Raw genomic sequence first — 47,070 nt, 5'->3', positions numbered from 1 at the left:
TATAAGAGACAGCCCCTCTCCGGAGCGATCCCCCCGGGCACCGCCCGCTGCCGTGCGGGTGTCCCCGTCCAGCAGGTTCCCCGGCGGTCCAGGAGTCGGCCGAGCCACAGTTCCAGCGAGACGAGGTCCGCGAGGCCTTCCAGGGGCAGGGGTTCGCCTTCGGCTGCCGCTCGGAGGGCCTTGCGGACCACTCGGGCCTCGACCAGGCCCGCCTGGGCCAGGAGGGGGGTGTCGAAGAGGTCGACGAGGTTGTCGGCGGCGGCGCGCAGGCCCGTGCGGGCGGCGGCTGCGGAGGAGGCGTGGGAGGGGGCGCCCCAGCCGGGCGGGAGGTCGGCGACGCCGGCGCCCTCCAGGACCGTACGGAGGATGGCGGCGCGTGCGCCCGGCTGGACGCGAAGGGCCTCAGGGAGGGCGCGGCAGGCGCGTACGACCTGGTTGTCGAGGAACGGGGCGTGCAGCCGCTGGAAACGGATCTCGGCGGCCTGTTCCAGGATGCGGAGGTCGGCGGCGTGCCGGGCGAGGGCGGCACGCGCGCGGAAGTCGCCGGGACGCTGTCCGGGGCCGACGCTTGCCCGGGTCGTCGCGCCCGTCAGGCGAACCGATACTTCAGCCAGCGCCTCGCCGGTGAGCCAGCGCGCCGCAGGGCCCGGTCTGGCCCAGGTGAGCGCGGCGAGGGACGCACCCACGGCACCTCCCGGCTCGTCGAACCGCCTGTGCAGCAGCCGGTCGGCGAGTCCCTCTATGCCGACGAGATAGGGCGTACGGGCGAGCTTGCGCGCCGCGCCGTACACGCGCGCGGGGACCATGATCGAGCCGTCCGCCTTGGCCAGCGCCGCGACCGGGCGCACCAGGTGACGTCGCTTGCGGTCCATCAGCAGGTCGGCGAGGCGCGCCGGGTGAGCGTCCAGGACCTGCCGGGCGCCGTACCCGGTGAAGTGGTCCGCGCTGCCCGAGGCCAGCCGCGCGCGGTGGCGGGCGGCGGTCACGAGGGACGGGCCCGGTTCGTCCGTCAGCGGGCCGTCCAACTCCGCGTAAGGGAGGACTTCTTCGCCGCCGGCGACCACTACGTGGTGCAGCCGCGGGTTGGCGGCCAGCGTCCCGGCGCGCTCCAGCTCCGCCTCGCGTCCCTTCACGGCGAGGTCGTTGAACGTGACCGCGAGGAGACGCTCACCGGCGCCGGTGCCATGTCCCAGGACGGTGCCCGGCATGCCGGGGAGTCCGGCGGCAAGGAGGGCCAGCGTTCCCGAAGCGGGGCCTCCGGAGAGGTCGGCTCCTATGCCGGGTACGGGCATGCCGCGCGCCGCACGCCGCTCTGCGGGCCCCATGCCGGGTACGGGGCCCGGGTCCACATCGGCGCCGGGTACGTGGCGGGGAGCGGCCAGACGGGCTCGTACGGCGTCCACCAGGGCGTCGCGTACGGCGTCGATCGCGCTGTCCGGGTCGGCGCTGGGTGCCGCGACGGCGAGGGAGGCCACCTGTTCGTAACCGGCGATCTCGCGTGCGCCAGCGCGCAGGATCAGCGCGTGCCCCGGCGGAATGCGCTGCACGCCCAGGTAGGGCGTGGAGTCGTGCAGGGCGGCGGGTACGTCGGGGGCGGCGAGCAGGGCCGCGAGGTGTCCGAAGTCGAGGTTGGCCTCGATGAGGTCGGCGAGGGGCAGCGCGGCCGTGGCGTACGCCGTGCCGCCCGCCCAAGGGGTGTAGAACACCGGCCGTGCGCCCGCCAGATCGCCGCACACCATCACCCGGCGGCCCACCTGGACGACGGCCGTGTAGCTGCCGGACCAGGCCGTCAGATGGCGAAGTGCCCCTCCGCGCGCGGCGACCAGGCCCACGCGCAGCTGTTCGTCGGAGGCGCCGCAGGTGCCGAGCACGGCGATCCGGTTCTGTGCGTCGGCCTTCACGACGCGCACCTCGTCGGGGCGCCAGTCGCCGACCGCCCAGAGCGGATCGGGATCGCCCCACAGGAGTTGTGACCCCACCGGGTGCACCGTCTCGCCGTCGCTTCCGGTGGCTCCCGCCGAGCCGGTCTCAGGAGCACCGGCGGCGGTACTGCTCCACCCCACCAACCACCGCATCGCCGCCTCCACAGGCTGTGGACAACCAGTGCACCGTACGAACTGGGCACCATGCTGCCACGAAGAGGGCGCGCCGGTGGGTCCCTGCCGCCCCTTGAGCTCCCAGAGTGCGCCCCTGAGGAGATGCCCGCAAAGAAGCGAACGCACGCACGGAGCACGGAGATTACGACGCGAATGCGCCCCCGGTTCGCTCCCCCAAGGCATCCAACGCGCCCTCAAGTGCCATGGTAGGAGGGATATTCGACCTCAGAAGGCAGGGGCGAATTTCAGCCAAATCGGCGATGGACAGACAGGTGTGCACACGCTCCGTACAGGCTGTGCGCAACGCACAGTCCGGGAGGCGGAGTTCGCCTCCCGGACCGGTCCGCCGCCCGCGGGGATAAGAGGCGGCGGTGTCCCCCAGCCCGCTGGATCCAGTACAGCGGGCCGACCCACGCAGGATTCATGGAAGCGCTTCGACGGTGGCCGGAGAAGAGCGCACGGCCGGGCGCACAGCCACACACCGGGAGCACGCCACAACGCTGCGTACTTCTCTACGGACCACAATCCCGCCATCCGGAACTATGCCTCTTAACGCTTGGGATGCGGCGAACTACGCTGGGTTTACGAATGCCGCGTGGTTATGCCAACGCGGCAGCCGTCTGTGTCGAGGGGTGGCGCATGTCCAGGGAGCAACGCGGGCCGAACGAAAAACTCGGCACCGTTCTCGCCCTCGCGGGAATCAGCAACGCAGGCCTCGCCCGTCGCGTCAACGATCTTGGCGCACAGCGCGGACTGACTCTTCGCTACGACAAGACCTCGGTGGCACGCTGGGTGTCGAAGGGCATGGTCCCGCAGGGTGCGGCACCGCACCTCATCGCCGCGGCCATCGGCCAGAAGCTCGGCCGCCCCGTACCGCTCCACGAGATCGGTCTGGCGGACGCGGATCCCGCACCGGAAGTGGGCCTCGCTTTCCCCCGTGACGTAGGACAGGCCGTGCGCTCGGCGACGGACCTGTACCGTCTCGACCTCGCCGGGCGCCGGGCCGGCTCCGGCGGCATCTGGCAGTCGCTCGCCGGATCGTTCGCCGTGAGCGCGTACGCGACCCCCGCCTCCCGGTGGCTGATAACCCCGGCCGACAGTTCGGTGGCCCGCGACGCGAGCCCGGTGGAGGGCTCCGGAGCACCGCTGAAAGTCGGCCACAGCGACGTACAGAAGCTGCGTGAGGCCGCCGAGGACGCCAGGCGCTGGGACTCCAAGTACGGAGGCGGCGACTGGCGTTCTTCCATGGTGCCGGAGTGTCTGCGGGTGGAGGCGGCGCCGCTGCTGCTCGGCTCGTACTCGGACGAGGTCGGCCGCGCCCTCTTCGGAGCGTCCGCCGAACTCACGCGTCTCGCCGGCTGGATGGCTTTTGACACGGGTCAGCAGGAGGCCGCCCAGCGCTACTACATCCAGGCGCTGCGTCTCGCGCGCGCGGCGGCCGATGTGCCTCTGGGGGGATACGTACTGGCCTCCATGTCCCTCCAGGCGACGTACCGCGGCTTCGGCGACGAGGGCGTCGACCTCGCGCAGGCCGCCCTGGAGCGCAACCGGGGCCTCGCGACGGCCCGCACGATGAGCTTCTTCCGCCTGGTCGAGGCACGCGCGCACGCGCGCGCCGGTGACGCCCATGCGGCCGGCGGTGCCCTGCGGGCCGCCGAGGGCTGGCTGGAGCGGGCCCGTGACGGCGACCACGATCCGTCCTGGCTCGGCTTCTACTCGTACGACCGTTTCGCCGCCGACGCCGCGGAGTGCTACCGCGATCTCAAGGCGCCGCGCCAGGTCCGCCGCTTCACGGAGCAGGCGCTGTCGAAGCCGACGGAGGAGTTCGTGCGGTCGCACGGCCTGCGGCTGGTGGTGTCCGCGGTTGCCGAGCTGGAGTCGGGGAACCTGGATGCGGCGTGTGAGCAGGGGGTGCGGGCGGTGGAGGTGGCGGGACGGATCTCCTCGGCCCGGACCACGGAGTACGTGAAGGATCTTCTGCACCGGTTGGAGCCGTATGGGGATGAGCCGCGGGTGGTGGAGTTGCGGGAGAGGGCTCGGCCGTTGCTGGTTGCTCCCGCGTGAGCGCTCCACTTGGGGCTGGGTTCCTTTGCGTCTGCCTGGTTGGTGTTGATTTGGGGCTGCGGGTTGTCTGTGGTTGATCGCGCCGTTCCCCGCGCCCCTTTCGGGGCCTTGCGGCCCCTCAAGCGGCGGCCGGGAGCCTGCGCCGATTTTGGGGTTTCAGCACGTTGTCAGTGGCGCAGTGCACTATCTAAGTGGGAGGTGGGAAGGTGCGGCGCGTGATCGTTTATGACTGTGATGTGGTCGTGGTCGGCGGGGGGATCGTCGGGCTGTCCACGGCTTATGCGATTACGCGGGCCGCGCCGGGGACTCGGGTGATGGTGCTGGAGAAGGAGCCGGGGCCGGCTCGGCACCAGACGGGGCGCAACAGCGGGGTCATCCACAGTGGGATCTACTACCGGCCCGGCTCCCTCAAGGCGCGGTACGCCGTGCGGGGGGCCGCCGAGATGGTCAAGTTCTGCGCGGAGTACGGCATCGCGCACGCCGTGACCGGCAAGCTGATCGTCGCCACGGAGCGGGACGAGCTGCCCCGGCTGCACGCCCTGGTGCAGCGCGGCAGGGAGAACGGCATTCCGGTACGGGAGCTCGGCTCGTCCCAGATCGCCGAGTACGAGCCGGAGGTCCAGGGCCTCGCCGCCATCCACGTCGCCACGACGGGCGTCTGCGACTTCGTGGGCGTCGCGCGGCAGCTCGCGGAGGCCTCCGGGGCGGAGATCCGGTACGGGACGAAGGTCACGTACATCGACCGGCGGCCCGACCTCGGGGTCGCCGTCCGTACGGATGACGGCAGGGTCGTACGCGCGCGTGTGCTGGTCAACTGCGCGGGGCTGCACTGCGACGAGATCGCCCGTCTCGCCGGGGACGACCCCGGGATGCGGATCGTGCCGTTCCGGGGCGAGTACTACTCGCTGACGCGGCCCTCGCTGGTGAACGGGCTCGTGTATCCGGTGCCGGACCCGGCGTTTCCCTTCCTCGGAGTGCATCTCACGCGCGGCATCGACGGGGGCGTCCACATCGGGCCGAACGCGGTGCCGGCGCTGGCCCGCGAGGGCTACGGATGGTCCACCGTCCGGGTGCGTGAGCTGGGCGCCACTCTCGCCTGGCCCGGTTCCTGGCGGATAGCTCGGCGGCACTGGCGGTACGGCGGGGGTGAGCTGCGGCGTTCGGTGTCGAAGGCGGCGTTCACTGAGGCGGTGCGGCGGTTGCTGCCCGCGGTGACTCCGGACGACCTGGTTCCGGCGGCTGCGGGCGTTCGTGCGCAGGCGGTGCTTCGGGACGGCACGCTGGTGGATGACTTCCTTCTTCGGGAGGGGGCGCGGACTGTGCATGTGCTGAACGCGCCGTCCCCTGCGGCTACCGCTTCGCTTCCGATTGGGCGTGAGGTGGGGCGGCGGGTGCTGGAGGCGTTGGGGCGGGTGTGACCACGGGGGGCTGCGCCCCCCCCAGACCCCCCACAAGCAAACCCAGGTCGTGTGTCGACTGCGGGTTCGTTGTGGCTTGTCGCGCAGTTCCCCGCGCCCCTGACGGGGCGCAGCGGCGTTCATAAAAGGTCTCCGTAGAATCAGAAGCACTGTGTCTGAGCGTCAAAACACCTCCGAAGAGCGTCCTCGTCCCCGTGCCAAAGGCGAACCCCGTTTTCCCGACGGGCCCCGGGCCGATCCTGCCGGGTCTCACTTCGAGCGGCGGATTCGTAGTTTTCAGCCGCGGCGGAGCCGGGTCACGCATGGGCAGGCGGACGCCTTGCAGCGGCTGTGGCCCAAGTGGGGGCTGGATATTGACGGGCAGCGGAGGGTCGATCTGGCGGAGTTGTTCGGGAACGACAAGCCCGTCGTGCTCGAGATCGGGTTCGGGATGGGCGAGGCCACCGCGCAGATGGCCGCGGACGACCCCGAGACCAACATCCTCGCCGTCGACGTGCACACACCGGGCCAGGGCAACCTGCTCAATCTCGCGGACCGGAAGGGACTGTCCAACATCCGGGTGGCCAACGGGGACGCGATCATCCTGCTCCGGGAAATGCTCCAGCCGGATTCGCTGAGCGGCCTGCGCGTGTACTTCCCGGACCCCTGGCCGAAGAAGCGCCACCACAAGCGCCGCCTGATCCAGCCCGACTTCCTCACGCTCGCCGCGTCCCGCCTCGAGCCGGGCGCGCTGGTGCACTGCGCGACGGACTGGGAGCCGTACGCCGAGGTGATGCTCGAAGTCCTCACCGCCCACCCGGACTTCGAGAACACCCAGCCGGACGGCGGCTACGCCCCACGCCCGGATTTCCGCCCCCTGACCCGTTTCGAGACCCAGGGCCTGGACAAGGGACATGTGGTACACGACCTGCTGTTCCACCGAGTACCTGACAGCCCCGCGCCCGCTTGAGGGGCCGCAGGCCCCGAAAGGGGCGCGGGGAACTGCGCGAGCAACCCACCACGACCCGCACGTACAAACCCACAGGTCACCCCCCTCACATCACCCCCCGAACCCAGCGGAGCGCGAACGCACCATCGCGAACGACCCCCCTCCCTCGTTAGGGTCATTGCCATGGCCACCGGTCCCCCGTATCCGACGCCCCCCGGTATCCCCGCCGGAGGCACCTGGTGGCGGCGTAAGTGGGTGCGCTACGGCGCGCTGATCGCCCTGCTGGCCCTCTCCGGGCTCGTCATCCTGGCCCTGGTCCGCGAACAGACCGGCACCCAGGGCTTCTTGGTGGGCCTGGGCCTGGCCGTGCTGCCCGTCCCGCTGCTCATCGCCGCGTTCCGCTGGCTGGACCGGGTCCAGCCGGGGCCCTGGCGGAACCTGACGTTCTCCTTCGCCTGGGGCGCCTGTGCGGCCGCGCTGATCGCGATCGTCGCCAACAGCTTCGCGACCAGATGGATAGCGACGGCCACCGCGGATCCGACCAGCGCCGACACGATCGGCGCGACGGTCATAGCGCCGATCGTCGAGGAGTCGGCGAAGGCCGCGGCGGTCTTATTGGTCTTCCTGTTCCGCAGACGTGATTTCACCGGGATCGTCGACGGCGTGGTGATAGCCGGGGTCACCGCGACCGGCTTCGCGTTCACCGAGAACATCCTCTACCTCGGCACCGCCTTCGGCACCGACCAGCTCAACGACGAGGGCGGCATCGCCTCCGTCACCGCCGCCACCTTCTTCGTACGCGTGATCATGTCGCCGTTCGCGCACCCGCTGTTCACCGTGCTGACCGGCATCGGCTTCGGCGTCGCGGCGCTCTCGGCGGACCGCCAGCACGTACGACGCGTGCTGCTGCCCCTCTCCGGTCTGCTCCTCGCGATGGGCATGCACGCCGTCTGGAACGGCTCGTCGACGTTCGGCGAGTACGGCTTCTTCGCGGTGTACGCGGCGTTCATGGTGCCCGTGTTCGGCCTGCTCACCTGGCTGGCCATCTGGACGCGGCAGCGCGAACTCGGCACGGTGCGCGCCGAACTCCCCGCGTACACCATGGCGGGCTGGCTGACCCTGCCGGAGCCGTTCGTGCTCGGCTCGATGAAGGCGCGGCGTCTGGCCCGCGAGTACGCCACGCACCACGGAGGGCGCGCGGCGGGGCGGGCCGTCGCGGAGTACGAGGCGTACGCGACGTCCCTCGCGTTCCTGCGCCACCGGGGGCGCCGCGGCCGCGCGGGCACCGATTTCGTCGTACGCGAGCGGGAGTTGCTCCACGAACTGTGGGCCCGCCGCGACCTGGCCCGCCCCGCGCTGGCCTACGCGGCCCGCGCGACGGCCCCGCCTCCGATGCCGCCTCCGATGCCGCCTCCGATGCCGCCGCCGTGGCCCACGCACGGGAACGCGTACGGACAGGTGACGCCCTACCCGGCGTACAACCCCTACCGAAACTAAGAAGACGCCATCCGCTTCTCGTCCGGAAGCGGATGGCGTCGAAGAGCTGGTTGAAGCGTTGCCGGGGTCCTACGGGTTGAGCCCCTTGCTCCGCAGCCACGCCATCGGGTCGATTCCGTCGCCGCCCGACGTCTTGACCTCCATGTGGAGGTGCGCCCCGGTGACGTTACCGGTCGCGCCCACGCGGCCTATGACCTCACCCGTGCTGACCTTCTGGCCGACGCTGACGCTGATCGAGGACTGGTGGGCGTACCAGACCTCCGTACCGTCGTCGAGCTTGAGCTTCGTGAGGTAGCCGTACGAGCCGTTCCAGCCGGCCTCGGTGATGGTGCCGCTGTGGACCGCCTTGATCGGCGTACCCGTGGGGGCGGCGAAGTCCAGACCGGTGTGCGTCCCGGAGGACCACAGCGAACCGGACTGCCCGAAGGTCGAGGTGATGGTGTACGAGGAGGTCGGCAGCGCAAAGCTCCTGGCGAGCTCGGCGAGGCGCTCCGCCTCGGCCTTCCGCTTGGCCTCCTCCTCCGCCTTCTTCTTGGCGGCGGCGGCCTTGGCCTCGGCCGCCTCCCGCTCCTTGGCGGCCTGCTCGGCGGCCTTCTTCGCGGCGGCGGTCTCCGCGGCCACCTTGGCCGCGCGGTCCGCCTGGTCCTGCTGCTGCTCGGCCTGGAGGGCGATGCGGGTGCGCAGGGCCTCGCCCGCGTCCGAGGTGCCCTGCTCCGCGTCCGCCGTGGTCAGACCGGCGCTGGTGAGCGGCGTCGTGGAACCGGCATCCGCCTCGGCGTCGTCCGAGATCAGCGGAAGGTCGGGCAGCGATATGGACACCGGCGGCTTGCCGGTCTGCGCGCTGGCCATGCCGCCCGCGCTGACGGCAGCTATGACACCGACGCCCAGAACCGTGGAGCTGCGGGCGAGACCTCCGCCGCGCTGCTTGCCGACACGGTGCCTGCCGCGGACGGGCTTGAGGGAATCCTCGGTGGGGTTCCACTCCTCCCAGGTCTCCTCGTCCCGGCGGATGCCGTAGCCGAATGTGTCGGGCTGCTGCTCACTCGGCGGGAGAGAGGTCTGAGGGGCAGGCCTGTTGGACGCCACGTAGGCGCACTCCTTTCCTTCCTTCTCGCCTACCGGGTTAGCTGACGGGTTCGGAGCAGGAAGGTCTCCTACGCGCGTTGCTCACGGTGTCTCCACCGAGAACTACGCCCGATTCACCCCAAGTTGTGGTTCCCCGGTTTCCTTGCGGAATTCGGCGCGTGCGCACGGAGCCGACTCTTGTGACGGCTGGGACGACCGCGCTGCGTTATCGAACGTTAATAGACGCGGGCACCGGATTCCAAGCTGTTCTGGATGATCGTTAAGGCTCTTGGCCTGGACTTAAACGTCAGGAGCGGGGTAAATCGGACGAGTTGATCGCCATTCAGGGACGATTGGTGGGTGTGACTTCTGTTGATGGTGTGTCACTTGTTATGCGGAGGGAGTCCGTCCAACTACTACAGGTGATATAGAGGCATCCGGCCTCACGGTGGCCTCAGGGTCTCCTCACGGCAAGCAGCGCCATGTCGTCCGTCGAGCCGCCTCCGGTGTGCCGGACGACCTCCTCCACGAGCGTGGTGAGCAGAGCGACCGGGCTGTGGAAGGTCCGGCCCGCCAGCCGTTCCGCCGGGTCGAAGAAGACACCGTGCTCGTCCCGGGCCTCGGACACCCCGTCGGTGTAGAAGAGAAGCGTGGACCCGCTCGGGAACGTGGTCTCCTGCGCCCGGTCGGGCCACAGGCCCAACTCACCCATTCCGAGCGGCAGCGCGGGGTCCTCCGCCAGGAGCGTGTCCAGCGCCCCGTCGCCGTGCAGCAGGAGCGGTCCGGGGTGACCACGGTGGACGAGGCGTACGACACCGTTGCCGTGCGGGATCTCGCCGAGTACGGCGGTGGCGAAGCCCTCGACCGCGTCGAGCCCTTCGCGCCGGGTGCCCTCGCGTGCGAGCGCCCGCTCCAGCCGCTGCGCCACCGCCTCCAGGGTCGCCTCCTGCTCGGCGGCCTCCCGGAAGGCCCCGATGAGGACGGCCACCGTCGCCACCGCGCCCATGCCCTTCCCGCGTACGTCACCGACGACGAGCCGTACGCCCTGCGGAGTGTCCTGCACGGCGTACAGGTCGCCCCCGATGAACGCGTCCGCCTGCGCCGCCTCGTACCGTGCCGCGATGTCGAGCCCGCCGATCCGCTCGGCCGGCTCGGGCAGTACGGCGCGCTGGGCCGCCTCCGCGATCTCGCGCGCGGAGGCCAGGCGCTCGTCGCTGCGGCGTGCGAGACGGTTGATGCCGACGGCCAGCACGGCGACCGCGGCGGCAGTGGCCACCTCGGTGACCGCCCCGACGTCGAAGGTGCCCCTGACGTGCCCCAGGGACAGGGCGGCGACGGCCACGACTCCGGTACGCACCGTGTTGACGAACGTGGAGAGGGGCGCGGCGACGAGCGGGGCGACGGTGAAGAAGGGCACCGCGGTGTAGGCCGGCGGAGTGAGGAAGTCGTAGCAGACGCCTCCGGCGATCAGCAGCGCCGGGAGGATCCGGACGAGGGTTATGACGTACGAGGCGCCCCGCGTTCCGTACGCACCCTCTCCCTCCGCCTTTCCAGGCCCCACCACTGTCTCCTGCCCTTCACCGCGCTCCGTCCAGGTTTCCCGGAGGGGGGTCGGTGGGCGACCTGTGCGGGCCGAGTGGGTGAGCGGGCCATCGGGCACACCGGGAAACACTTAGGGCCGGAACCCAATAGGTTCCGACCCTAAGTCTTCAGTAGCGGGGACAGGATTTGAACCTGCGACCTCTGGGTTATGAGCCCAGCGAGCTACCGAGCTGCTCCACCCCGCGCCGTTAAGACCAGTGTACGCCATCCGCGGGACGCTCAGCACACGGCTTTACGCTCCCCGCTCTTAACCGGGGCTCCAGCCCTCAACCCAGGCTTCCTGCCCTCAGCCGAGGAGGTGCCGGTTGGGCTCGGCGGCCCGTTCCGCGTATTCCGGGAGTACGACGACGTCGGCGCCCTCCGCGGACAGCAGACCGCTGCCGTCCGCGGACGCCACGAACGTGTCGGGCTCGCGCCAGGCGGTGACCACGCGGCGTACGCCCGCGTCGAGGATCAGCCGGGCACAGGGGGCGGGCCGGGAGGCGCGGCGGGCGCAGGGTTCCAGGCTGCTGTAGACGGTGGCGCCGGTGAGGCGCGGGTCGGCCGGGTCGAGCTTGGCGAGCGCGGCCTCCTCGGCGTGCGACACGGGGTCGGACTCGCGGGAGTGGCCGTGGGCGAGCTCCGTGCCGTCGGCCGCGACGACGACCGCGCCGACGCTGAAAGCGGTCCGCGAGGGCGGGCACGCGGCGGCGAGCTCGCAGGCGAGCGCCAGCCAGTGCCGGTCGGCGGCGGAGGCGAGCCGCCCGACGCCGGGTGCCGTGGGCACGTACCGCATGAGCACCACATCGCCCACCGGGCGCGTCTCCACCAGCCGCATCCGGTTGCGCACCCCGCCCGGGTAGCCGCCGGGCCCGAACAGCCGCGGTGCGTCCGGCTGCCCCACGAGGAGGGGCGCGAGGGCGAGCTGGATCTCGTCCGCGAGACCTTCCTGAAGCAGCTGCGTGTGTACCTGTCCGCCCCCTTCGACCATGAGCCGCCGCACGCCTCGTACGTCGTGAAGATGCTCGAGTACGGCCGCCCAGTCGAGGTCGGGCCCGACGGGGACGACATCGACGCCGAGGCCGCGGAGAGCCGCGGTGGCCCTCCCGGCTCCCTTGTCCGTCGTGTAGACGACCTTCTCGCCGCCCGTGGACCAGAACTTCAGGGTCGGGTCCAGGTCTCCGCTGCCGCTGACGGTGACCTTCAGCGGGTACTCCGGACGGCCTTCCGCCACCCTGGCCGCCCGTCGCTCGGCGGAGTTGACCAGGAGGCGGGGATTGTCGGCGCGCAGGGTGCCCGCGCCGACCAGGATCGCGTCGGACGCCGCCCGCACCTCGTCGACCCGGTCGAAGTCGGCCGGGCCGGAGAGCAGCAGCCGTTCGGGCCCGGTGTCGTCCAGGCAGCCGTCGAGGGAGACGGCGGCGGACAACAGGACGTAGGGGTGGGGCATGGGGCGTACTCTCCGCTCGGCTGCGATCCTTGGTGGTTCAACTTTTAAACAGTACCTAGACTGGTGGCATGACGACCCGCTGGCTCACCCCCGAGGAGCAGCGCGCCTGGCGCGCGTACATCGCCGCCTCCCATCTTCTGGAGGACGCGATCGACCGGCAGCTCCAGCAGGAGGCCGGCATGCCGCACCTCTACTACTCCATCCTGGCCACCCTCTCCGAGGCACCCCACCGCTGTCTGCGCATGACCGATCTCGCCGAGGCGCTGAAGATCACCCGCAGCCGGCTGACCTACGCGGTGACGCGCCTGGAGAAGGACGGGGCCATACGTCGTGAAGCATGCAGCATGGACAAGCGGGGCAGCCTCGCGATCCTGACCGACGAGGGGATGGCCACCCTGGAGCGTGCGGCACCGGGCCACGTCGAGACGGTCCGTGCCTCCCTCTTCGAGCACCTCACCCCGCAGCAGGTGGAGCAGCTGGAGGAGATCTGTACGGGGGTCGCGCGGGCGATCCAGGGGGACGGGGCGCAGGCCGCGTCCGACGATCTTCCGTGGCGGCGGCGCTCGTCCACGCACTGCTCGTAAGCAACCCCCGTAAGCAACCTCCATAAGTAACCCCCGGAAGCATTGCTTCAACTTTCAAGCATGGGGTAGGGTCTCGATCCAAGAGCCTGCTTCAAATCTGAAGCAGATTTTTCCAGCAGTTTCTGCAGCAGCTTTTGAAGCAGATCAGAACCTGGACTCGGAGAACCCGCATGCCAGATCTCCCCGCCGCCACCCCGCGCGCACGCGTCCGGGTACCGCTGCGTTTCCAAGACGGCTACAGCGTCGACGCCGACGTGGTCACCTTCCACGGACTGACCGACGGCCAGGAACATGTGGCGCTCGTCCTCGGCACCCCTTCGGCGACCCCGCTGGTCCGCCTCCACTCCGAGTGCCTGACGGGCGACGTCTTCGGCTCGGCCCGCTGCGACTGCGGCCCGCAGCTCCGCGAGGCGGTCGAACAGATCGCCACGAGAGGCGGCGTACTCCTCTACCTCCGCCAGGAGGGCCGGGGCATCGGCCTCTACAACAAGCTCGACGCGTACGCCCTCCAGGACGAGGGCCTCGACACGTACGCCGCGAACACGGCCCTCGGGCTGCCGGAGGACGCCCGCGACTACACGTCGGCGGCCCAGATGCTGACGGCCCTGGGCATCACGTCACTCGACCTGCTGTCCAACAACCCCGACAAGGCGGAACAGCTCCGCACTCTGGGTGTGGACGTGCGGCACCGTGTCCCGACGGGCGTGTTCACGACGGCCCACAATGTCCGCTACCTGCGAGCCAAGGTGCTCCAGACCCAGCACACGCTGCCGTTGCCGGAACTCAGCGCGGGCTGACGCCGCCTGCACGGTACGGCGCAGCCCCGGGCCGGTCAGTGGAGCTAGGCGAGGAACGACAGCCGCCCGAGCTTGTCGACGTGGATGGCATGGTCGGACCACTCGACGTGCTGGACGTCGTCGGTGCAGCCCACAGAGATGTCCTGGCAGAAGTAGCCGGTTTCCTCGCCGGGCTCTGCCGTGAACACCTTCGGAAGCCGGTCGCACCGCGGATCCACCGGCGCCGTTGGGCCCTCCGTCGTCCCGTTCTTCCCGGTCTCCCAGGCGAACCAGTCGTAGACCGACTGGGCGGTGTGAACGGTCTTCAGCGGCTGGGCCGTGTAGACGAAGTCCTGGCTGAAGGCCCCGGCGGTGCCCGACGTGTTGCCCTGGCTGGTGACCAGCCAGGGTACCGTCACCCCCTCGAAGGACACGGTGCAGCGGACGGTCTCGCCGCGTGGCCGCATGACCTCGCCATCGCACTTGCCGGGACCGGTCTCGCCGATGACGCCGGCCATGCGCAGCGTCTCCTGCCGCAGGTGGTTGAGCACCTTCTCGACGGGCTCCGCCTCGAGCTCCGGCGACGGGAGGGCGTCCTCCAACTCGGAGTCGACGATGCCGGGATGCCGTTGGCTCGGTTCGATCTCCACCGGCCGCTTCTCGCCCTCTGCCTCCGAGAGCTTCGGCTTCGCATCGCAGCCGCTCGGCTCGTCGGCGCAGCCACCGACCAGTGCCACGACGGCTGCCACGGCCGGGATCACAAGACGCCTCATCTCACCGTCCATCCGCTCGCGCTCGCTGACGCACCCTTCGCCGCGAGGGCCGACGGAGCGCGTGGCCTCCGAGACCAGCACGGTAACGATCTGAGGCGGGGAGGGGTCCCGAGGAGCAGCCTGGGCGCTGGTCACGGCTTGTGCCTCCATGCGGGAATACGAAACAGGCACTCACGGACCACCCCGACGCACGCGGCGCAGGCGGCTACAGGCAGCGCAGGCAGCGCGGCCGACGCCGTCCCCGCGTGCCCTCAACTCCTCTGACTGAACGAGCTGTTGAGATGGGCCAGGACCGCCAGCACCCTGCGGTGGCCGCTGTCGCCGGTCGGCAGCCTCAGCTTCAGGAACACGTTGCCGATGTGCTTGCTGACCGCGCGTTCCGAGATGACGAGGGTCCTGGCGATCGTGGTGTTGTCGTGGCCCTCGGCCATCAGGCCCAGCACCTCGCGCTCGCGCGGGGTCAGCGAGTCCAGGGGCGTATCGCGACGCCGGGTGAGGAGTTCCGTGACGACCTCGGGGTCGAGGGCGGTGCCGCCCGCGGCGACCCGTTCCAGCGCGTCCAGGAACTCGTCCACCCGGCCCACCCGGTCCTTGAGCAGATAGCCCACGCCGCTCGCCCCACCGCCGCCCAGCAGTTCGGCTGCGTACGACGCCTCGACGTACTGCGAGAGCACCAGCACCGGCAGGCCGGGGAGTTCCTCCCGGGCCGCGAGCGCGGCGCGCAGGCCCTCGTCGCGGAAGTCCGGCGGCATCCGCACATCGAGCACCGCGGCATCCGGGCGGTGGGCCAGCAGCGCCGGAAGGATCTCCGGCCCCGTTCCGACGACGGCGACGACCTCGTACCCCGCCGAGGTCAGCAGCAGGACCATCCCCTCCCGCAGCAGGGCGTTGTCCTCGGCGATCACCACACGCACGGCAGCTCCACTTCGATCACGGTCGGGCCCCCGACGGGGCTGGTCACGGTCATCGCCCCGTCCAGGGCGGCGACCCGGCGGCGAATCCCGAGCAGCCCCGAACCGCCCGCCTCGTCCGCACCGCCCAGGCCTTCGTCGCGTACGACGGCTCGCAGTCCCTTGCGGACACGCTCCAGGCGCACCGACGCCCGCGGGGATCCGCCGTGCTTGGCGGCGTTGGTCAGTGCCTCGGCCACCACGAAGTACGCGGCCGCCTCCACCGCGGCCGGGGCCCGCACCCCGTCGCCCTCCAGCCCGTCCACATCCACGGTCACGTCCAAGCCGCCGCTCGCCGCCAGCGCCCGGACCGCCCCGACGAGTCCGCGGTCGGTGAGGATCGGCGGGTGGATGCCGCGTACGACCTGCCGCAGCTCGGTCAGGGCCTCCTCCGCCTGGTCCTGCGCGTCGGCCAGAAGCTTGCGCGCGGCCTCCGGATCGCGGTCGTAGGCCCGGGTCGCCAGCCCGATCCGCATGGAAAGGGCCACCAGCCTGGCCTGGGCGCCGTCGTGCAAGTCCCTTTCGATACGGCGCAGTTCGGCACCGTGCGCGGCGATCGCGTCCGCCCTGGTGGCGGACAGTTCCTCGACCCGGGCGGCGAGCCGCGCCTTGGGCGAGGGCTCGAGCAAGGCCTCCGACCAGCGGGCGTCCAGATCGGCGAGCCGGCTGATCAACGGCAGGACGACCGCCTCACGGCGCAGCAGCCCGCACCACACGCCGTCGACGAGCAGGCCCAGCGGCCACAGCGGCAGCGCGAGGACCGGAAGCAGGCCGTATGCGTAGTAGGCGGCCATCCAGCGCAGGTCGGTGTACGTGCCCGGGTCGCGGACGGCCGTACGTATACGCGCGGGCAGATCGCCGTTGATCGACTGGTACGCCTCGGGAATCTTCCGGCCCGTCCACGCGGTGACACGGCGACGCTTGGTCCCGGTGATGTCGCGGATGAGCAGCACGCACTCGGGCAGCAGCCAGGCCCCGACCACGGCGAGCGTTCCGGTCGCGGCGAGCAGCAGCACGGTGATGAACAGGTAGTTCCCGAAGGCGATGACCGCGGACAGAAACAGCTGGCGGCTCGCCCGTGCGGCCTGCCGCACGGATTTCCACATGCACCAACGCTAAGCGAATCAAGACCGACGGTCGGGGGAGCGGACTCCCCTGGCGATGGTGTAGTCGGCTACACCATGGGTCTGCGCTCGGTCCGCGCTCGGTCTGCGCTTGTCTGCGCTGATGTGACGTACGAAACTGTTTCGTTCCCTTTGCGTTGGGGGTATGGTCGTGGGCGTACAGCCAAGCTGTACGAAACCGTATCGTTCACATGTGGAAGTGGAAGGAGCGGGATGACTGAGATCGCAGCGCCGCGTCGCAGTCGGATCACGCCCGAACGTGAGGCCGAGCTGTACGCGGCCGTGCTCGACCTGCTCCGCGAAGTCGGCTATGACTCGCTGACCATGGACACCGTGGCCGCGCGTACCCGGTCCAGCAAGGCGACGCTCTACCGCCAGTGGGGCGGCAAGGCCCAGCTGGTCGCCAAGGCGATGCGTCACACCAAGCCGGGCAGCATCGCCGACGTCGACACCGGATCGCTGCGGGGCGACTTCTACGCCCTGCTGTCCCAAGAGGATGACTCCGACATGGAACGGACCTCCTCGCTGATGCGCGGTCTGGCCATGGCGATGCACCACAACCCGGACCTCCTGCGTGCGTTCCGGGAACTGCTCATCGAACCGGAGATGGCCGAGTTCAGCCGGGTGCTGCAGCGGGCTGTCGACCGGAGCGAGGTCCGTGCGGACAATCCCGCACTGGCGTATGTGGTGCACATGCTGATCGGCGCGTTCGTCGCCCGCACCATGATCGACGAACTGCCGCCGACGCGGGCGTTCCTGTGTTCCTACATCGACGCCGTGGTTCTCCCCGCCCTCGGCGTCTGACCCTTCCCTTTCGACCCTTCCCTTTCGACCCATCCCTCTGACCCTGCCTTTTCGATCCTGCCCTTTCTTCCAGTCCCCAGCAGCCACCCGATCCCCCCCAGCCGTACCTGACACGACACCGCTCACGTCGTCGGGCCGGTCCCCCCTGCCCTGAACCACCACGACTGACCGGGAGCACGTCCCGTGGCCACCTTCCTTTACAAACTCGGCCGATTCGCTTTCCGGCGACGGCACTTCATCGCCCTGTTCTGGGCGGCACTGCTGGCCGTCGCCGGCGTCGCGGCGTTCAACGCCCCCTCCGCGGGCTCATCGTCCTTCTCCATCCCCGGCACCGAGGCTCAGAAGGCCTTCGACCTGCTGGACCAGCGCTCCCCCGGCGCGAGCGCGGACGGGGCCACCGCGCGGGTCGTCTTCAAAGCCCCTGCGGGCGAGAAGATGTCGGACGCCGACAACAAGGCGGTCGTCGGGCAAACCGTCAGGGAGCTCGGCTCAGGCGCCGAGGTCGGCTCCGTCACCGACCCGTTCGCCTCGCCGAACGCGGTGAGCAAGGACGGGACGATCGCCTACGCGCAGGTGAAGTACAAGGCCCCGGCGATGGAGCTGGAGGACTCCACCAAGGACTTCCTGGAGAAGACGGTGGAGGAGTCCCGGCACTCGGGGCTGACCGTCGAGGTCGGCGGTGACGCGCTCCAGGCGACGCCCGAGACGGGCGCGGGGGAGATCATCGGCATCGCCGTCGCCGCGGTCGTCCTCATCGTCACGCTGGGCTCGCTGGTCGCGGCCGGGCTGCCGCTGCTGACCGCCATCATCGGGGTGGGCATCGGCGTCGCGGGCATCACGGCCCTCGCCAGCACACTCGACCTCGGCACCACCACCTCCACGCTGGCCATGATGATCGGCATCGCCGTCGGCATCGACTACGCCCTGTTCATCGTCTCTCGCTACCGGGCCGAGCTGGCCGAGGGCCGCGAGCGCGAGGAGGCGGTCGGGCGGGCCACCGGCACGGCCGGTTCGGCGGTGGTCTTCGCCGGACTGACGGTCGTGATCGCGCTCGTCGGCCTCGCGGTCGTCAACGTCCCGATGCTGACCAAGATGGGCATCGCGGCGGCGGCCACGGTCGCGATCGCGGTCGTGATCGCCCTCACGATGATCCCGGCGCTGCTCGGTTACGCGGGACGGAGGATCCAGCCGGCCGAGAGGAAGGGCAGGCGGTTCGGCGGCGGCAGGCGCAGGAAGGCGAAGGAGCCCGCCGGGTCCCGGGGCAAGACCGCAGGAGCCGAGGGCAAGGCCGCAGGAGCCGAGGGCGCGGCCGTCGGGGCCGAGGGCACGGCCGTCGGGGCCGGGAGCGCGGCCGTCGGGGCCGGGAGCGCGGCCGTCGGGGCCGGGAGCGCGGCCGTCGGGGCCGGGAGCGCGGCCGTCGGGGGCGAGGGCAGGCCCAACATGGGCAGTCGCTGGGCGAGCTTCGTCGTTCGCCGGCCCGCCGCCGTCCTGCTGCTGGCCGTGGCCGCCCTGGGTGCGGTGGCCGTCCCGGTGACCCAGCTGGAACTCGGGCTCCCCGACGACGGTACGCAGCCGAAGTCCACGACGCAGCGGCAGGCGTACGACCTCCTCTCGGACGGCTTCGGCCCCGGCTTCAACGGCCCGCTGATGGTCGTCGTCGACGCGAAGGACAGCGCAGACCCGAAGGCGGCCGCCACCACGGTGACCGACGACATCAAGGGCCTGAAGGATGTCGCCACGGTCACCCCGGCGGCGTTCAACAAGGCCGGCGACACGGCGACGATCACCGTCATCCCGGACTCCAAGCCGTCCTCCACGCAGACCGAGGACCTGGTGCACGCCATCCGTGACAAGGCGGACGGCATCAAGGCCGACACGGACGCGCGGGTGCTGGTCACCGGCACGACGGCGATGAACATCGACTTCTCGCAGAAGCTGACCGACGCGCTGGTCCCCTACCTGGCCCTGGTGGTCGGTCTCGCCTTCCTGCTCCTGATGGTGGTCTTCCGCTCGATCCTGGTCCCGTTGAAGGCAGCCCTCGGCTTCCTGCTGTCGGTGCTGGCGGCCCTGGGTGCCGTGGTCGCGGTCTTCCAGTGGGGCTGGCTGGCCGGCCTGATCGGCGTCGAGGAGACCGGCCCGATCATGTCGATGACGCCGATCTTCCTCATCGGCGTGGTCTTCGGCCTGGCGATGGACTACGAGGTCTTCCTCGTGACCCGGATGCGCGAGGCCTACGTCCACGGCGAGAAGCCCAAGCAGGCCGTGGTGACCGGCTTCAAGCACGGTGCACGCGTGGTCACGGCCGCCGCGGTCATCATGATCTCCGTCTTCGCCGGCTTCATCGGCTCCAGCGAGTCCATGATCAAGATGATGGGTTTCGGCCTGGCGATCGCGGTCTTCTTCGACGCGTTCGTCGTCCGCATGGCCATCGTCCCGGCCGTACTGGCCCTGCTGGGCAAGGCGGCCTGGTGGCTGCCGAAGTGGCTGGACCGCGCCCTGCCCAACGTGGACGTGGAGGGCGAGGGCCTGCGCGCACACGCCGAGAACCAGCGCAAGGAGTCGAACCAGGGCAAGGAGTCGGAGATCTCGTCCGTCGAGCGGGAGGTCGAGCGGGAGCAGGAGCCGCAACCGGAGCGTGAGCGGGAGCCGCAGCGGGAGCCGGTTCTCGTGGGCGCCGGCGCCCTACGGCAGCGGACGCAGACCGAACCGACGGCCGCGTACGCCTACACCGGGCGCGGCGACGCCACCCCGGCGACGGGCGGGCCGGCCATCGGCGGCCAGGTGCGCGGCGCGGAGGGCACGGGCGTAGGCGGCGCCACGCTGACGCTGATCTCCCTGACGGGGCGTCAACTCGGCCGGACCGTCGCCCGGTCCGACGGCCGGTACTCGCTGGCGACGCCGGGCTCCGGCTCGTACGTCCTGATCGCCGCGGCCGACGGCCATGAGCCGCAGGCCGCCACCGTAGTGGTGGGCGAGGAGCCGGTGACGTACGACGTGCTGCTCTCCGGGACCAGCGGGCTGGCCGGCACCGTGACCGACGCGGACGACGGGTGGCCGGTCGAGGGCGCGATGATCATCGTCACCGATGTGCGTGGCGAGGTGCTGTCGACGGTCAAGTCCGATGCCAAGGGCGCCTTCTCCGTTGCCGAACTGCCCGCCGGTGATCTCACAGTCGCCGTCAACGCGAGCGGCCGTCGGCCCACCGCGGTCCCGGTCCAGATCTCCGGCGCGGGCGTGACCCGGCTGGACGTCCGCCTGCGGGCCGGTGTCCAGTTGCAGGGCGTGGTGCGGGCGGGAGCCGGTCGGCTTCCGCTACCGGACGCGCGGGTCACCCTGGTAGACGCCGCGGGCAACGTGGTCGGCACCGCCACCACCGGGTCGGACGGCGCGTACGCCTTCACCGACCTGGACGTGGGCGAGTACTCGCTGATCGCCAGCGGCTACCCGCCGGTCGCCACCGCGCTCACCGTCGAGGGCGGCGGCGCGGACGGCTTCGACCTGGAGCTGCGCCACCCCGAGGGGTGACCTGCACCGGGCCGCCACAGACGCCGGTCCGTACGGCTGCGGATGCGTACAGCTGAGGTTGCGTACGACTGCAGATTCGTACGACTGCGGATTCGTACGGACCGGCACCACAGGGCCCCCGGCCGGGGCGGCGGAGCAGGGGACGGCACAGGCCGCCCCGGCCGGGGGCCTGCATCACATCGCAGGTTTCTGACGACATTTTTGGCCACTTTCTGACGACTACTCTCTGGCGACTTCGAAGGGCAGCAACCATGACCACCACCGGAACTGGCGGCGGCCTGCGGGCCCGGATCCGCACCAAGGACGGCTGGGCCGTCCCGCATGCCGTGCTGACCGTCACCGACATGACGGGACAGCAGATGCTGCGCGAGGCCGCGTCACAGGAGGGCGTCGTGGCGACCGGCGCCCTGCCGCCCGGCGCCTACACCGTGATCGTCACCGCCGTCGGCTACAGCCCGGCCGCCCACACCGCCATCGTGACCGCCTCCGGCGGTGCCGACCTCGGCTCACTGGTCCTGGCCCGCGCCGGGGGCGTGGAGCTGCCGCCACCCGGGCCGTGGACGATCGACCCCGCGCACTCCACCGTGAGCGCGGTCGCCCAGCACCTCGCGCTGACCAGTGTGCACGGCCGGTTCAAGGAGTTCGGCGGCCGGATCGAGGTCGCGGAGAACCCGCTGTCGTCGAGTGTGGAGGCGGTCATCGAGGCCACCTCGATCGACACGGGCAACGGGATGCGCGACGGCCACCTGCGTTCCCCGGACTTCCTCGACGTGGACGTCCACCCCAAGATCACCTACCGCAGCGAGGGCATCACCCCGGCGGGCGAGGCCCGCTGGACCGTCCACGGCGAACTCGTTCTGCACGGCGTGGCCCGGTCCGTCGACCTTGACCTGTCCTACCTGGGCAGCGGCCCCGACCCGTGGGGCGGCGTGCGGGCTTCGTTCCGCGCCACGACCGAACTGCGGCGCGAGGACTTCGCCATGAACTACAACCAGGTCGTCCAGGCCGGCATCGCGGCCATCGGCACCACCCTCCGCGTGGAACTCGACATCCAGGCCGTCCAGGGCGAGCAACTGCCGCCCATCGCCTGACAGGAGAAGGGTGCAGACCTGTCAGGAGAAGGGTGTGGAAGGGTTACGTTCACGCGTCCGCCGCCCGGAACCTCCCGGGCGGCGGACGCTGCGTCTATGGCTCTGTCTATGTGCTCTGTCTACGGCTCTTTGTGGCCCAGCAGTATGTCGACGCCGTCGTGGCTGCCGCTGCTCAGTGTGATCGGTACGGCAACCGGCGGGTAGCCGCTGGCGATCACGCTGTACTGCTGGCTGGAGAGGTCGGTGAAGGAGTAGCTCCCGTCGACGCTGGTCGTGCGTGTCCCGACGACGTTGCCTGCGGCGTCGACCAAGGTGACCCTGGCGTCGTCCAGCGCACGGCCGTCCTGGTTGTGCACCGTCCCCCGCAGAGTCGCCGCGACAGAAAGCTGGATGTCGCAGTGGGTGCCCTCGGCGGAGACGGTTGCCGACACGGCGGCCGGGCGGTGGCCGGGTGCGCTGACGCTGAGCGTGTAGTCGCCGGGCAGCAGGTCGCTGATCCGGTAATCGCCGTCGTTCGCGGCGGTGGCGGAGGCCGTCACTTCACCACGTTGGTCGGTGGCCACCACCAGGGCGCCGGGCAGGGCAGCGCCGTCCTCGCCGCGCACCGTACCGGCCAGGCCGCCGGTGCTGGGGAGTATCACGAGGTCGTAGGAGAGGGGCGCGCCGTTCACGGTCAGGGTGGCGACCTGTGGCTGGTAACCGGGTGCCGAGCCGATGAGGACCAGGCTGCCGCGCTCGGGGGTGGCGGGACAGTCCACCTCGTACGAGCCGTCGTCACGGGAGGTGGCGCGGGCAACTTGGTGGCCCGCCGTGTCCAGCAGGGTGATCGCGGTGCGTGGTACGGGTGCTCCCGCGCCGTCCCGCACCCGTCCGCGGACGGTAGCCGCATCGCCCCCGCCCGTGTCACCGGCACCGGCACCGGTGGCCGAAAGCGTGGCCGTGGGGGCCGTCTGCCGGACGGCCTCGGTGCCGACCAGGGCCGCATCCGTATCCGTATCCGGGGCCGGGACCTGGACCTCCGCCTGGGCCTCCGCCTGGGCCTCTGCCTGGGCCTTGGCATCCGCCGCGGCCAGGCGCGCGCTCTTCTTGGAGCGGAACAGCAGCATCGTGACGATCACGCCGAAGGCGAAGAAGCCGGCCGACCACCAGTAGGCGACTTCGTAGCTGTGCAGCGCTGCGTTCGCCTTGACCAGCGGGTCGGTCAGATGGTCCTTCGCGTAGGCGGTGGCGGCGCTGGCGGCCAGGGTGTTCAGCAGCGCGGTGCTGATCGAACCGCCCACCTGCTGGGTGGTGTTGAGCGCCGCCGAGGCCACGCCCTGGTCACTCGCCTGCACGCCCAGGGTGGCGTAGCTCATCGCCGCGGGCATCGACGCACCGAGCCCCGCGCCGAGCAGCAGCAGCGGCGGCAGCACATGGGCCGCGTAACTGCTGTCCAGGTCGAGGCGGGTCAGCCAGACCATGCCGCCCGCGGCCACCAGCATGCCGACGGGCACGACGATCTTGGGTCCGATCTTCGGCACCAGCCAGTTGGTGGACAACTGCGCCAGCACCATCAGCGCGGCCACCATCGGCAGGAAGGCCACGCCGTTCTTCACCGGCGAGTAGCCCAGCGTCGACTGGAGGTAGTACGTGAGGAAGAGGAAGACGCCGAACATCCCGGCGGACGAGATGAGGATGGTCGACAGAGCGGCGGCGCGGTCGCGGTCGGCCAGGACGCGCAGCGGCAGCACGGGGTGCTTCGCACGGGTCTGCCAGAGGAAGAACGCCAGCAGCAGGACGCCACCTGCGGCGAGGAAGCCCCAGGTCATCCAGTTGTCCCAGTCGTGTGTCTCCGCGTTGGCGAAGCCGTAGACGATGCCGAACAGGCCACCGGAGACCAGGACGGCACCGAAGAGGTCCAGTTTCGGCCGCTCGGCCGGGACGGAGCGGCCGATGAAGACGATCGCACCGATCAGTGCGGGAACCGCGATGACGTCGTTGACGTACAGCGTCCAGCGCCAGTCCAGGTATTCGGTGAGCAGGCCGCCGAGGACGAGGCCGACGGCCGCTCCGGAGCCGGCGATGGCGCCGAATATGCCGAACGCCTTGGCGCGTTCCTTGGCGTCGGTGAACGTCGTGGTGAGCAGGGAGAGCGCCGCCGGAGCGAGCAGCGCGCCGAACAGGCCCTGCACCGCACGTGCGACGACCAGCATGGTGAAGCCGTTGGCCGCGCCGCCCAGCGCCGAGGCGGCGGCGAAGCCGATGAGGCCGATGATGAAGGTCGCCTTACGGCCGAAGAGGTCGGCGAGCCGCCCGCCGAGCAGCAGCAGACTGCCGAAGGCCAGGGAGTACGCAGTGACGATCCACTGCCGCCCGTTGTTGTCGAAGCCCAGGTCCTGCTGGGCGGACGGCAGCGCGATGTTCACGATCGTCGCGTCGAGCACCACCATGAGCTGGGCGAGGCCGATCACAGCCAGTGCCCACCATCGGTGCTTTGTTGGGGCATGGGCATGGGCCGGGCCGGACGGCCCGGCCTGGACGGTATCGACCGGGATGGGTTCCAAGATGGGACTCCCCTCATGGGGCTGGGATGGCTCAGTTGTGCGTCAGCACCGCGGGACGACGGTGTCCATACGGCGCGTGGTGGTACGTCGGGTATGCCGTAGTACGTCTTGGTACGTCGTGGTACGAGGTCTCCGCGTCGACTCGGCCGACGAGCGGGGCGAGGACGCCCCGGCGATCAGACGCGGTGCGAGGGATGCGATAGGTGTTGCCGTAGGTGCGATAAGGGGATGGCCGGGTCGCCCGGCGGCAGCTCGCCGCGGCGCACGGCGCGTTCCGCCATTCGCCGCATGACGTCATCGCAGTGACGGATCGCAGCCGGGCCCAACTCCCGCTCCAGAGTCGGCCTGACGCGCCACGCGCCGCTGGGCCCGGCCCCCGCGTCGGTCGTCCTCATGGCCCTCGCCACCACTATTGTGTCCGAAACAGTTTCGTACCGCTAATGTAGGCAGCCCCACAGCGAAACTCAAACGTTTCGATCATCGCCGCGCCGGTTGTGGGCCAAGTCACGATGCGGGACGCCGACGCCGACCAGGCGCGCCGACCGGGCGATTGCCTCCGCATCGCTCCAAGAGTCGCCGGGTACGCTCCTTCAGCCTTTGATCGAGAGGAGTTGCTGAGTGGCCCGGTTAAGTGGACCCGTTCTGCGCACCCAGAGGCTTGTGATGGAGCCGATCCGCCGCGGGGACAGCGACGATCTCTTCGAGGCCGTGGTCAGTCAGGACAGCGTCATGCGATGGCTGGCGACCGGCCAGGCGGACAGTCGGTCCGCTGCCGAGGCCATGTGCGACGACCACGCCGCCCACTGGACCAGACACGGCTACGGCGACTTCGCGGTCAGGGACGCCGCGACGCACGCGTTTCTCGGCCGGGTGGGACTGCGCAATCGGGCCCAGTACGGGGTCGACCTCGGTTTCGCCGTGCACCCACGGGCCCAAGGCCGTGGGATCGCCGGCGAGGCGGGCCGTGCATGCCTGGACCTGGCGTTTCGCCGCCTCTCCCTCCCCGCCGTTTTCGCGTTCGTCCTGCCCGGCAACGCGGCCTCGATCGCGGTACTGCGCCGCCTGGGCGCCCAGGCGGACGGAACCGTCCAGTCCAGTGGCCGGCACTGTCTGCGCTACCGGTTCGACCCCGCCGCCACGGCCGCTGCGGAGCATGCGGTGGACGAGCATCCGGTGGACGACGGTGGTGCGGACCTCCAACTGCTCCATGCGCCGGGCCCCGCTTCTCCGCAAGACAAAGCCGTACTCCGCGATGGCCTGTCCGACCCGTCCGGGGTGAAGGGACTCGGTCTGGTGTGGGCTGACAAGCAACACACCCTCACCGCCGTCTCCCAAGGCCGACCGGTGGGCTCCGCGGGATGGCTGTTGCGGGACGTGGCCTTCGACGGAGTGCCGCGCCGGGCCGCCGGGCTGGGCGGTGTGCTGGTGCACCCCGCCCATCGAGGCCAGGGCATCGCCCGGACGCTGATCAGCGTGGCACTCGAGCACGCACGAGCGGCCGGCGCCGAGACGATGGTTCTGCTCTGCCGCCCGGATCTGATCCCGCTCTACACACAGCTGGGATGGCGCCGGCTCTCCGTGCCCGTCACCATCCAGCAGCCCGACGGCGACCGGACCTCGCCACTGACCACCATGATCTACGACCTGTCCGGCCTGCCTCATCCAACCATCAGCGTGAACCTGCAGGGCCTGCCCTTCTGATGCGCTGAGCAGCACTCACCATGCAGTCAGGCCACTTCGGCACAGGGACGCCCACCGCAGCGGACGCCGGGGCGGCCCCCGGCCCGTGAACGGCCGCCCCCTGCTCTCGGTCGCCGGTTACGCCGTACTGCGTTCGGTCGCTTCGGCCTCCTCGACGCCGACGGCGTCCTCGGCGCCCGCGGTGTCCGGTGCGGGCAGACGCAGGCCCCGGGACTCGGCGACGCGCAGGGCGTCGGTCAGGCACTCGGCGAGCCGGAGGCCGGCGTAGCGGACCTCGGTGTACGGCGACGCCGGGTCGTCCAGCACGGTGCGGGCGAGGCCGAGTACGTCGGCGCCCATGGCGAGCTGCACGGCTTCCAGGTCGTCGGCGAGGCGGGAGACGTACCCGCCGCCGCTGTCCGTCATCAGGTAGTAGGGCTTGCCGTCGGGGGACGGCCAGGGCAGCAGGCGGGGGAAGTTGGAGGTCGCCACGGAGTCGGTGGTGTGCTTCATCAGGCGGCCATCTCCTGCGCGCCGATCAGGTGCCGGTCGAGGTCGATCCCGAAGTCGGCGGCGAGAACGAGCGCGAGGCGACGGCGTTCCTGGAGGGCGGCCTCGTGTTCGTGGGCGGTGAGGTAGGGGCGTACGAGGGCGGACTCGGCGCCGTCGAGGGAGGTGACGAGGCCGTACGGAGAGCGGTGGCGGGGCAGGCGCGGCGGGGCCGAGGGACGGCGTACGACGGTGAGGTGCACGCAGAAGTGAGGCTGCCGGTGGGGGCGGCGCCGTTTGCCCGTGCCCGGGGCGACGAGGAGGCGCAGCCATTCGAGGGTGCGGCGGATAAGGTCGGTCATGTCGACGCTCCTTACAAGCGTTGGCCGTGCCCCGGGAGGTCTGGCCACCTCGCCGGGGTCTTGTCATATCGACCATACCGAGAACTGCGTCCCCCTGCACCCCTCTGTGCACTACTGCGTCCCACCGCGTCGGAACGCGTTCGGCCACTGCGATACGCGTTGGGCTGCGGCACCGTGGAACCATGAGTGAGCTTCCGCGCTACGAGTACGTGAAACTCGCCGATGCCATCGCGGCGGAGATCGCGTCCGGCAAACTGCCGCAGGGCGCCGCGCTGCCGGGCGAGCGAGCCATGACGGAGCTGTACCGCGTGAGCATCGGCACCGTGCGTCGCGCCGTCGTCGAACTCCGGAAACGAGGGCTCGTCGCCACTCTGCCCGCGAAGGGGACGTACGTCATCGGAATGCCGGAGCCGGCCGGCGACGCGCCCGAAGAGAGCGAACCGAACGCCTGAAGGGGCCGCGCGACGCAACGCGGCGCCCCGAAACACACCGAAGCCCCAGATCAGATCCGCTCTGAGCTGGGGCTCTCGGGTAGGCCCTGCAGGGCTCGAACCCACAACCAATTTCCAACCCACGCCCCGCGGACTGTCACAGCGCACAAGGAAGGGGCCGACACAGTCCCCGGCAAGCCGGGGGTGACAGCGCGTCGGCCCCTGAACCAGTTGAAAACTCCGCAAAGGAGATTCGCCACCATGGTAGGCCGACCGGGCTTGATCGCCCCCGAGATCACCGAGACGTATGGGGTGAGCATCCACACCGTGACGAAGACCTGGGCGCGGCATCCCGAGTGGCCCGACCCGGTCGACAAGCGCGGCCGGTACAAGGAATACGACGCCCAGGATGTCGCCGACTTCGTACGGGACCACATCGAGCGCCAGGCCGTCGAGCTCGAACCCCGCCTGCTCTACACCGCCCAGCAGCTGGAGGACGCGGGCATCGGCATCAAGGCAGGGACGATCCGTGCCGACCTGACCCGCGGCCGGTGGCCAGAGCCGGACGACACAGCCGACGGCGTGAACCGCTGGTACGGCGCAACCGCCACCAAGGCCATGGCGGACCGTCGCGGATACCGGCGCAGCACATAAAGGTGACCCCACCCCGGATTGGACCCCATCCAACCGAAACTGGCAGCATGCCTGGACATGCCAATCAAGATGGTTGCGGAGCAGAAGCTCCGTCTTCCATACGGCACGTGCCATCTCTTAGTCCTCATAGGTGCAGCACTGATCAGCGCAGGTTTCTGCATGATCGCCTACAACGAAGGCCTCAACTGGTCGTCACCGGACGACAGTTGTAGTACTTGCTCTGGTGTGCCTGTCGAGCCGCCGCCAACGCCAACCCCGCCCACTGCCAGCCCAGCATCCGACACGATCACTGCGCTCGGCGCTCTCACAAGCGGTGTAGGCACCCTCCTGACAGGTGTAGCGGCCGTCATCATGGCCCGCCAGCATCGACAGGGCGTGGACGACCCAGCTTCCTCACGGCGGTCCCGGCGGACCGAACGGGCCCGGGCGCAGCCAGGACCGCGGAGCCACGCACGCCACGAACCACCCAGCCAAACCCAGAACTCCCAAGACCCGAGTTGAGCCATGAACGCGCTCATACCGGACGACGTCTTGGCGATCGCGCCCGGTCACGACGTGCGTGATCGTACGGTTCCTTCATGATGGAGGTCGTGTTCGGGGTCATCGGTGCGCTGATCGGCCTTGGGGGACTGGCAACGACGTACGCCGCACACAGGCATCAGAGGCGGCATGCAGAACAATTAGACGCTCGGGAACGCCGCATCGAGGAGCGTGAAAGGGAGGCTGAGCTTCGCGAAGCGTCCCAGCACGCATCAATGCTCCAGATGAAGATCACGCAGCAATCTTCAAGCCTGGAAGCCTCGATCTCGATCTGGAAGCTGACCGTCAAAAATTGCAGCAGCCAGCCCTTCACCAACGTGTCCCTCAGTTACGTCGGTCTGCCGTTGAACGGTCCCGAACTCGGCGGGCTACTAGACCCAGGTGCGTCTGCTGAGGACACACTCACCGTCGGCAGGGGCGACCCAGACCCTGACCAATGCCTCGTGGAGTTCACCGACGCCGAAGGGCGCCGTTGGCGCCGCCGCGCGACTGGGGATCTTCGCCAAGGTCGAACCGACTCACAGGGCAGGCTCGTATGGGAGCCAGGCGTTCTGCATGCGGCGAGATATCCGGACATGGGCTTCCGCTATATCCATCGGTCCCGAGTCGTGAAGCGCCGGCGTCTGATCGCCTTGTGCATTCTGACCGTTGTAAGCATCGCGCCGGCCTGGTACCTCGCCCTGCGGTGACCCTCTGGGGACACCACCGCTTACTGCATCCGTAGTTGCATTCCTCGTGATCATGCCTCACCGTAGGCCGCAGATCCGGCATGCCCGGCAACAACAGGCCCGCTGTAGCGCGGGCCTTTGCCATTTTCCAGCACCCGACCCCATCAGGTCACAGAACCGTCCCACCACCTTCACATATCTCCTACATCAGATAACGTCCCCCATCTCATGAAACAGCGCAGCAAGGGGGGCACCATGAGCCAGCAATACCCGCAGCAGCCCGGATGGGGACAGCAGCCGCAACACCCACAACAGCAGCCCGGATGGGGCACACCGCAACAGCAGCCAACCCAGTGGGGCGCACCACACCAGCAGCCGCAGCCGCAGCCGCAGCCGGGATGGAGTACCCCACCGCCGCAGCCCCCGAAGAAGAACAGCACAGGGAAGATCATCGGTCTGGGCTGTGCTGGCGTTTTCGCACTCTTCGTCATCATCGGGATCTTCAGTGCCGCCCTCGGTGGCGACTCCGACGACAGCAGCAAGGGCAGCACGGTCAGCTCCGAGCCCACCGCCGCGGACGAAGGCGCCGGAGAGGACACCGCGGCCGACGCTGAGGCGGAGAAGGAGGAGCCCGCCGAAGCCAAGCCCAGCGACAAGCCGAAGGCCGACGAAGTGAAGAAGGAAGAGCCGCAGAAGGTCGTCTTCAAGGTGTGGGGCACCGCTCCCGCGGGCGCCCTCGGCCCGCTGGACATCACCTATGGCTCGGACAGCGACAGCCGTAAGGGCACCTTCAAGAACGGCAAGTTCGAAGCCACCCTGCCCCTCAATGACGATGCGCTGTACTTCAACGTGATGGCGCAGCTCCAGGGCTCCGGGGACATCAACTGCTCGGTCACCGTCGACGGCGAGACCAAGAAGGCTCACGCGTCCGGCGACTACAACATCTGCCACGCGCAGGCCAACGCTGGGCTGCTCGGCGGCTGGGACTGACAGGGGGCCGCGATGCGCCGCACCACCGCGCTCATCTCCGGTGCCGCCGTAGCCGTCGCCGGGGGCATCACCGGCACTGCGATCTGGCTCAGCCAGCCGTCCTACGACGACGTCGTGAAGGACTGCCAGAAGGCCCTCGCGGCCCAGATAAAGGCTGGCGGGAAGGGGAAGCCGTCCACGTGCAACGACGTGGAGGAGGACGACTACTCGGCGATCCTCATGCACCAGATCATGGACAACGAGGGTTGGTTGGACGAGGACGGCCGGTTCGATAAGAACAAGATGTTCGAGGATGCCCCGTAGTCGGCGGTCGACTACGCCTGTAGTCGCCTTCCGGGCGATCATGCCGCATCCTGGCCTCACGTCCGGCGTGCCCGGACCCTGAAGCCCACCGAAGGCCCGACCGCACCTCCCCCGGTCGGGCCTTCCACGTGCTCGTAGGTCCTGACACTGACGCCTCTTCAGTGTGCGTATTTTCCGGACACTGACGCCTGTGCCGCCTCGCTCAGTGTCCGGAAATCCGGGACCCTCAACCCGAACTCAAGGGTCCGGAAATACTGAGACGGTGCCGGTTCGAATCCTCGCTCCGTCACGGCCTGCTGCGGATCTGGCAACCCTGCCCGGGTCCTGGACTATCTCCGGGTTGGTCAGCGGATGGTGCGGGTCATCACGGTGCGGACCGGCGAGAACCGGTGACGGCTTCGCCGAGGCTGTCCACGTGGCCGTTGCGGTTGTCGTCACCCGGGACATTGGGGTCGACAGGGGCCAGGCCGCTGGGGTCGGTGAGGAGGGTGGGCTGGTTGTCGGCGTACACGTACGTCGAGACGTACGGGGTGGTGAGGCTCCTTGCGGCCGGGTCGGGGCGGTTGAAGCGGCTTGTGGTGGTGTTGTACTGGCGGGCGGGCAGTGGCCGCCGTGATCACACGGCTGCTCGGGATCAGCCTCAACCGGGCGACACGCTGGACCCAGGACGCGGGCAACACCCGGCCCGGCTACGCCGCAGAGCTCGCGCGCCGCCGTACTGCCCGATCTTCTCCGCAGCAGGGGTAGTCGACCCGCAACACACAGCCCTGAAGCCAGCCGCACACAATACCGAGCGTCGTCGGCCGACGCCCGGGGAAAGCCTGGCGCTCCGGGATCCGTAGTGCCCGTCGGCCGAGTACCTCACCGCTGCCGCTCACTCTGGGTTACCACCAGAGGTCATTCGGCGCCCCACTCGCGGCGGATCTGCGTGCCGCGTGTCAAGGCGAGTCGGGCGGGTACGAGGACGCAATGCAGGCGATCCAGAAGGTCCGCCACCGACAGGCCGACGCCGACGGCGTAGAGGTGTTCTTCCGCGAGGCCGGACGGCCCGGCCAGCCGGCGGTGCTGCTGCTGCACGGGTTTCCAAGTTCGTCGCACACATTCCGCGAGGTCATGCCCAGGCTCGCCGATGCCGCGTATGTGATCGCGCCCGATCTCCCCGGCTTCGGCATGTCCTCGTCGCCGACCCTCGACAAGTACGAGTACACCTTCGAGAACCTCTCGCGGACGATCGAGGACCTACTCGACCAGCTCGGCGTCGAACACTTCTTCGTCTACCTGCACGACTTCGGTGCAGCGGTGGGATACCACCTGGCCACCCGCGATCCGAATCGCATCCGTGGCCTCGTCGTCCAGAGCGGCAACGCGCACGAGGACGGCCTCGGCGAGCAGTGGGACAGCGCCAAGGCGTACTGGGCCGACCCGACCGACGACAACCGCGCCGAACTGCCCAACTGGTTGAATTTCGCCGGCACACGTGACCAGTACCTCAGCGGGCTACCCGAGCACCTTCGCACGCTGCAGCCTCCCGAGTCGTGGCACCTCGACTGGGAACGCATGACCCGACCCGGCAACATCGACGCGCAGTTCGCGCTCTTCACCGACTACGCCAACCACGTCGCCCGCTTCGGCGAGCTCGCCGACTACCACCAGGCGCACCAGCCGCCGGCGCTCGTGCTGTGGGGGCGACACGACGCGTTCTTCGACGTCGACGAGGTGCTCGCCTACCACCGCGTGCTTGAACGCATGGACGCGCACATCTACGACGGCGGGCACCTGCTGCTGGAAACACACCCAGCCGAGTGCGCCGAGCTCATACGCGCGTTCGTGCTCGACAACGCTTGAGCTGACTCGCCGCTTCACGCGAGCGGCCCCGATTGAGACGCCCAACGTCCGCTTCTCGGCAAATCCCGGTCGCGGTCAGCTCGCTCGCCATAACGCCGTGTGATCGGTGGACTCGCGTCGATTGGTGCCGGAAAGGCGACATGTTGGGCCCATCTGATGCCGCCTCCCCTCGCCCACAGCCGATCGTGAGCAGCTTGCCCGGGGTCGGGGCGCGGCAGCGCCGCGCGGCCGAGCCTCATCGTTGACTCACGGCGAACTCCGCAAGTTCCAACTCCCGGGGTTACCAATACCCCGCTACCAGCGAGGCGTCGGCCGGTTCGTCCACTCGGCCACTGACCGCCCGGTCTCACCGCCGCCATCGATGATCGGTGACCGGATTCCGACCGTTCACTGGCCATGGAGGCGCCCGAGGGGTCTCCGCGGTGTCGTGCAGGTTGCTCCCGGGACCCGTCCCGGACTGTCGGCGGTAGGACAGAAGACAGCAGCCGCTGAGAAGCAGGAGGGCCTCATGGCGGAGCGGACCGACAGTCGGACGGGAGCTGTGTGGTCGTATCTGGGTGCGGCGCTCGTGGGCTTCACGTGCTTCGGGATCTTCGTGATCTGGCTGGTCCCGCTGGCCATCCGGTCGCGGACCGGGAACCCGTGGACCCGCCAGCATGCCACGCACGCGGCGAACTTCGGTCTGACCTCATTCCTGGCGATCCTCGGCGGCGCCCTGCTCTCGGCCCTGATCGGGCTGCCGTCGTCCTACCCGCAGACCCAGCCACTGCCGATGCTTCTGGTGTTCTGCTACATCCTGGTCGGGCTTGTCGGGCTACTGGTCGGAGCCGTACGTACCGGGAGCGGACAGGACTTCCGCTTCATCAAGTCCATCTCCCTGCGTCTGCTGGGCTGACCGCAGCGCGCCTTCGAGCTCCTTCCGACACCTTCACCGTCGGTCGGCGAGGTCAGCGCGACCGTCTCCTTCGGCGACGCCGGCATAGCCCTGCAGACCGCACGGCCCCTCATGCGCCGCCACATTCCCGTCCCCGAGCGCCGGGCCACCCTGTGGGTGGAGACCGCCCGCGCCTACAGTCAGCAGGGCAGACTCGCCGACGGCTACCAGGCCCTGCGCATCGCCGAGAGCTGCGCGGCACAGGACATCCGCCGCCCGGCCGTACGCGAACTGGTCGCCGACATGGCAGCCCGCGACCGCCGCCGGGCCCTGCCCGAGCTGCACCACTTCAGCCGCCAACTGGGAGTGCCCGCGTGAGTGATCAGCCCGACAAGCCGTTCCTCCAGATCGTGGTCTGCGCGGCCGGAGTCGCCGGTGACGTCGGCAAGCTGATCACCGCAGCACATGAGCGGCAGTGGGACGTCGGCGTCGTCGCCACACCACAAGGGCTCGGCTTCCTCGACATGGAGGCGGTGGAGAGCCAGATCGGACGCCCCATCCGCTCGGCCTGGCCGCCGGATTCTCCGACAACCTCGCCCTCGGCATCCTGTGCGAAGCACCCGCGATGGACGTCCCGATCGCCGTACTGCCCTATCTGAACTCTGCGCAGGCCGCTCATCCCGCGTACCGCCGGAGTCTGGAGCAGCTACGCGAGATGGGCATCCTGATCGGCTCGTACGAACCCCACCGGCCGAAGGCTGGCGGCAGGGCCGACCGCTACCGCTGGGAAGAAGTGTTGGAGCTGCTCGCCCCCAGACTGTCCGCGCGGTTGTGATCAGCGCCGCTGTGCTTGCGACGGTTGTGAAGCCGGGACGGCGGCAGCTGGGTGGACTGGAACATGGGGAAGCTGTGTGGCGCCCGGCCTCTGTCCTGCTCGGGCTTGAGCGCTGGGCGCCAGCCTGCCGCTGAGGCGTTGGATGCGCCAGGTCAGTACCCGTGCCGGGTAGTCGGCGTCGTCCAGGGCGCGCTGGTCGACTGCCTGTTGGAGAAGCCTCTCCACGTCGTGGCCCGCTGTTTCGGCCTCAGTGAGTGTGGCGGTGAGGGCGTCGAAGGCGGCAGCAAAGCTGATCCCCCGGTCACGCCCTGCAGGCACCGCGTCCCCCACCGCTGAGTAACGGAAAACGCTGGCTGGCTCTGACCACGGTCGGCTGGCAACTGCGCCAGACGCAGGCCGCCCGCTCTGTTGGCGCGTGGATTGTGGTCGGGGCCAGCCACCAACAGGAAGTGCCGCTGAGACCGGCTGTCCCGAGTGACCTGTCTCGGGGCGGCCAAATCAGCGCTATCGGTTGTACCGATGTTCCCCCGGGCCGGGTTCCTCGTTCGGGCGCGCCTGGTCCTCGCCGTACGAGTACGGGTCGATGATGTCGGCCGCGTGGTCCATGCCGTCGAAGAGATAGGCGTGCGACTGGAAGTTCTCGGCTTCCACGCCCTTCCGCTCTTCGCGGATCTTTCGCGCCAGTTCGCTGTCGTAGAGGTCGAACGCTTCCTCGATGTCCACGCGCTCCCAGCCGTGCGCGAGCAGGGCGGCAGTAATCTTTCTGCGAGCCTCCGGAAGGGTCTCACGCGGCTCGGAGCCGGATGCGCTCATGCGGTCTGCTCCCCGCGCCCGGCCCGAGCGTTCTCTGTTGATCGCGTCGGACTCCGCGAATGCCGCCGCTTGCCGTGGAGGGTGCTCCTCCACGGGGTGGCGTGCGATCTGATCGCGCTACGGGGACAACCTGCGATGCGTCTCGATTTGCGTTGCCGGGTAGTCGGAGATACATAGCCATCAAGAAGCTGGTCGGTTGCGTCGTACAGGCGGGATAGGGCGGTCTTCCTGCTCATTGGGTCTTCACCTTTCCCGTCGCGGATGCGGGCGACGTACTTGCGGGTGAAGCAGGATGCCCTCACGACCTCTTGGAGGCGGCAGCGCACGGGCTCCTCGCCGCGCTTTTCGGGGAAGACCTGCGGGATCGGCTCGAAGATACGGGCCCGGTCTGCGGCCATGTGTTCGATGAGGGGGCGGGTCTCTTCGCGAGCGACTCGGCGAGGTCACGAGCAGGGGACGTTGCCTGGCGGCGTTAGTCCTCCATGCCGTCGCGGTCTGCTGCCGGTACGGTGATCATCGGCCGGTAGGTGGCGGTGTCGGCTGGTTCGCCGACGGGCTTGCCGCCGGCCTCGACCCAGGCGTGGGCTCCGAAGGGTGCGGTGCGTACTCCGCTGCACCAGGTGGGCCAGTGGCCGCGCATGCGGCACAGCAGGGCGGTGGCCAGGGAGCGTTGGAGGCAGTAGCGGCCCGCGCACAGGGTACTGACGGCTGTTACTTCCCCCCGGGCCCGCAGGGCCTCGTCATAGCGGGCGGGCCTGGCTCCTCGCCGGACCAGGGCCAGTACGGCACGGATCCGGCGTGGTGGCAGGCGGGCGAGGAGCCGGGCGGCGATGACGGCGGTGTGGGCGGTGAGCCGGGTGCCGCGCCCGGGGCATGTGCCGTCGGTGTCCAGGATCTGGCTCACGAGTCGGTCACCAGCCTCTCTTTCACGAGGTGTGCGACCAGTGCCGTGACGTCGGCGGTTGCGCGCTCGGGGGTGACCGGGCGGGTGGCGGCGAGCCGTTCGGCGGCCTGCTCGGGGGTGGCGCCGTCCAGCAGTGCCGTCACGACGAGGGCTCCGGTGCCGTTCAGCTGCCAGTAGCGTCCGGCGCGTTCGTCGAGCAGGACCATGCTGTCGCCTGTGGCGCAGGCGGTGACATCAGCGCGTAGTCGGTGCACTGTTCGTCTCCCTCGTGCCGTCGGGGATGTGTCGGTGTTCCAGTCCGCGCAGCCACGCCTCCACTCCCAGCGTGGTCTCGAATTCCGCGGTCCCGCCGATCAGTAGCTGGGGCGAGAGCAGGGCGCGGCGCAGTGCGTCCTCGTCGGCCAGTCCGGCAGCCACCAGGCGGGAGTCCTCGGCCCAGGCGGCGAGCGCGTGACGGTTGTGGCGCAGGCCGCTCTGCCATTCGTATCCGAAGTGGTCCTTGGTGGTGCGGCGCAGGATGGTCTCGGGTACCAGGCCGTGCATGGCGGCGGCGAGGAGCGGTTTGTAGGACCAGGGGCCGGCGGCCTCGTGCGGGCGGGCGGCGAGCGCGGCCGCGATCACGGCGTCGTCGCAGAACGGGCTGTGATACGGCAGCCGGTCGAGCTGCCCGCAGTGGGCCAGGTGGCCGGCGAGTCGGCCCCCACGCTGCGCGGAGACGAGCCAGGCGTGCCGTCCGCGTTCACGGTGCAGCGGCTCGGTGGCGTCCCGGGCCGCACCGAGCAGCTGCTCACGGCACAGCTGTACGGTCTGGTCGCTCGCCCAGGGCGGAAGATGGGGCCGCAGCCCCCAGCGCAGGTCGTCTCCATGCACAGGCGTGTGCAGCAGTCCGGCGGCCTCGGTGAGCCAGGCGGCGTACGAGCCCCGGTCGAGCAGTGCCCTGGTGATCGCTCCGAGGGGCTGGCGGCGTCGCGCGCGCCACCCGGCCGCGTGGCGCAGGCCGGTTGCGGGTGAGCGCCGCAGCAGACCGTGCACGTACGAGGGTTGCGACTGGATGACCTGGTCCCCGCCGAAGCCGGACAGCCGCAGCCGGGCTCCGCGCGCCCGCATCTGCTCAGCCAGGTACCGCTGTTCCACCCGCGTACGCACGATCGCGGACGGCTCGTCGCCCAGATCCACGCGTTCGTCCAGCCCGCTGAACTGGGCGGGCAGATCTGCGGACTCGAACACCAGATGCTCGATGCGGGGCAGGTGCCCGGCGGCCCGGGTGGCGTGGAGGCGGTCTTCGTTGGTGGGTGCGCCCGCGTCCATCGTGACGGTGACCAGCCGGGCGCCCGCCTGTGCCGCCAGGAAGCACAGCGAGGTCGAGTCCATGCCGCCGGACAGGTCCGCGCCCACCACCTCCTCCGGTCGGACCCGCAGCGCGACCGCCTGCTCAAGTGCCTCCCGCAGCCCGGCCGCGGCCTCGTCCAGGGGTAGTTCGGCCGCCGACGGACGCCACCAGCGCCGGGTGCGCATCTCGCCGCCCGGTGCCAGCTCCAGAGCAGCGCCGGGCAGTACGCCGTGCACGCCACGCCACAACGCATCCCAGCCGAGCGGGTGCGGAACGGTGTCACCGGTGAGCCGCAGGGCCAGCTGCGCGGTGTCCAGCTCCGCCGCGGTCAGCCGGGCGAGAACGCGGGCCTGGTCGACGCAGACCGTGGCGCCGCCGACCTCGGCCCAGTACACCCGCAGCTGCCCGGAGAAACTGCCCCGCACGTACGTGTGCCCCGCGACGGACGCCAGGACGTGAAAGCAGCCGTGGGCATCGAGCAGCACCGGCTCGATGTGCGCGGTGTCGTTGATCTGCCGGGCCCGCGCGGCCAGTTCGGCGGGCTTCAGGGAACACGTCCCGGCGACCGCCAGGCGTACGTCACCGACGGCGCAGGCAGTCAGCTCGTCGTCCGGCCAGCAGCCGACCAGCCACGGACGGCCGGAAGCATGCGGCACGATGCGGAGCGCGGCCGGACCGGCGAGGTTCCGCAGACGATCGAGGAGAACGGGTGAGAGATCCCGGTCGGGAAGGACAACGAACCAGCTGGCCGGCGAGGCGCCCATCGACGATCTCCAGAGTGGGGGACGAGTGACAGCGTGACGGCGTGGCACCGGGTGCCGGCCCAGGCCGGCACCCGCCGGGCTCGTCAGAGCCAGAGGCCGACCGGGAAGTCGGGCCAGTCCCCGAATTCGCCCTGCGTCAGCTCGGCGTACTGCCCGGCCTCGGCCAGCAGCGGCGGCTCGTACACGTCCGTGGTCTCGAAGCCCTGCAGGGTCTCCTGCACAGTGATCACCTCCGGTTACGCGGAGACGGAACTTCCGTCCCCTGCAAGCAAGTTAGGCAGACCCGTGTACCGCACAGCTAGCAACGGCGGGCCAATCCACCCGCGGGAGGGAAAGAGCAGGTCGGCACCCAGCAACGCACGCCGGGACGTGCACCACCGGCTCACTGAAACCAGGACACGACACCACAATCCGCCTGGCGCACTCGCCGTGCCACGGGAAGCTCCTCACTGCCTTCCGCGCACCGTCCACGACACCCGGAACAGGTTCAGACGCTCCCGGCGGCACCGCGCAGATCCCACCAGCCCGCATCCCGTACACCGGGAACTTGATGGTGCCGCAGCATCCGTCGCCCACATCGAGGACGCCAACGGGGGCGAACCCCGCCTTCACCAGGACACCGGCCCCGGGGATCGATCGAACCGTGGTGAACAGGCTGTCGCGCGGGGTGCCGCGCACGACCGTCGCGCCGATCCCCGCGACCTGGTCATTGACGCCGGCACCCTGGTGCAGCATCCGCTCACGCATCGCTCACGCACGGCCCCGAAAACAAAACGGCGCCCGCCCCGACCGAAGCCGAGACGAGCGCCGCACCGCAGGTCAGAGGAGATCTCCCCCGCCTGCGAACCGTAGGCCCTGTGGGACTCGAACCCACAACCAATGGATTAAAAGTCCACTGCTCTGCCAATTGAGCTAAGGGCCCTGGCGATGTTGCTTCCCCGAGCATAGCCGGACGTGGCCGGGTCTCCGATCGGGTATCGGAGTCCCGGCCACGATGGCTGGGTGGAAGCGTCAGGGATCTACCGGTTCCGGGGCGTTCGCGCGAGCGGCCTCGCGGGCGCGGGTGCGTTCGTGGTCCGGGTTGAGGAACCAGTGGCGGGCCGAGGCGAACCACCAGGTGGCGGCGAAGCCGAGGACTGCGAGGACCGCGATGGGTGCGTAGTTGAAGGTTTCCCAGGTGACCGGGGAGACCTGGGGCAGCATGAACAGAATCGTGATGACGACGACCCAGGCCACGGCGATCACGCCGATCAGGCCCGACCAGCGGCCCAGGTGCCACGGGCCGCGTTCGAAGCTGTCGCCCTTGCGGAGGCGGAGCAGCGTCGGGATGACGTACGCGATGTAGAGGCCGATCACGGCGATCGACGTCACCGCCGCGTACGCGGTCACATTGATCAGGTACGGCAGGCCGAGCAGCAACGCCCCGAATGCCGCCAGCCACACGGCCGCGACGGGGGTGCGTGTGCGCGGGTGCACCGTGTGCCAGACGTGTGAGAAGGGCAACGCCCCGTCGCGCGAAAAGGCGTAGATCATGCGGGAGTTGGCGGTCACGGACGCCATGCCGCAGAACAGCTGGGCGCCGATGACCACCAGCAGGAGCAGTTTGCCCGCCGTCGCGCCGAGCGCGTCGAGGAGGATCTGGGCGGGCGGCACCCCCGTGCCGGACTCGAGGGCGCCGTCGTACGACTGGATCGCGAAGGTGAAGCCCAGGAGAAGGACGAAGCCCGCTATCCACGACGTCCAGATCGACTGCACGATGCCCTTCGGGCCCGCCGTGGACGCGTCGTGCGTCTCCTCGGTCATGTGCGCGGAGGCGTCGTACCCGGTGAAGGTGTACTGCGCCATCAGCAGGCCGAGGAGAACGACGTACAGGCTGCTGCCCCACCCCGTGTTGTTGACGAACTCCGTGAACACGAAGGACGCCGACTGGTGGCTGTCGGGGGCGAAGGTGAGCGCACCCACGATCACCGCGATGCCCAGTACGTGCCACCACACGCTGACGCTGTTGAGGAAGCCGACGATGCGTACGCCGAAAGTGTTGAGGAGGCCGTGGAGGACGAGGATTCCGGCGAAGAGCAGGATCGTACGGCCGGGTGTGACCTCGAAGTCGAACTGCAGATTCAGGTAGGCGCCCAGGAACGAGGCCGCGCCGAAGTCGACGCCCGCCGTCACCGCGATCTGGCCGAGGACGTTGAACCACCCCGTGAACCAGGCCCAGGCGGCGGCCGTCCGCTTCGGCGCGAGGCGGTGCGACCAGAAGTACAGGCCCGCGGAGGTCGGATACGCCGAACAGATCTCGGCCATCGCAAGGCCGACGAACAGCGTCATCAGCCCGACCGCGGCCCAGCCCCACATCATCACGGCGGGACCGCCGGTGTTCATGCCGAACAGGTACAGGGTCATGCAGCCCGACAGGACCGAGATGATCGTGAAGGAGACCGCGTAGTTGGAGAACGCGGACATGCTGCGGGCGAGAACCTGCGTGTAGCCGAGCTGCGCGAGGCGTTCCTCGTCGGAGACGGCTTGAGCGGGGCCGGCTGGCGCGGGGGTGGCGACGGAGGAGTCGCTTGCGCCGGAGGGTGGGGACGGTGTTGTCATGCCCCCAGCGTTTCCCTCACCGAGGGCATGACATGCGCCATGGATGAGCTCGGTTTGGCCAAAATTCAACCACTGCTCCAGGCCGCTCCCACGCGGCGCGCGGCGCGCGAACGCCGGAGGGCCCGGACGACCGAAGTCGTCCGGGCCCTCCGGGTAAGGGTCGAGTCACCCGTCGAGTCAGCCGTTGCGCTTCCAGCGCGGCTTGTCGTCACGGCGGCCGAAGGAGGAGCCGGAGCCCGTACCCGTACCGGAGCCGGCGCCACGGTGGTCGTCACGACGGCCGTACGGGCGGTCGTGGCCGCCGGAGCGGAAGCCGCCGGAGGGGCGGTCGCCCTGGCGGTCACGGTTGAACGGGCGGTCGCTGCCCCGGTGACCCGACGGACGGTCGTCGCGGCGGAAGCCGCCACGGTCACCGTCACGGCGGTCATCGCGGCGGAAGCCACCCGACGGACGGTCGCCGCCACGGAAGCCACCACGGTCACCGTCACGACGCTCGTCCCGACGGAAACCACCCGACGGACGGTCGCCGCCACGGTCGTTGTCCCGGCGGTCGTCGCGGCGGAAGCCACCCGAAGGACGCTCGTCACGACGGTCGAACGAACGGCCACCACGGTCACCGTCCCGGCGGTCATCGCGGCGGAAGCCACCCGAAGGACGCTCGTCACGACGGTCGAACGAACGGCCACCACGGTCACCGTCCCGGCGGTCGTCACGACGGTCGTCACGACGGAAGCCACCACGGTCACCATCACGGCGGTCATCGCGGCGGAAGCCGCCCCGCTCGTCGCGGCGCTGACGCGGCTGGTCGTACGACGAACGCTCCTCGCGCGCCGGCGCGGACGACTGCTCCGGCACGGAGGCCACGGCGGCCTCAGCCGCTGCGGCAGCCTCCACGACGGCGGCAGCCTCGGCCAGCGCGGCCTCGGGGTCGTCGCCCCGCTCGCGCGCGGCGCGGGCGAGCAGACGGTCCGCCTCCTCGCGCAGCTCGGTGGCACGACGCTGCGCGCGCTCCAGCTGCTTGGTGAGCTGCGTGACCTCGCGCTCGGCCTGCTGCGCGGCGTTGCCCGCCGACTCGGCCTGCACCTCGGTCATCGACCGGGCGCCGGTGATCTCCGCGACCTCCGCGTCGAAGGCGGCACCGCCCTGGATGATGTGGCGCGAGGCGTCGACGCCCGCGTCCTCCATCTGGCGGAAGATCTGCCGGCGCTGGTGCGGCAGGGACAGCGACACGACCGTGCCGGAGCGGCCCGCGCGGGCCGTACGGCCGGAGCGGTGCAGGTAGTCCTTGTGGTCACCGGCCGGGTCCACGTTCAGGACCAGGTCGATGCCGTCGACGTGGATACCGCGGGCGGCGACGTCGGTGGCGACGAGCGCGTTGACGTAACCGTCCTTGAAGTCGGCCAGCGTCCGCGTCCGCGCGCCCTGCGTCATACCGCCGTGCAGCGCGTCGGCCTTCACGCCCGCGTCACGGAGCTGCTCGGCGATGCGGTCGGCACCCAGCTGCGTACGTACGAAGATGATCGTGCGGCCCTTGCGGGAGGCGATCGCGGCGGTGACCGGCGCCTTGTCCTTGGGCTTCACGACGAGGATGTGGTGGGACATCGTCGTGACGTTGCCCTGAGCACTGTCGACCTCGTGCGTGACCGGGTTGCTCAGGTAGCGCTTGACCAGCGTGGAGATCTCGTTCTCCATCGTGGCGGAGAACAGCATGCGCTGGCCGCCGGCCGGAACCTGGTCGAGGAGTTCGGTGACCTCGGGCAGGAAGCCCAGGTCGGACATCTGGTCGGCCTCGTCGATCACGGCGACCTGGACGTTCTCCAGGGAGCAGGCGCCGCGGCTGATGACGTCGCGCAGGCGGCCCGGGGTGGCGACGAGGATGTCGACGCCGCGCTCGAGGGCGTAGATCTGGTTGCCCATCGACGTACCGCCGCAGACGACCTTCATCTTCAGGCCGAGCACGTCGCCGTACGGCTGGAGGGCGTCCGCGACCTGCATCGCGAGCTCACGGGTCGGGGTGAGGATGATGCCGCGGGGCTTCTTCTTCTCCGTGTGGCCGCCGGCGAGCTGCGCGAGCAGCGGCAGACCGAAGGAGAGGGTCTTGCCGGAGCCGGTGCGGCCGCGGCCGAGGATGTCCTTGCCGGCCAGGGCGTCCGGGATGGTCGCGGCCTGGATCGGGAAGGGGCTGGTCACGCCGTTCTGTGCGAGCTTGCGCACGATGCCGTCGGGCAGACCCAGGTCGCCGAAGGTGACCTCGGGGGCCTCGGCGGACTCAGGGGCCTGGGGGGCCTGGGCCTCGGCGGCCTCGGGCACTTCGACGGCCTCGTTCTCGGGCACGACGATGTGATCAGTACTGGAAATGGACATGCGAATGCGAAACCTTCCGGAGTCTCGTCGGCACGCGCCCGTCAACTCCGTGTTCGCATTCGACCGCCTCAATGCGGTCAGCCACGGCAAGGGAGAGTACGCGCCACACGGCGCGCTCTGTGATGGCGCCGGGCAAGATGGGATCAAACGATCTACCAAGATACGCACCCCTCGCGCCTTAAAGCAAACTGAGCCGATACTCGCAGCTCAGGGGCCCCTGGCTGTCAGGACCTGGCTGTCAGGACCTCGCGTCAGGCTCTGGCCATCAGGCCCCGACTCCCGCATGGGGCGCCGGCTCCCGCTCCGCGAGCTGCGGTGTGGGGTCCGGGTGCGCCGAGGAGGACGGTTCGGCGGTGGTGGGGTCCGGTGACGGCGAGGGCGAGTCCTTCGGCGGCGTCGGCTTCGGCCGGGGTGTCGTACGCGTCGGAGACGGCTGAGCCTTCGTCGGCTTGGGCACTTCCGGCTTCGGTTCCTTCTTCCCCGGCCGGCGTGGCGCCGCGGACCCGCCCTTGTCAGCCGACGGGGACGCCGCACCGGCCCCGGACCCGGACTCGCCGGGCTTCCCCGAACTGTGTTCTTCACCACTGTCCCCGCCGTGCCCGGAGCCGCCACCGCCCGTCACCGCGGAACCTCCGTCGGGCGCCTCACCACCCTGCTGCCCCGCCGAGTGCGACGGCTTGGCCCTGCTCGCATCGTCGTCGTCATCACTGACGCTCATGCAGCCGGCGCTCGCCACGACGGCCAGGGCCGCGGCGGCCAGACGGACAGGTACGTACATGGCGCGCACGGGCAGCCACCTCCGGGGCGGGGACAAGCAGTCCCCCTGCCCAACTCCCGCCGCCCGCAAGAGGACACGCCGCACGAGGCGACAGAATTCAACAGTTCTACGAATCTACGGATCTACGAATCCACGAGTTGGATGTCAGCCGTATCCGAGCGCGTGCAGCCGCGCGTCGTCGATCCCGAAGTGGTGGGCGATTTCATGAACCACCGTCACTTCCGTCTCGGCGACGACGTCCTCCCGCGACTCGCACATCCGCAGCGTCGGCCCTCGGTAGATGGTGATCCGGTCCGGCAGCACCCCGGCGTACCACTCCCCGCGGTCGGTCAGCGGAGTCCCCTCGTACAGCCCGAGCAGCTCGGGATCGTTGCTCGGCGGTTCGTCCTCGACGAACACCGCCACGTTGTCCATCAGTCGTGTCAGCTCCGGCGGAATCCGGTCCAGGGCCTCGGCGACCAGTTCCTCGAACTCCTCGCGCGTCATCTCCAGCACAGAGCCATTGTCAGGTACGGAGGTCGGGTACGAGGGCTGAAGGCCCGGCATATCCGACCTGGGACTTGGGCATACGGGACCAATGGCCCGCGTCCCCGCCGCCGCTCTGCAACGCGCACGAAAGGCGCCACGTGCGCTCGTACGCCACTATCGCGCTCGCCACACGCACCCGGTCATCGAACTCGTCCACCAGCCACACCCGTACGCCCGCGCCCTCGGCCTGATCACCGTCGTGGTGCTCGGAGCGTGGCTGGGCCTGCTGATCGTGGGAAACGTACGCGTGCCGGTCGGTCCCATGGACACCACCATGACCCTGCGCCCCTCCTTCACCGGCGGCACGAAGATCAACGTCTCGCCGCTCGGCGCCCTCGAACTGCGCAGCCACATCGCGCCGATCCGCCTGGACGTCGACGTGGACCAGCTCGACCCGGTTCGCTCCCAGGCCCTCGTCGACCACCCCGAACGGCTCTCCGGCCTCCAGGACGAGGTCACCCGTGACGTCGGCCACGGCACCCTCGACCTGGCCGTACGCTCCGGAGTCGCCGTCGTCTCCGGGGCGACCGCACTCGGTCTCGCCGTCTACCGCCGCCCGCGGCGGGCCCTGGCGGCCGGCGGCCTGGCGCTGGCGCTCCTGGCCGCCTCCGGGGCGACGGCCTTCGCGACCTGGAACCCGAAGTCGGTCCTGGAGCCGAAGTTCTCGGGACTGCTGTCCTCGGCGCCCTCCGTCGTCGGCAACGCCCGCAGCATCGTCAGCGAATTCGACGTCTACCAGAAGGAGTTGGCGCGCCTGGTGACGAACGTGACGAAGCTGTACGACGCCACGTCCACACTCCCCGCGTACGCGCCCGACCCCTCCACGATCCGCGTCCTGCACGTCTCCGACATCCATCTCAACCCGGCGAGCTGGAAGATCATCGCCTCGCTCGTGAAGCAGTACAAGATCGATGTGATCGTCGACTCCGGCGACACGATGGACCACGGCACCGCGGCGGAGAACGGCTTTCTTGACCCGGCCGCCAACCTGGGCGCTCCGTATGTATGGGTGCGCGGCAACCACGATTCGCGGGAGACGCAGGCCTATCTGGAGCGCATGAAGAACGTGCACGTACTGGACGAGGGGCGGGCCGTGTCGGTCGAGGGCCTGCGGTTCGCGGGCATGGGCGACCCGCAGTTCACCCCCGACCGCACGGAGAAGCAGACCGCCTCGGAGGAGCTGGCGGGCGCCCGCCTGGCCTCCGAACTCCGCGACCAGAAGGCGGCGGGCACGCCCGTGGACATCGCCATCGCGCACAACCCGGATGCCGCGCGCGAGACGGACGGCGAGGTACCGCTCGTCCTGGCGGGCCACCTCCACCATCCGGAGATGGAGGTCATGAAGTACGGCACGCGGCTGCGCCTCGAGGGCTCGACGGGCGGCAGCGGGCTCCGTGCGCTGGAGGGCAAGTACCCCGACCCGATCGAGGCGTCGGTCCTCTACCTGGACCGTGACACCCGTCGCCTCCAGGCCTGGGACGAGATCAAGCTGGGCGGCCTGGGCCTGACCACGGCCGAGGTCAGCCGCCACCTGCCGGAGGAGAACCAGCCCGGAGGGAGCCTGAACCCGACACAGAGCCCGAGCTCACAGCCGCCGCCTCCTGGCTCACAGCCGCCGAGCCCGTCCTCACCGGCGGCCCCCTCCCGATAGTCGGTTTGGAGGGCCCACCAGGTCGTAGTAAAGTCTGAGCCCTGCCCTCGGGCGGCGGTCAGGGCTTGACCGTCCTTGGATTCCACGCAATCGAAGGAGAAGCTGTTCCTTTCGGGGAAGGGCGGAGTCACATGCTTCTCACGTCCTCAGAAAGATTCAGATCTCAGACAGTAAGAAGCAGCAGGCAGGCCTTAGCCCTCATCGTCTAGCGGCCTAGGACGCCGCCCTTTCAAGGCGGTAGCACGGGTTCGAATCCCGTTGGGGGCACCAGCTTACTCTGCGTTATCGCAGGTCGGGGCGCACTTCTGACGCCCCATTTACTCAGCGCGTTATGTCGCGCTGGATGATGTCTAGTCCACTGTGGCTCGCGAATCCCCAGGCGGACGTCCCAAGCGCCGATATGTGGCCCCTCTTTCGCTTGCACGGGTTCGAACCCCCCAGGGTATGTCGCGATTGCGTCTTCTCCCGCCTGGTCGGCGAGGCAGGTGAGTACCTTCAGCATCGCTTGGACCTGCTGCTTCTCCAGCACCTCCACTCCCTGCGCCTCTGCCAGGGCGGCTTCCCATCGGACCGGAAGCCGGGGCCATGCGAAAATCCCCGACGGTCTCGGCGCAGTCCGTCCCGGGCAGTGGTGACGACGCTCCCGCGGCAGTGAAAGGAACCGGCCGGTGCCGGACAGGTGGAGGCGTGGAATCCATGCTGGAACAGGAGCTTGCCCGGGCCCGAGAGGTCCGCTTTGAGGCGCTGGCGCGCGCGGTCGCCGTACCGCTGCACCGATATCTGGTGCGCCGGGCGGATGCCGACGCGGTCGATGACATTCTCGCGGAGACGATGCTCGTCCTGTGGCGCCGTCTTGAGGACGTGCCCGGCCTCGGTGAGGGGCCGCCGGTCGACGCCGACGAGGTGCTGCCCTGGTGTTACGGCGTCGCACGCGGCTGTCTGTCCAACGCCCGCCGGGCGCAAGGGCGCCGGCTGCGGCTGGTGGAGCGGCTGACCCGTACGGCACCGCCGCCGGACCACGCGGAAGCCGACCACACCGAACTGCACGCCGCACTGGGCACGCTCAACGCCTTGGACCGTGAGGTGGTGGAGCTCTGGGCGTGGGAGGGCCTGACGCCGCGCCAGATCGCGGAGGTGACCCGGCTGACCGCCAACGCCGCCAGCATCCGACTGCACCGGGCGAAGAAGAGACTCGCCGCCCTGCTCGACCGAAAGAACGCCGACCAGAGCGGACATGAGACGGCTGAAGGAAGGAGCAACCGGTGAACGACGACGAACTGCTGGCCCGGCTGAAGGCCACCGACCCGGCGCTGACCTCCAAGACTCCTCCCCCTGATCTCAACCGTCTCCTGGAGGCCGCCATGACCGCCGACACCATGACCCACACCTCGCACGGCACC

At 69.8% G+C, this 47,070-nt stretch carries 40 protein-coding genes, 3 tRNA genes, 3 pseudogenes and 1 riboswitch (1 of these 47 cut by a window edge); of the genes and pseudogenes, 24 read left to right on the top strand and 22 right to left on the bottom strand.

The features are described 5' to 3' along the window. Positions 1-2,075: asparagine synthase-related protein (locus G5C60_RS04620; RefSeq protein WP_165254876.1), on the bottom strand; the 2,075-nt coding region annotated here is incomplete at its 3' end. Between the two features lie 660 nt (positions 2,076-2,735). On the opposite strand from G5C60_RS04620, the gene G5C60_RS04615 reads away from it, so the two are divergent. The 4 genes from G5C60_RS04615 (at position 2,736) to G5C60_RS04600 (ending at position 8,003) form a co-directional block, all read left to right on the top strand. Next, positions 2,736-4,160, top strand: coding sequence for an NsdA family TPR-like regulatory protein (locus tag G5C60_RS04615; RefSeq protein WP_165254875.1), 1,425 nt, complete (start codon positions 2,736-2,738; stop codon positions 4,158-4,160). Positions 4,161-4,366: 206 nt separating this feature from the next. Next, a complete protein-coding gene (gene lhgO / locus G5C60_RS04610; RefSeq protein WP_165254874.1) occupies positions 4,367-5,578 on the top strand; it encodes an L-2-hydroxyglutarate oxidase in 1,212 nt (403 codons plus the stop codon). Positions 5,579-5,729: 151 nt separating this feature from the next. Next, a complete protein-coding gene (trmB, locus tag G5C60_RS04605) occupies positions 5,730-6,527 on the top strand; it encodes a tRNA (guanosine(46)-N7)-methyltransferase TrmB (protein WP_165254873.1) in 798 nt (265 codons plus the stop codon). 162 nt (positions 6,528-6,689) lie between these two features. Next, positions 6,690-8,003: a PrsW family intramembrane metalloprotease gene (locus G5C60_RS04600; RefSeq protein ID WP_165254872.1), complete on the top strand. Its 1,314-nt coding sequence runs from the start codon at positions 6,690-6,692 to the stop codon at positions 8,001-8,003. A gap of 69 nt (positions 8,004-8,072) precedes the next feature. Here G5C60_RS04600 and G5C60_RS04595 read toward each other — a convergent pair whose 3' ends face one another. The 4 genes from G5C60_RS04595 to G5C60_RS04580 all read right to left on the bottom strand — a co-directional run bounded on the left by G5C60_RS04595 (position 8,073) and on the right by G5C60_RS04580 (position 12,099). Further along, on the bottom strand, positions 8,073-9,089 hold the full coding sequence (locus G5C60_RS04595) for a peptidoglycan DD-metalloendopeptidase family protein (RefSeq protein ID WP_165254871.1): 1,017 nt from the start codon (positions 9,087-9,089) through the stop codon (positions 8,073-8,075). Positions 9,090-9,100: 11 nt separating this feature from the next. Further along, positions 9,101-9,256, bottom strand: a riboswitch (cyclic di-AMP (ydaO/yuaA leader). A 266-nt stretch (positions 9,257-9,522) separates the two neighbouring features. Further along, a complete protein-coding gene (locus tag G5C60_RS04590; protein WP_420907341.1) occupies positions 9,523-10,629 on the bottom strand; it encodes a PP2C family protein-serine/threonine phosphatase in 1,107 nt (368 codons plus the stop codon). A gap of 152 nt (positions 10,630-10,781) precedes the next feature. Next, a tRNA-Met gene (locus tag G5C60_RS04585) sits at positions 10,782-10,855 on the bottom strand. Between the two features lie 101 nt (positions 10,856-10,956). Continuing rightward, on the bottom strand, positions 10,957-12,099 hold the full coding sequence (locus G5C60_RS04580) for a dihydrofolate reductase family protein (protein WP_165254869.1): 1,143 nt from the start codon (positions 12,097-12,099) through the stop codon (positions 10,957-10,959). 68 nt (positions 12,100-12,167) lie between these two features. Here G5C60_RS04580 and G5C60_RS04575 point away from each other — a divergent pair, with 68 nt between their 5' ends. Together G5C60_RS04575 and G5C60_RS04570 are read left to right on the top strand one after the other, a co-directional pair. Continuing rightward, positions 12,168-12,683, top strand: a complete 516-nt coding sequence (locus G5C60_RS04575; protein WP_165254868.1) for a MarR family winged helix-turn-helix transcriptional regulator — start codon at positions 12,168-12,170, stop codon at positions 12,681-12,683. A gap of 170 nt (positions 12,684-12,853) precedes the next feature. After that, entirely contained in the window at positions 12,854-13,480 is a 627-nt protein-coding gene (locus G5C60_RS04570; RefSeq protein WP_165254867.1) for a GTP cyclohydrolase II, read from the top strand. Positions 13,481-13,524: 44 nt separating this feature from the next. On the opposite strand, the gene G5C60_RS04565 is transcribed toward G5C60_RS04570, so the two are convergent. The 3 genes from G5C60_RS04565 to G5C60_RS04555 all read right to left on the bottom strand — a co-directional run bounded on the left by G5C60_RS04565 (position 13,525) and on the right by G5C60_RS04555 (position 16,288). Further along, entirely contained in the window at positions 13,525-14,232 is a 708-nt protein-coding gene (locus tag G5C60_RS04565) for a hypothetical protein (protein WP_165254866.1), read from the bottom strand. Between the two features lie 251 nt (positions 14,233-14,483). Continuing rightward, positions 14,484-15,146: a LuxR C-terminal-related transcriptional regulator gene (locus tag G5C60_RS04560; protein WP_165254865.1), complete on the bottom strand. Its 663-nt coding sequence runs from the start codon at positions 15,144-15,146 to the stop codon at positions 14,484-14,486. Then, the gene (locus G5C60_RS04555; protein ID WP_165254864.1) at positions 15,134-16,288 is read right to left on the bottom strand and encodes a sensor histidine kinase; all 1,155 of its coding nucleotides are present in this window, start codon (positions 16,286-16,288) and stop codon (positions 15,134-15,136) included. The genes G5C60_RS04560 and G5C60_RS04555 overlap by 13 nt, the downstream gene beginning before the upstream one ends. A 231-nt stretch (positions 16,289-16,519) precedes the next feature. On the opposite strand from G5C60_RS04555, the gene G5C60_RS04550 reads away from it, so the two are divergent. From G5C60_RS04550 to G5C60_RS04540, 4 genes and pseudogenes are all read left to right on the top strand, one after another. Beyond that, entirely contained in the window at positions 16,520-17,110 is a 591-nt protein-coding gene (locus tag G5C60_RS04550; protein ID WP_165254863.1) for a TetR/AcrR family transcriptional regulator, read from the top strand. 183 nt (positions 17,111-17,293) lie between these two features. Beyond that, positions 17,294-19,687 (top strand): annotated as a pseudogene (locus G5C60_RS04545) (MMPL family transporter); the annotation flags it as partial. Positions 19,688-19,777: 90 nt separating this feature from the next. Beyond that, positions 19,778-20,635: an MSCRAMM family protein gene (locus G5C60_RS51555; protein WP_420907342.1), complete on the top strand. Its 858-nt coding sequence runs from the start codon at positions 19,778-19,780 to the stop codon at positions 20,633-20,635. A gap of 251 nt (positions 20,636-20,886) precedes the next feature. After that, the gene (locus G5C60_RS04540) at positions 20,887-21,726 is read left to right on the top strand and encodes a YceI family protein (RefSeq protein ID WP_165254861.1); all 840 of its coding nucleotides are present in this window, start codon (positions 20,887-20,889) and stop codon (positions 21,724-21,726) included. Between the two features lie 119 nt (positions 21,727-21,845). Here G5C60_RS04540 and G5C60_RS04535 read toward each other — a convergent pair whose 3' ends face one another. Further along, a complete protein-coding gene (locus G5C60_RS04535; RefSeq protein WP_165254860.1) occupies positions 21,846-24,269 on the bottom strand; it encodes an MFS transporter in 2,424 nt (807 codons plus the stop codon). 618 nt (positions 24,270-24,887) lie between these two features. On the opposite strand from G5C60_RS04535, the gene G5C60_RS04530 reads away from it, so the two are divergent. Further along, complete coding sequence (locus G5C60_RS04530) at positions 24,888-25,970, top strand: GNAT family N-acetyltransferase (RefSeq protein WP_165254859.1); 1,083 nt, start codon at positions 24,888-24,890, stop codon at positions 25,968-25,970. Between the two features lie 117 nt (positions 25,971-26,087). Here G5C60_RS04530 and G5C60_RS04525 read toward each other — a convergent pair whose 3' ends face one another. Together G5C60_RS04525 and G5C60_RS04520 are read right to left on the bottom strand one after the other, a co-directional pair. Next, positions 26,088-26,462, bottom strand: coding sequence for a hypothetical protein (locus G5C60_RS04525; protein WP_165254858.1), 375 nt, complete (start codon positions 26,460-26,462; stop codon positions 26,088-26,090). Next, positions 26,462-26,800 (bottom strand): hypothetical protein, encoded by a 339-nt coding sequence (locus G5C60_RS04520; protein ID WP_165254857.1) that lies wholly within the window; start codon positions 26,798-26,800, stop codon positions 26,462-26,464. The genes G5C60_RS04525 and G5C60_RS04520 overlap by 1 nt, the downstream gene beginning before the upstream one ends. 182 nt (positions 26,801-26,982) lie before the next feature. Here G5C60_RS04520 and G5C60_RS04515 point away from each other — a divergent pair, with 182 nt between their 5' ends. The 5 genes from G5C60_RS04515 to G5C60_RS04495 all read left to right on the top strand — a co-directional run bounded on the left by G5C60_RS04515 (position 26,983) and on the right by G5C60_RS04495 (position 30,386). Continuing rightward, positions 26,983-27,252 (top strand): winged helix-turn-helix domain-containing protein, encoded by a 270-nt coding sequence (locus G5C60_RS04515; protein WP_165254856.1) that lies wholly within the window; start codon positions 26,983-26,985, stop codon positions 27,250-27,252. A 240-nt stretch (positions 27,253-27,492) separates the two neighbouring features. Beyond that, entirely contained in the window at positions 27,493-27,885 is a 393-nt protein-coding gene (locus tag G5C60_RS04510) for a hypothetical protein (protein ID WP_165254855.1), read from the top strand. Positions 27,886-28,463: 578 nt separating this feature from the next. Next, positions 28,464-29,114, top strand: a complete 651-nt coding sequence (locus G5C60_RS04505; protein ID WP_165254854.1) for a hypothetical protein — start codon at positions 28,464-28,466, stop codon at positions 29,112-29,114. A 234-nt stretch (positions 29,115-29,348) separates the two neighbouring features. Continuing rightward, a complete protein-coding gene (locus G5C60_RS04500) occupies positions 29,349-30,083 on the top strand; it encodes an MmpS family transport accessory protein (protein WP_165254853.1) in 735 nt (244 codons plus the stop codon). A 12-nt stretch (positions 30,084-30,095) separates the two neighbouring features. Continuing rightward, complete coding sequence (locus tag G5C60_RS04495; protein ID WP_165254852.1) at positions 30,096-30,386, top strand: hypothetical protein; 291 nt, start codon at positions 30,096-30,098, stop codon at positions 30,384-30,386. Between the two features lie 364 nt (positions 30,387-30,750). Here the strand turns inward: G5C60_RS04495 and G5C60_RS53000 are convergent, their stop codons facing one another. Next, positions 30,751-30,990 (bottom strand): RHS repeat-associated core domain-containing protein, encoded by a 240-nt coding sequence (locus tag G5C60_RS53000; protein ID WP_165254884.1) that lies wholly within the window; start codon positions 30,988-30,990, stop codon positions 30,751-30,753. Between the two features lie 365 nt (positions 30,991-31,355). Between G5C60_RS53000 and G5C60_RS04485 the strand changes: the two genes are divergently transcribed. The 4 genes and pseudogenes from G5C60_RS04485 to G5C60_RS04470 all read left to right on the top strand — a co-directional run bounded on the left by G5C60_RS04485 (position 31,356) and on the right by G5C60_RS04470 (position 33,940). Beyond that, entirely contained in the window at positions 31,356-32,231 is an 876-nt protein-coding gene (locus tag G5C60_RS04485; RefSeq protein WP_165254851.1) for an alpha/beta fold hydrolase, read from the top strand. A 508-nt stretch (positions 32,232-32,739) separates the two neighbouring features. Further along, on the top strand, positions 32,740-33,126 hold the full coding sequence (locus G5C60_RS04480) for a magnetosome magnetite crystal formation protein family (protein WP_165254850.1): 387 nt from the start codon (positions 32,740-32,742) through the stop codon (positions 33,124-33,126). A 48-nt stretch (positions 33,127-33,174) separates the two neighbouring features. Next, positions 33,175-33,483, top strand: a pseudogene (locus G5C60_RS04475) (helix-turn-helix domain-containing protein); the annotation flags it as partial. Further along, positions 33,480-33,940 (top strand): annotated as a pseudogene (locus tag G5C60_RS04470) (flavoprotein). The pseudogenes G5C60_RS04475 and G5C60_RS04470, both read left to right, overlap by 4 nt. Positions 33,941-34,444: 504 nt before the next feature. Here G5C60_RS04470 and G5C60_RS04460 read toward each other — a convergent pair. The 10 genes from G5C60_RS04460 to G5C60_RS04415 all read right to left on the bottom strand — a co-directional run bounded on the left by G5C60_RS04460 (position 34,445) and on the right by G5C60_RS04415 (position 43,986). Next, entirely contained in the window at positions 34,445-34,753 is a 309-nt protein-coding gene (locus G5C60_RS04460; protein WP_165254849.1) for a hypothetical protein, read from the bottom strand. A gap of 472 nt (positions 34,754-35,225) precedes the next feature. After that, a complete protein-coding gene (locus tag G5C60_RS04455; protein WP_165254848.1) occupies positions 35,226-35,657 on the bottom strand; it encodes a lasso peptide biosynthesis B2 protein in 432 nt (143 codons plus the stop codon). Then, a complete protein-coding gene (locus G5C60_RS04450; protein WP_420907340.1) occupies positions 35,654-35,911 on the bottom strand; it encodes a lasso peptide biosynthesis PqqD family chaperone in 258 nt (85 codons plus the stop codon). The genes G5C60_RS04455 and G5C60_RS04450 overlap by 4 nt, the downstream gene beginning before the upstream one ends. Then, positions 35,892-37,751 carry an asparagine synthase-related protein gene (locus G5C60_RS04445; RefSeq protein ID WP_165254847.1) on the bottom strand — a complete coding sequence of 620 codons (1,860 nt, stop codon included), beginning with the start codon at positions 37,749-37,751 and terminating at the stop codon, positions 35,892-35,894. The genes G5C60_RS04450 and G5C60_RS04445 overlap by 20 nt, the downstream gene beginning before the upstream one ends. Before the next feature lie 83 nt (positions 37,752-37,834). Next, positions 37,835-37,972, bottom strand: coding sequence for a lasso RiPP family leader peptide-containing protein (locus tag G5C60_RS04440; protein ID WP_338145687.1), 138 nt, complete (start codon positions 37,970-37,972; stop codon positions 37,835-37,837). Positions 37,973-38,600: 628 nt separating this feature from the next. Then, positions 38,601-38,673: transfer RNA gene (locus G5C60_RS04435), tRNA-Lys, on the bottom strand. An 89-nt stretch (positions 38,674-38,762) separates the two neighbouring features. Then, positions 38,763-40,349, bottom strand: a complete 1,587-nt coding sequence (locus G5C60_RS04430) for an amino acid permease (protein ID WP_241266493.1) — start codon at positions 40,347-40,349, stop codon at positions 38,763-38,765. Positions 40,350-40,526: 177 nt separating this feature from the next. After that, positions 40,527-42,713 carry a DEAD/DEAH box helicase gene (locus G5C60_RS04425; RefSeq protein ID WP_165254846.1) on the bottom strand — a complete coding sequence of 729 codons (2,187 nt, stop codon included), beginning with the start codon at positions 42,711-42,713 and terminating at the stop codon, positions 40,527-40,529. Between the two features lie 265 nt (positions 42,714-42,978). Beyond that, entirely contained in the window at positions 42,979-43,491 is a 513-nt protein-coding gene (locus G5C60_RS04420) for a hypothetical protein (protein ID WP_206439089.1), read from the bottom strand. A 144-nt stretch (positions 43,492-43,635) separates the two neighbouring features. Further along, positions 43,636-43,986: a metallopeptidase family protein gene (locus G5C60_RS04415; protein ID WP_033321391.1), complete on the bottom strand. Its 351-nt coding sequence runs from the start codon at positions 43,984-43,986 to the stop codon at positions 43,636-43,638. Between the two features lie 82 nt (positions 43,987-44,068). On the opposite strand from G5C60_RS04415, the gene G5C60_RS04410 reads away from it, so the two are divergent. The 4 genes from G5C60_RS04410 to G5C60_RS04395 form a co-directional block, all read left to right on the top strand. Further along, the gene (locus tag G5C60_RS04410) at positions 44,069-45,670 is read left to right on the top strand and encodes a metallophosphoesterase family protein (RefSeq protein ID WP_165254843.1); all 1,602 of its coding nucleotides are present in this window, start codon (positions 44,069-44,071) and stop codon (positions 45,668-45,670) included. Between the two features lie 194 nt (positions 45,671-45,864). After that, a tRNA-Glu gene (locus tag G5C60_RS04405) sits at positions 45,865-45,940 on the top strand. 426 nt (positions 45,941-46,366) lie between these two features. Beyond that, positions 46,367-46,936: an RNA polymerase sigma factor gene (locus tag G5C60_RS04400; RefSeq protein ID WP_206439088.1), complete on the top strand. Its 570-nt coding sequence runs from the start codon at positions 46,367-46,369 to the stop codon at positions 46,934-46,936. Next, positions 46,933-47,070, top strand: the 5' end (the start) of a protein-coding gene (locus G5C60_RS04395) for a hypothetical protein (RefSeq protein WP_165254841.1). Its footprint extends 462 nt past the window's final position; 138 of the gene's 600 nt are visible here — the first part of the coding sequence; the start codon lies at positions 46,933-46,935; its stop codon lies beyond the right edge, outside the window. The genes G5C60_RS04400 and G5C60_RS04395 overlap by 4 nt, the downstream gene beginning before the upstream one ends.

The organism is Streptomyces scabichelini (genome assembly GCF_011045015.1).
Taxonomy (GTDB): Bacteria; Actinomycetota; Actinomycetes; order Streptomycetales; family Streptomycetaceae; genus Streptomyces; species Streptomyces scabichelini.
This window is presented reverse-complemented; position numbering and strand designations above follow the sequence as displayed.

What these genes read in the sequence shown, in the direction of transcription:
- G5C60_RS04515 (WP_165254856.1), top strand. Translation starts at nt 26,983, where the DNA reads ATGAGTGAGCTTCCGCGCTACGAGTACGTGAAACTCGCCGATGCCATC.
- G5C60_RS04580 (WP_165254869.1), bottom strand. Translation starts at nt 12,099, where the DNA reads ATGCCCCACCCCTACGTCCTGTTGTCCGCCGCCGTCTCCCTCGACGGC.
- G5C60_RS04445 (WP_165254847.1), bottom strand. Translation starts at nt 37,751, where the DNA reads ATGGGCGCCTCGCCGGCCAGCTGGTTCGTTGTCCTTCCCGACCGGGAT.
- G5C60_RS04480 (WP_165254850.1), top strand. Translation starts at nt 32,740, where the DNA reads ATGGCGGAGCGGACCGACAGTCGGACGGGAGCTGTGTGGTCGTATCTG.
- G5C60_RS04550 (WP_165254863.1), top strand. Translation starts at nt 16,520, where the DNA reads ATGACTGAGATCGCAGCGCCGCGTCGCAGTCGGATCACGCCCGAACGT.
- G5C60_RS04575 (WP_165254868.1), top strand. Translation starts at nt 12,168, where the DNA reads ATGACGACCCGCTGGCTCACCCCCGAGGAGCAGCGCGCCTGGCGCGCG.
- G5C60_RS04420 (WP_206439089.1), bottom strand. Translation starts at nt 43,491, where the DNA reads ATGTACGTACCTGTCCGTCTGGCCGCCGCGGCCCTGGCCGTCGTGGCG.
- G5C60_RS04430 (WP_241266493.1), bottom strand. Translation starts at nt 40,349, where the DNA reads ATGACAACACCGTCCCCACCCTCCGGCGCAAGCGACTCCTCCGTCGCC.
- G5C60_RS04615 (WP_165254875.1), top strand. Translation starts at nt 2,736, where the DNA reads ATGTCCAGGGAGCAACGCGGGCCGAACGAAAAACTCGGCACCGTTCTC.
- G5C60_RS04505 (WP_165254854.1), top strand. Translation starts at nt 28,464, where the DNA reads ATGATGGAGGTCGTGTTCGGGGTCATCGGTGCGCTGATCGGCCTTGGG.
- G5C60_RS04555 (WP_165254864.1), bottom strand. Translation starts at nt 16,288, where the DNA reads ATGTGGAAATCCGTGCGGCAGGCCGCACGGGCGAGCCGCCAGCTGTTT.
- G5C60_RS04460 (WP_165254849.1), bottom strand. Translation starts at nt 34,753, where the DNA reads ATGAGCGCATCCGGCTCCGAGCCGCGTGAGACCCTTCCGGAGGCTCGC.
- G5C60_RS04410 (WP_165254843.1), top strand. Translation starts at nt 44,069, where the DNA reads ATGGCCCGCGTCCCCGCCGCCGCTCTGCAACGCGCACGAAAGGCGCCA.
- G5C60_RS04485 (WP_165254851.1), top strand. Translation starts at nt 31,356, where the DNA reads ATGCAGGCGATCCAGAAGGTCCGCCACCGACAGGCCGACGCCGACGGC.
- G5C60_RS04500 (WP_165254853.1), top strand. Translation starts at nt 29,349, where the DNA reads ATGAGCCAGCAATACCCGCAGCAGCCCGGATGGGGACAGCAGCCGCAA.
- G5C60_RS04540 (WP_165254861.1), top strand. Translation starts at nt 20,887, where the DNA reads ATGACCACCACCGGAACTGGCGGCGGCCTGCGGGCCCGGATCCGCACC.
- G5C60_RS04565 (WP_165254866.1), bottom strand. Translation starts at nt 14,232, where the DNA reads ATGAGGCGTCTTGTGATCCCGGCCGTGGCAGCCGTCGTGGCACTGGTC.
- G5C60_RS04570 (WP_165254867.1), top strand. Translation starts at nt 12,854, where the DNA reads ATGCCAGATCTCCCCGCCGCCACCCCGCGCGCACGCGTCCGGGTACCG.
- G5C60_RS04520 (WP_165254857.1), bottom strand. Translation starts at nt 26,800, where the DNA reads ATGACCGACCTTATCCGCCGCACCCTCGAATGGCTGCGCCTCCTCGTC.
- G5C60_RS04495 (WP_165254852.1), top strand. Translation starts at nt 30,096, where the DNA reads ATGCGCCGCACCACCGCGCTCATCTCCGGTGCCGCCGTAGCCGTCGCC.
- G5C60_RS04400 (WP_206439088.1), top strand. Translation starts at nt 46,367, where the DNA reads ATGCTGGAACAGGAGCTTGCCCGGGCCCGAGAGGTCCGCTTTGAGGCG.
- G5C60_RS04510 (WP_165254855.1), top strand. Translation starts at nt 27,493, where the DNA reads ATGGTAGGCCGACCGGGCTTGATCGCCCCCGAGATCACCGAGACGTAT.
- G5C60_RS04600 (WP_165254872.1), top strand. Translation starts at nt 6,690, where the DNA reads ATGGCCACCGGTCCCCCGTATCCGACGCCCCCCGGTATCCCCGCCGGA.
- G5C60_RS04525 (WP_165254858.1), bottom strand. Translation starts at nt 26,462, where the DNA reads ATGAAGCACACCACCGACTCCGTGGCGACCTCCAACTTCCCCCGCCTG.
- G5C60_RS04425 (WP_165254846.1), bottom strand. Translation starts at nt 42,713, where the DNA reads ATGTCCATTTCCAGTACTGATCACATCGTCGTGCCCGAGAACGAGGCC.